Source organism: Zoogloea sp. (assembly GCF_023150065.1).
GTDB lineage: Bacteria > Pseudomonadota > Gammaproteobacteria > Burkholderiales > Rhodocyclaceae > Zoogloea.
In genome coordinates this window covers 221399-279069 of sequence record NZ_JAKLLN010000003.1, presented here as the reverse complement: position 1 = coordinate 279069, position 57671 = coordinate 221399, and the positions used below count along the sequence as shown (strand labels likewise).

The following is a 57671-nucleotide window of genomic DNA, read 5'->3' as shown; positions in this document are numbered from 1 at the left end:
GGACGGCGATACCGTCCGCGTGGGCGAAGAGACCCTGTCGGTCATCCATTGCCCCGGGCACACCCCGGGTCATGTGGTGTTCTTCAGCGAGACTGCACGCCTGGCCGTGGTGGGGGATGTGCTGTTTGCGGGTTCCATCGGCCGCACGGATTTTCCGCGGGGCAACCACAAGGATCTGATCAATTCGATCCGGCAGAAGCTGTGGCCGCTGGGCAAGGATGTGAGTTTCATTCCCGGTCATGGGCCGATGTCGACCTTTGGCGATGAGCGGGAAAGTAATCCGTATGTGGGTGATTACGCATAGAAAGGCCCCGGGGGCGTTTCTGCCGGTGCGGCCGGCGCGTAGTCTTGAGTGGTGTGCTTCAATTTCTCGATAAAGGTAAACCAGCGTGCGATTCGCTATTCTCGAAGACGATCCGGCCCAGATGGAAGTCCTGACGGGCTGGCTGCGGGAAGCCGGGCACGATGTGCATGGCTTTGGACTGGCCCGCGAATTGATGCGGGTCGCCAGCCGCGAAAGTTTCGACCTGTTCCTGGTGGACTGGGTGTTGCCCGATCTGACCGGCGAGCAGGTCCTGCGGTGGCTGCGGGTGGAGCGGGGCAACGACACCCCGGCGATCTTCATCACCTCCCGCGATGCGGAAGAGGACATCGCCAATGCCTTCAGTGCCGGCGCTGACGACTACCTGATCAAGCCGCCCCGCCGCATCGAGCTGCTGTCGCGCATCGAGGCCGTGCTGCGTCGGGCCCAGCCCCGCAACACCAATCAGACCCTGACTGTCGCGCCCTACCACTTCGACCTGGTCAAGAAGGCCCTGACCATCGACGGCGTGGCGGTGGAGATGACCGACAAGGAGTTCGAGCTGGCCGCCTTCCTGTTCCGCAACCTGGGGCGCCTGCTGTCGCGGGGGCATCTGCTGGAGGCGGTGTGGGGGCGCAATCCCGATCTGGCCACGCGTACTGTCGATACCCACATCAGCCGCGTGCGCAGCAAGCTCAACCTGAGGCCTGAAAACGGTTTCCGGCTGACCCCGACCTACAACTTCGGCTACCGGCTGGAGAAGATCGACCCGTCTGAATCGCCGACTCTTGGCGAGGCCGCCATGTCGCCGGCCTGATGACACCAGGGGTCCCGGGCCGGGACCCCTGTCCTGCGCGCTTACTTTTTCAGCGCGTCGCGGATTTCCCGCAGCAGCTTTACATCTTCCGGTTCGGCCGGGGGCGCTTCGGGCGCCGGTGCCGGCTCGTCGCGCTTGAGCTTGTTCATGGCCTTGATGGCCACGAAGATGGCCAGCGCAACAATGGTGAAGTCAATGATCGAGTTGACGAAGACGCCATACTTGAACAGCGGGGCGCCAGCCTTCTCGGCCGCTTCCATGGTCTCGAAGGTCTTGTCTCCGAGATTGAGGTAGAGGTGCTTGAAATCGACACCGCCCAGGAGCTTGCCGATGACCGGCATCAGCATGTCCTTGACGAGGGAGTCGACGATTTTCTGGAAGGCACCGCCGATGATGACGCCGACCGCCAGGTCGACGACGTTGCCCTTCATGGCAAATTCCTTGAATTCCTGAATGAAGCTCATAGGGTTTCCTTTGAGAGAGATGTGAAAGAGAGGAAAGGATATGACAACACCCCGGACGGGGAAGGGCCGATGTGTCTGCCCCAATGATAGGGCTCCGGCGGGCCGCCTTTAGCGTGTAATTGGCATGTTGGGCACGACATCACCTCCATTTTGCGAAGTTTTGCACCCTGCATCAGGCCGGGAACTAATATAGTCCCCCAAATTCGACTGAAAGATCTCTTCCGTGGCCCGTCAATCCGTTTGTCTCCTGGGTGCTGCCTTAGGCTTGGCGGCCTGTTCCGGTGTCCTTGCCAGCGATCTGGAAGTCATCTACACCACCCGTGCCGGCGACACCCTGATCGGGCTGGAGCGCCAGTACCTCGCGGCGCCCTTTGGCTGGAAGGGGGTCAAGGCCCTCAACCGCATCGGCAACCCGATGCGCATCCCCGTGGGTACGCCTCTGCGCATCCCGGAAAACTGGCTGCGGACGGAGCCGCGCATTGCCCGGGTGGTGGCCCTCAGCGGTGACGTCACCATGGATGGGCAGCCCCTTACTTTGGATGCCAAAGTGCCGGCGGGCGCCATCCTGCGTACCGGTGCCGGCGGTTTCATCACCCTGTTGATGCCGGACGAGTCGCGCCTGACGGTGCAGCCGGGCAGCGCTGCGCGCATGGAGAAGATCCAGGGTTTCCAGGGCTTCAGCGGTCAGAACACCCGCATCTTCCTCGAACAGGGGCGTGTCGAGACCACCGTCGCGCCCCAGCGTGGCCCCGCCGCCCGCTACCAGATCCGCACCCCTACGGCGGCCCTCAGCGTGCGTGGCACCGCTTTCCGGGCCGGGTCGGACGCGGTTTCCGGCATGGCCCAGGCCGAAGTCACGGCGGGCGAGGTCGGAATGAGCAATGCGTCAAGCTCCGGGGCCACCGCCCTGCCGGCCGGTTTCGGCGTGGTTGCGCGGGCCGGCCAGCCGGTTCCGTCACCCCGGCCCCTGCTGGCGGCGCCGTCCCTCGACGGTGTCGCAGCGGTGTTCGAGCGGGTCGACATGCACATCTCCTTCCCACCGGTGGACAAGGCCGTCGCCTACCGGGCACAGATCGCCCGGGACGCACAGTTCAGTGATGTGGTGGCCACCGAGGTCTTCACCTCGCCCAGAGCCCGCTTCAATTCCCTCCCCGACGGCAGCTACCAGTTGCGCATCCGCGCCATCGACGCCGAGGGTCTGGAAGGTTATGACGCAACCCGCGCCATCGAACTGCGTGCCCGTCCGGAGCCGCCCGTGGCCGTCAAGGCTCCCCCTGGTGTCCTCGCCTGGACGCCGAGCCCCGAAGCCGCCGGTTTCAGGTTGCAGATCGGCCAGGACACCAGCTTCGCCAGGCCCCTCGTCGACCAGGATATCGACGGACTGCGTAGCGAGCCGACCCTCGGCCCGGGCCAGTACGCCTGGCGCATCGCCAGCCGGCATGCCAGTGGCAAGCGCGGCCCGTGGAGCGACGCGGGAACCCTCGACATCCGTCCGGCCCCCGGCCCGGCCAGTGTGGAGGGATACAACAATCGACTGCGTTTCGCGTGGGCCGGCCGGCCGGGGCAGATCTACGACGTTCAGCTGGCCCGTGATGAGGCCTTCCAGGATCTGCTGGTCGATCAGCGCATCGGCGAAGCCGCGCTGACCATCGTTGCTCCCAGCCCGGGACGCTATCGGCTGCGTATCCGCGCGACCGATCCGGATGGCGGCGGCTCCCCCTGGTCCGGCACCCAGAACCTGCAGTCCCTGTTCCTGCTGCCCGCGTGGACGCTCTCCGCTCCCGCAGCAAAGAGTCCGTGAGTCCCCACGCAGCAACCCTGCGCCGACCCACCCTCGAGTGGTTCGCGGTCACGCTCATCTGCGTCCTGCTGACCCTCGTGGCAGCGGTTGAGGGCTGGCTGTGGAGAATCGACCAGACGCTCTATGACGGGGTGTTGTCCACCTGGACGCGCCCGGCCAGCGACGATGTGGTGATCGTCTCCATCGACGACGCGAGCCTCGCCAGTATCGGACGCTGGCCTTGGTCACGGCGGGTGCATGCGGCCCTCATCGACGTGGCCCGGGAGGCCGGGGCGCGGGCCGTCGTGCTCGACCTGCTCCTCGAAACCGCCAGTACCGACGACCCCGGCGCCGATGCCGCCCTGGCCCGGGCCATCCGCGATCAAGGACGGGTCGTGCTGCCCCTCGCCCAGGCCACCACCGGCGCGATCCTCTCCGGGGAGGTCCATCCCCTCGGCGTCTTCGCCGACGCTGCCGCCGCCATCGGCCACAGCCAGGTCGAGTTCGACCCGGACGGCATCGCTCGCAGCGTCTACCTGTGGGAGGGCTTTGGTGCGGCCCGGCACCCCCAGCTGGCCCTCGCCCTGCTGCGCCTGATCGATCAGGACGCTGCGGGCCGCTTCCCGCCCCCACCCATCGGGGAGGGCCGGGACCACCAGCACTGGCAGCGCGCCGACTGGCTGCGCATGCCCTTCTCCGGCCCCCCCGGCACCTACACCCACTTCTCCTACAGGGCCGTGCTCAGCGGCGAGGTGCCGGCCGAGGCTCTGCGCGGCAAGATCCTGATGGTGGGCGCCACTGCGGCCGGCATGGGCGACGCCGTGCCCACGCCCACCTCGGGCCTGTCCCGGCCCATGGCTGGTGTCGAAGTGCAGGCCAATGTGTTTGACGCCCTGCGCCGGGGTTCGGCCGTCATGCCCCTGTCGCCGTGGGTCTCTGCGGCCGTGGCGACGGTGCTGGTGATCGTGCTCATGCTGATCCTGCTCTACGCCGAGGCCCGCGCCGGCCTGATGGCTTCGTTCATTCTGGGGGCCTCCGCCGTGCTGCTTGCCGGCCTGGGGCTGCACCTGGGTGGCTGGTGGTTCGGCCCGGCCCCGGCGGTCCTGGGCTGCATGCTGGCCTACCCCTTGTGGAGCTGGCGCCGCCTGGAATCTGCCCAGCGCTACCTGGATGCCGAGCTGATTGCCCTGGAGCGCGAAGGCACGCCCCTGGGCCTGCCCAGCGGTGATGCGGGTCGGGGAGCGGCCGACCCCCTCGAACAGCGCATCCGCATCGTGCGTCAGGCCGCCCAGCACCAGCGCGACGTGCGCCGCTTCATTGCCGACACCCTCGAGCATCTGCCCATCGGGGTGGTGGTGATCGACCAGATGGACCGGGTCATCCTCCACAACGAGCGGGCCCGTCACCTGCTGCGCGCCTTCCGTAGCGACGCCCTGCTGAGCGCCCTGCGTGCCCTGCCCTGGCCCGGCTACCTGCCCATGCGCGATGGCCTGCCCGATCTGAGCGGCTATTCCGGCACCCGCCAGTTCGAGCTCACCCCCGACAAGAAGCGCTACCTGCTGGTGTCCGTGGCCGACCTGTTCTCCGAATCCAGCAGCCGGCCCGGACGGGTCATCGGCCTGGCCGACGTCACTGCCATGCACGAGGCCCAGCGCAGCCGTGAGGACACCATGCACTTCCTGTCCCACGACCTGCGGGCACCCCTCGCCTCCATCCTGACCCTCATCGACGGCTACAGGGACGACCCCGGGCTGCAGGCCGAGCAGATCCCCCGTATCGGCCGCTATGCACGCTCGGCTCTCGATCTGGCCGATGGCCTGTTCCGCCTGGTGCGTGCCGAGGGCTCCGACCCCAAGGACTTCGTCGAGCTCGACCTGGCCGGCCTGGTGGATTCGGCCGCTGACGAAGTGTGGCCCCAGGCCAATGCCCGGGGCATCCGCATCGAGGTGGACACCCGGGACGCCGAAACGGAAGAGGCCATCGTGCGTGGTGATTTCTCGCTGCTGCGCCGGGCCGTGATCAACCTGCTCACCAACGCCATCAAGTACGGCAATGCCGGCAGTCGCGTGGCGGTGAGCCTGAAGGCCCAGGGCACCGACTGGATCATCCGGGTCAGCGACCAGGGGGCCGGCATCCCCGCGGAGGCCCTGCCGCGGCTGTTCAGGCGCTTCAGCCGCATCGTGGAAGAAGGGCGCGACAAGCCGTCGGGTGTCGGGCTCGGCCTGGTGATCGTCAAGACGGTGGCCGAGCGTCATGGCGGCAGCGTGAGCGTGGAAAGCCAGGCGGGCGAAGGCAGCACCTTCGAGCTCCGGCTGCCCCTGCGCAGCCACGCGGCGCAGCCGGTCGGTGCCTGAGCCCCGTGGGGTAAGATCGGGGCATCGGTCATGAATTTGCCTGAGATGCGCTTCAAATACCTCAAGTACCTGGCTTTCGTTCTGGGTGGTTTGAGTACGGTCGTCGCCGCCGGCGCCCTGTACCTCTACGCCACCTTCGATGGCGTGCGCCTGGCCGCCGAACTGACCCACTTTGCCAAGCAACGCTACCAGCGCAGCCTGCGCATCGATGGGCCGGTGGCGCTGTCCATGTTTCCCCGCCTGCGCCTCCATCTGCCGGCCACCACGCTGTCCGGGCGCAATGGTGGCAGTGAGTTCATCGGCATCGAGCAGGCCACCATCAGCGTCAGCCTGCTGCCCCTGCTGACCCGCCGGGTGGTGGTCGAACGGGTGGAGTTGGACGGATTGCGCATGGCCCTGCTGCGTGACAAGGCCGGCAAGCTCAACGCCGACGACCTTCTCGATCCGGACAACGAGGCTGTGCCGGCGGCCAGTGCCGGCACCCCCTTTGAGCTGGATGTGGGGGCCTTGATTGTGCGTCGCGGCGCCCTCACCTGGAGCGACGAGCAGAGTGGCCGCCAGCTCGCGCTCTCCGGGCTCGGCATCGAGACCGGGCGCATCGGCCGCAACGCGAATGGCCACCTGCAGGCCACCACCCGCCTGACCCGCGTCGAGCCCGCCACCGATGTGAGCATCGAGCTGGAGAGTGCCTACCGCATGGAAGCGAGTGACAGCCTGCCGCGTCTGCGCCAGCTGCACCTGGCTGCCCGTGGTGATGTCGCCGGATGGCAGGCCCTGGACAGCGACCTGTCCCTGACCGAAGTGGAGTGGGCCGATGGCAGCCCCTCGGTGCTCCAGGGGGGCAGCCTGCAGGTGCGCGGCAAGGCCGCTGGCGAGCCCTTCGAGCTCAAGGCGACCACGCCTCGTCTCAAGCTTGGCCCGAGGGGCCCGGAGGCCGACAGCGTCGATGCCAGCCTGCGTCTGGACGGCAAGCTGCGGGGTGGCAACCTGCGCCTGCGCCTGGCCGAGTTGCAGGCGGGCGACAAGGGCCTGCAGGCCAGCAAGCTGATGACCGAGCTGGACCTGCGCTTCGCCAGTGGCCGCCTCACCGGCAACCTGACCGGGCCGGGCCGCTGGCAAGGTAGCAGCGGCCAGCTCGACCTGGCGGCCCTCACCGGCGAGTTCAGCTTCGCCCCGGCCCGGGCAGGTCTGCCCCCCCTCAAGTTCGCTGCTGAAGCCGATGCCCGTATCGACCTGACCCGCAGCAACGCGGCCGGCCACCTGGCGTTGCGTTCGGAGCAAAGCCAGATCAAGAGCAGCTGGACGCTGCCCCGGTTCGACAGCGCAGCCCTCGGCTTCGACATGGACGTGAACCAGCTGGATGTCGATGCCTACCTGGCCGGCAAGTCCGGCCGTACGGCGGCGCCCGAGAAGGATAAGGACAAGGCGGCCGATGAGCGCTTCGATCTGTCGGCCCTGCGCGGGCTGGATCTGGATGGCGTGATCCGCGTCGGTCAGCTGCGGGTGGCAGGCCTCAAGCTGGAACAGGTCAAGCTGCCGCTCGGCGTGCACGGCGGGCGCCTGCAGTCCACCGGGCATACGCTGTCCCTCTACGGCGGGAGCCTGGAGGGCAGCCTCAGTCTGAGCGCAGACGATGCCCAGGCGAGCTACAGGGGCTATCTGCAGAACGCCGATCTGGGCCCCCTGCTGAAGGATGCTGGTGTGCAGCAGAAGCTCGGCGGGACGACCAACTTCTTCGTCGACCTCAGCAGCAAGGCTGACAGCCGCAGTGGCCTGCTGCACGGGCTGCAGGGCCTGGCCCGGCTGCGGATACGCAACGGCAGCGTACCCGGCATCGACATGGGGCAGGCCATGAAGGAATGGCGTGTGCTGCTCAGCACCCGCCAGGGCGCCAGGCGGCCCCACCGGGAGCGCGAGTCCACCTCCGTGGGCGAGCTCACGGCGAGCTTCCAGATTGCCGGCGGGGTGGCCCGCAGTACCGACCTGCAGGCAAAGGGCGGCATGCTGCAGGTGGGGGGCGCGGGTGAGATCGACCTGACCCGGAGCCATATCGACTACCTTTCCCGGGTGACCCTCGTGGTCGTGCCGCTGGGGCCCGACAGTGGCCCCCTGGCCAGCCTGCGTGGCGTGACCCTGCCGGTTCGCGTCAAGGGCCCCCTGAGCGGGCCCGACTGGCACCTGGAGCCGGGCGCCAGCCTGCCCTCCGTGGTGCTCGGCGCCGGTCAGGCGGCGGCCCGCAACCTGCCCAAGGTGATCCCCAAGCCGGTTGTCCGGGCGGTGAGCAAGGTGGTGAAGAAGGCGGCACCGGCGGCCGAGAAAGCGGCCGAAGAGGCTGGCGCGGAGTAAGCCTGCTACTGCTGTCTCCCCGGTGACGTGCTAGATTCGTCACCGCAGCACCCACAAAAAGATCAATCCAGGAGACAGCATGACCCTTCCACACGCATTCCGCGGCGCGATGCGCCTTCCCGCCATCGCCGCGCCCATGTTCCTGGTGTCCGGCCCCGAGCTGGTCACCGAAACCTGCAAGGCCGGTGTTGCCGGTACTTTTCCTGCCCTCAATGCCCGCACCCCGGAGCAGCTCGACGCCTGGCTGGGCAGTATCGACGCGGGGCTGGCTGCTGCAAAGACTGCCGATCCCGCGGCCCCCGTCGCTCCTTATGGCATCAACCTGATCCTCCATGCCTCCAACCCCCGGGTGGAGCCTGACCTGGAGTTGATCTGCCGCCACCGGGTGCCCTTCGTGATCACCAGCCTGGGGCATCCGGGTGAGGTGGTGAAGGCCGTCCATGCCTACGGCGGGCTGGTGTTTTCGGATGTGATCCACGCCTACCACGCCCGCAAGGCTGCGGCTGCCGGGGTGGACGGGATCATCGCCGTGGCCGGTGGGGCGGGGGGGCACGCGGGCACCCAGAGCGCCTTCAGCCTGATCCGCGAAATCCGCGAGTTCTGGGATGGGGCCCTGATCCTCGGTGGCGCCATCTCCGACGGCTATGCCGTGCGGGCCGCCGAGGTGCTGGGTGCCGATCTGGCCTACATGGGTACGCGTTTCATCGCCACCCGCGAATCCAGCGCCCAGGAGGCCTACAAGCAGATGCTGGTGGATTCCGGCGCGGCGGACATCGTGTATACCGACGCGGTTTCCGGCACCAATGCCAACTTTTTGTGGCACAGCCTGGAAAAGCTCGGCCATCAGCGCGAGGACCTGGTGCAGGGGGTTGGCAAGGGCAAGCTCAAGGCCCTGGCGGACGAAGCCAAGGCCTGGCGCGATGTGTGGAGTGCCGGCCACGGGGTCGCCAACATCCACGATGTACCGCCCGTGCGTGAACTGTGCGAGCGCCTCGCCGCCGAGTACAGGGCGGCCTGCGGCCTGCCGCCCAGCCCGGCACTGGGCTGAGCCCGGCCAGCCCCGGCCGTATCGAAAGACAGCTGCCCCGACCGGCGGGCGCGTCAGGCCGGGGTGGTACTGTGACCGGTTCGGGAGCGCTTGGCTGTGTACATGGCCTTGTCGGCGTGGGTCAGGAGGCTCAGGGGATCGCTGCCGTGGTCGGGATAGACGGAGACGCCGATGGAGCAGCCGATGCGCACGTGGCAGTGGCCCAGGTTGATGGGCAGGCCGACGGCCTGGTGGATCTTGAAGATGATGGCGTCGAGGGTGTCGCTGTCGCCGGTACCGGTAAGCAGCACGGCAAATTCATCACCCCCATAGCGGGCCACCATGTCTTCGCTGCGCAGCACCCGGCGCACCCGGCCGGCGATGGTCTTGAGCACCGTGTCACCGGCATGGTGACCATGGTTGTCGTTGATGCCCTTGAAGTCGTCCAGATCGATGAAGAGCAGGGCCAGCCGGTCGGCAACCTCGCGGGCGCCGGAGATCGCGGCGCGCAGGTGGCGTTCGAAGCGGTCCCGGTTGAGCAGTGAGGTGAGGCCGTCATGGTTGGCCCGGAACTCGTTGCGGATGGCCCGCTCGTGGAACTCGGTGACGTCCAGCATGGTGCCGATGAAGCCGCTGATGCGTCCGTGCTCGTCGCGCTGGGGGCCCGCCTCGGCGCGCATCCAGCGGCTCTCCCCGTCGGGGCGGGTATAGCGGAACTCCTCGGCGAAGCGGGTGGCCGATTCGGCGGCCAGACACCAGATGGCCCGCACCCGGGCCTGCTCGCCCACGGGCAGGAGGTTGATCCACGGCGTGCCGGCGACGTGCTCCAGATCGTGTCCGAGGATCTGTTCGCAGCGTTCGTTGAGGAAGGTGCAGCAGGCCTGGGCGTCGGCCTCGAAGAGCCCCGCCGGGGCCTGACGGGCCAGTTCGCGGAAGCGCATCTCGCTGCGCTGCAGCTCCACCTGGGCCCGGGACAGGCGCTGCAGGTCAAGGCGCAGCTGGCGGGACTGCTGCTTGAGCAGGGCCTCGCGGCGCACCGTCTCGGTCACGTCGCGCACCTGCAGCAGGCAGTGATAGCGGCCTTCGCTGGCTACCGGGGTGATGTCGATGGACTGCTTCATGCGTTCGCTGCGGCCCCCGCCGGGGGGATAGAGGGGCAGGGGCATGGGGTGCAGGGCGTGGGACAGGCGCGCCGACCAGCCGAAATCGAGGGCCTCGCGCACGACCAGTGCAACCCGCGGGTCCACGTGGGGGCCGAAGGCTTCCGCCAGGGTGATGCCGGTCACCTGGCTGGCAGCCAGCCCGGCCCGTTCTTCGATCCAGCGATTCCAGAGCAGGATGCGGCCTTCCCCACTGACGAGGATCAGCCCCATGTCGACGCTGTCGGGAAGGAGGTGGCAGCAATCCATCAGGAGGGCTGGCTTTCGCCGTGTTGGGGAAGACGAAAGAGGCGGCTCACCTGGTCCATGAAGTGCTCGATGGAGGGCACGTCCATGATGAACAGCACGAAGCCGGAGAGGTTGTGGGCGGCCATGGTCATGCCGATGCGCGCCACCAGGATCACGTCGGTGGCGGCCTTGTCATCGAGCAGCGTACGGGCGGTGCGCGACTGGACCCGGGGCAGGGAGCCGCTCATCTCGGTGCCGAACAGGTTGGCCAGGCTGCTCATGCAGCTGTTGATGATGATGTTGCCGATCTCGGCCAGGGCGTCCTGTTCGAGTTCGGTGATGTGCTCGATGGAGGTGTCGTCACCGAGCATGCGGCGCACGATCTCGAGGCTGCCATGCTCCGGAAAGAGCAGCAGGGCATCGGTCTGAAAGCCGCTGGCGGCGTCGAAGTGCTGGTTGATGCGGCACAGGCGCTCGGCCGCGCCACCGGGCTGAGTGCTCTCCAGGCGGAGGGTCAGCTCCTCCCGGGAGACGATCTCGATGGTGGGCACCGACAGCTCGATCTCTTCCCGGACAATGGCTGAAAAGGTATTCGCGGCTTCTCCCAGGGACAGGTTGAAGGCCTCGGTCAGGGCATCCATCTCGAGTTCCGAGAATGTCCGCATGCTCTACCCCAGCAACGCGAGGATATCGGCGATCACGGCCTCGCCGATGGGCTTGCGGAAGAAGTGCACGCCCAGATCGGCGGCCCGCCGCTGGATGGCGTCCTGGGCGTTGGCGGTGAGCAGCGCCAGCTTCATCTCCGGGTGGCTGGCGCGGAGCTTTTCGGCCAGCTCGAGGCCGGAGATGCCGGGCATGTTCATGTCGAGCACCGCCAGATCGGGGCTCACGTCCACCAACATGGCCAGGGCGGCCGCGCCGTCACCGGCTTCGAGCAGCTGCAGATCCGGGCGAATGCTGCGCATGACCGACGCACACAACATGCGCGAAGCACGGCTGTCATCAACGAGCAGAATCGTGGCGGGCGTGGGCATGGCTACATTCCGATGATGTCGTAAGCCGGTAACGACGGCCGTTGTGCAAACTTTAGTTAAATTATGCACACCAAATTAATGAATCGTGCCGTTGCACAAGACCCGCTTTCCGGGCCTGGAACAAAGCCTGTCAAGGCGCTCAGGGCAGTTTGAGCGGGCGCATGGAATCGCCTTGGGGCTTTCCCTGATGTTCTGACACGAAGGCCATCCGGCCCGGTAAGCTCCGGGCTCGCCCAATCCCTGCGCCCGTTCCATGCCCGCCCGCCCAGCCCCTTCGTCGCTCTTTCTGGTCAGCCGGATCTTCCTGCCCTTTGCCCTGGGCTATTACCTGTCTTACCTGCTGCGCACCGTCAATGCCGTGATCTCGCCGGACCTGACCCGCGAGCTGGGGCTGACCGCCGCGGATCTGGGCCTGCTCACCAGCACTTACTTCTTTGCTTTCGGTCTGGCCCAGATTCCGGTGGGCATCGCCCTGGACCGCTATGGCCCGCGCCGGGTGGAGGCCGCGCTGCTGCTGATCACGGCCCTTGGCGGGGTACTCTTTGCCACCGGCGACAGCCTGCCCACCCTGGCCAGCGCCCGGGGTCTGATCGGGTTGGGGGTGGCAGCCTGCCTGATGGCCGGGCTGAAGGGTTTCACCCTGTGGTTTCCGCGGGAGAAACTGGCTTCGATGACCGGCTACATCATGTCCTGCGGCGCCCTCGGTGCCGTTACCGCGTCGGCGCCGCTGGAGGCAGCGCTGCCCTTCCTGGGCTGGCGTGGGGCCTTCTGGGTGGTGGCTGTCCTCGCTGCCGCCATTGCTGTCCTGATCTTTTTCGCCATGCCGGAGAAGGATGAGGGCACCCATGCCGTGGATCTGCAGAACGCCCTGCGGGGTGTCGCCGAGGTACTGTCGGCCGGGCGTTTCTGGAGCTTTTCGGGGCAGTCGGCCTTCTTCACCGGGGGTTTCATGGCCCTGCAGGGCCTGTGGGCCGTACCCTGGCTGATGGAGGTGAATGGCTACAGCCGCAGCGTGGCAGCCGACCACCTGTTCTGGCTCAACGTCGGCATGCTGGCTGGCCAGCTGTCCATCGGTGCGTGGGCCACCCGGCTTGCCGCCCGGGGCATCACGCCCCTGCGCCTGATGCAGGTGGGGCTGTTCCTGACGATGGTGGTTGAGGGCCTGATCATTGCCGAGGCGGGGACGACGCTGTTGCTGTGGTGCGTGCTCGGCATCGTTTCAGCCACCGGCGCCCAGATGTACGGGGTGGTGGCCGGCCTGTTTCCGCTGCATCTCACCGGCCGCGTGACCACCAGCATCAACCTGATGGCCTTCATCGGCGCCTTCGTGGTGCAGTGGGGCCTGGGCGGGCTGCTGGACGGCCTGCGGGCCGGGGGCATGGGTGGTGTGGATGCCCTGCGGGTGGCTTTCCTGATCCTGCTCGGGGCGCAGATCCTGAGCTTCGTCCCGCTGGCCCGGGCGGGTCGTTTCAAGCCCCACTGAGGGGGCATTCAGCCTGCCGGGGCCTCGGCTCCGGCCACGCTGAACTCGCCCCGGCTGACCCGCGCCATGGCCACCGCAAAGCCCGATACCCCGCCGCCCCGGTAGAACAGGCAGGGCTTGCCGACCCGTTTGCAGTGGGCCTTCACGTGATAGTAGGCGTTGTGGCTGATGCGGTCGGTGGGGCACACCACCGCGTCTGCACCGCGGATGAGTTCGGGCAGGCGCGACAGGGATTCCTCCTGCCCGCCATCGTGGTGGATCAGGGTGATGCCCAGGCGTTCGGCGAGCTGGCGGTACTGGGCCAGCAGGGATGAACGCCCGCCTACGTAGAGTACGCAACGTGCGCTCAGGGCTTCGCTGCAGCCGGCACAGTCGTCGCTGCCGGCTTTGTCGCAGACAGGGGTGTCCAGGGCCTGCAGCATATGCTCCAGGGCTTCCCGCTCGGCCACGGCCGTATCGCGCTCCGCTAGCAAGCGGCGTGATTCTTCCCGGCTTTCCTTGAGTTGACGCTCAAGTTCCTGCACCTGACGGGATGCGCCGAGGAGGGCCTCGTGGGAGGTTTGCAGGGCCAGCAGGCGCTGGCCCATCTCGACGTAGGCCTGACCCGACTCGAAGCGCTGCAGGCGTTTCTGGAACAGGGCTGCCTGTTCGAGGGCGGCATCCCGCCCATTGAGCCCGGCCGTGGCCTCGGCAAGCTGCCGGCGCAGGGCCGCCATTTCGTGCGTGTGCTTGCGCTTGAGTTCGGTGTTTTCGGCCGCCAGATGGGCCAGGCGCCGGGCGTCGGCGGCCTGTCCGGCCCCTACCTGGTGGGACAGCATGTGGATGTCGGTATAGGCGCGCTGGCGGGTTTCTGCCGATACGGCCCGGTGGGTGCACACTGCCCACAGGGGGCCGGCCACGTCTCCCTGATTGCAGCATTCGATCCATTGCCGGCGGACCTCGGCATCGCTCTTGAGCTTGCTAAAGCGTTCCACAGCCAGATGGAATTTCCTTTCCAGGTGGCGCTGCAGGGCTTCGGACACCGGGTTGCGATGGCGCGCCAGGCCCACGGCCTCCACGTGTACGGTGAAATCGTCATCGGTCGGGGCGGCAAACTGGAAGCGCCGGGCAAAGCGCTGCAGCTCTTCGATCGAAATGCAGGTGCCGATGATGGGGCAGTGCAGCTTGTCATCCAGGTCCCACAGCCGGGCGCGGCGTGGTGTGGGGACGACGCCGGGCTTGGGCAGATCGATGGCCACCAGGGCGCTGGCGTATTCGGCGCGCAGGAGGGACTGCAGATCGCCGCCTTTCGGGTCAGAGGCCAGGCACATGGCGACGCTCCTGTTCGGGGTGAGCGAGCCGCTCGCAGGCCCGTTCGCACAGGTCGCGCACGTCGCGATCCACGGCGGGGCTGTCGGCCAGGCGGGTCAGGAGGTCGACGGCGCGGCGCGCCGACTGGCGGCAACCGGTTTCGCCGTGATTGAGGAGTTCGCTGAGCGCTCCGGCCCACAGGCTGGCCGGAACAGGGACAAGGGCGGCAGGCAGTCCGCTGACAGGATCCATGGAATCACCCGATCGGGATTGATGAGAACGGTTCTCAATTTAATCCCGCGGATCCATTTTGTAAACGAGAATAATTCTCAAATTGTAAGCAGGCGCATCGCCATGCCCGCCCGGGGCAGGGCGGGCAGCTTACGGGCGACTCCGTACGCGGATGATCACATCCACCTCCTCGAGCTCCATCCCGGGCGGGAGGGCAGGCATGCCGACCACCTTCAGCTCGTCGGCAGAAACATCGACCAGCTGGCCGCTGGCTGCGTCGTAGAGGTGGTAATGGGGCGCGGTGTTGGAGTCATACACAACCCGCTCCGGGTCCACGATGAGCTCTCGTACCAAGTTCTTCTCTCTGAACAGTTTAAGGGTGTTGTACACCGTGGCCCGGGAGGTGGCCGGCACGCTCTCGCGGACACGGCTGAAGACCTGGTCGGCCGACAGGTGGACGGGTGTGGACAACATGCTGCGGGCAATTTCGACACGCTGCAGGGTGACCGGTATGCCGGCCTCGCGCAGCAGCTCGGTGGCCTGCCTGATGCTCATGCTTTCCATGGTGGGGTCTCCGTCGGGCGTCCGTACTGTTCGAATTCTGTCTCCCTCGCGGGAGGGGGGATCCGGATCTTAGCGAGTCGGGGCGCCACACGTCCACGCGGGCGGAGCGGTCCGGGCCGGACCACCCCGCCCCGGGGGGCTTACTCGAAGGGCTTCGGACGCGGCGTGGCGTTGGTTGAAGGCGGCAGGATCGGCATCCTGAAGCTGGGCTGATCACCCGTGAGTGTCTTCAGGAAGGCCACGATCTTGGCGTTCTCGTCGGCGGTGAACTGCTTGCCGAGTTGCAGGCGGCCCATGGTGTCGACGGCCTGTTCCAGGGTAGCCGCTTCGCCGTCATGGAAGTACGGATAGGTGAGTTCCACGTTGCGCAGGGTCGGCACTTTGAAGTTGAAGCGGTCGGCGTCCTTGCCGGTCACCGCCGAGCGGCCCTCGGCCGGGCTGGTGGCCTTGTACGGCTCGACCACGCCCATCTTCTGGAAGGAGGTGCCGCCCACCGCCGGGCCGTTATGGCAGGCCACGCAGCCGCTGTTCTTGAACAGGGCGTAGCCGGCCAGCTCCTTCTCGTTGAGGGCCTTCCTGTCACCCTTCAGCCACTTGTCGAAGCGGGAGTTGGGGGTGACCAGGGTTTCCTCGAAGGCGGCGATGGCGTCGGTGACCTTGCCGATATCCACCGTTTCGGAGCCGAACACGGTCTTGAACTCGGCGACGTACTGGGGAATCGACTTGAGCACATCCACGGCCAGCTCGTGGGTGAAGGCCATTTCACCCGGGTTGGCGATGGGGCCGCCGGCCTGGGCCTTCAGATCCTTGGCCCGACCGTCCCAGAACTGGGCCACGGCGAGGCTGGAATTGAGCACCGTGGGGGCGTTGATGGGGCCCTTCTGCCAGTTGTGGCCGATGGAGGTCTTGAGATTGTCGGTGCCGCCCATGGACAGGTTATGGCACGAGTTGCAGGAGATGAAGCCCGACTTGGACAGACGCGGATCGAAGTAGAGCTTCTTGCCCAGTTCGACCAGCTTCGGGTTGGTGACCTTGGCCGGCTGGATCGGGCCGACCGGTTCGCTGGCGGGCTTGGCTGCCCAGGCAAGAGGGGTGAGGCTGCCGCCGATGAGGGCAGTGGCAAGGGCAAGGTGGCTGATCTTCATGTTTTCATCCTCCAGAAAGTGCTGATGTCAGAACGCTGAAACCGGATCTCTGGGGGTATTTTTTAGAATAAGTCTAAAGTGCGGATTGATTTGACGCCTTTCACGCCGGGCAGATCTTGATCTGAATCATGGAAGCGCGTGGTAAACGGCCGAGGGGGCGTGCCCCGGTTGTCCGGAACACGCCCCCTCGGGAAGCCGGGAAAAGGCTTACTTGGCTGCGGGTGCCGCAGCCGGTGCAGCGGCAGGCGCTTCGGCGGGCTTGGCATGCGCCTTGGCGTGAGCCTTGGCCTTGTCGGCCTTGGCGGCAGCGCCCTTCTCGACCTTGGCCACTTCAGCCTTGACCGGCTCGGCCTTCTTTTCTGCCGCAGCGGCAACCGGGGCGGCGGCGGGGGCGGCAGCCGGCGCCTGGGCAAAGGAGGCGGAAGCGAAACCGGTGGCGATGGCGAGGGCGATGATCTTCTTCAGCATGGTGTTCTCCTGGGCAGTGTTTGCTTTTCAGCCAGGCCGGCGTGATTGCCAGCCCGTGCGGAGATCAACGCGCCCTGCCTGCGCCGGGTTGGCAAGGCAGTTGTAAGGGTATGTGGGGATGTAACAGGAGCAAGCCCCGGCGCCCGGGCCTGCCTGCCCCTCACACCTCGGCCGGATCCACGTCCAGATGCCAGCGCAGCTCGCGGGGTGGACGCAGGCTCCACAGGTGGTGGCTCCATTCGGTGAGGAAGGCCTGCAGTGCAGGGCGGGTCGTGGCCTCGACGAGCAGCTGGGCGCGCTCGCGGCGGGCCAGGCGGAGCATGCGCATGGGCACCGGGTCGAACACCTGCACGCCAAAGGCCTGGGCCAGGGGGGCGGCGAGGGCGCGGGCCTCCTTGAGCCAGTCGATGGCGATGGCGACCTCCGGTGCCGTCGCGAACAGCAGGGCGTTGGCGGCGTAGGGCGGGAAGCGGGCCTGCTTGCGCTCTTCCAGCTGCAGGGCGGCGTAGCGGGCGAAGTCGTGGGCCTCCAGGCACTTGTAGAGGGGGTGGTCCGGGTACTGGGTCTGGATCATCACCTCACCGGGCAGTTCGCCCCGGCCGGCCCGGCCGCCCACCTGCATGAGCTGCTGGAACATGCGCTCGGGGGCGCGGAAGTCGGCGGCGAAGAGGGATGAGTCGGCATTGAGCACGCCGACGAAGGTGAGGCGGGGAAAGTCGTGCCCCTTGGCCATCATCTGGGTACCCACCAGGATGTCGGCCTCGCCGCGGCCGATCTGGTCGAGGAGGGCGTCCCACTGGGCGCGGGTGCGGGCGGCGTCCCGATCCACGCGCAGCACGCGGGCGTCGGGGAAGCGCTGGCCGAGGGTCTCCTCGAGGCGCTGGGTGCCACGGCCGAAGGGCTGGATGTCCTGGTCGCCGCAGTCGGGGCAGGCCAGGGGGATGCCGGCCTCGTAGCTGCAGTGGTGGCAGCGCAGGCGCTTGTCGGCCAGGTGCAGCACCATGTTGGCGGTGCAGTGGGGGCAGCGGCTGACCCAGCCGCAGGAGGGGCACGAGAGCACCGGCGCATAGCCCCGGCGGTTGAGGAAGACGAGGCTCTGTTCGCCCCGTTCCAGACGGGCCGCAATGGCCCGCAGCAGATGTTCCGACACGCCGTTCTGCAGCTTCTCGCGGCGGATATCCACCGGGCGTACCTTGGGCAGGGTGGCGGCAACGGCGCGGCTGCTCAGTTCGACCCGCCGGTAGCGGCCGGTGTTGGCCGCATGCCAGCTTTCCAGGGACGGGGTGGCCGAGCCCAGCACGATGGGCACGCTGCGCTGGCGGGCGCGCCAGATGGCCAGGTCCCGGGCGTTGTAGCGGACGCCTTCGTGCTGCTTGTAGCTGGCGTCGTGCTCTTCATCCACAACGATCAGGCCGAGGCGGGGCAGGGGGGTGAACACCGACAGGCGGGTGCCGAGGACGATGTCGGCGCGGCCTTCCATGGCCTGCACGAAGCCCTGGGAGCGGGCGCCTTCGGCCAGCGCCGAGTGCAGGCTGATCACCCGGGCGGCGGGGAAGCGGCCGGCCACGCGCCCTTCGAGCTGGGGTGTGAGGGCGATCTCTGGCACCAGGATCAGGGCCTGTTCACCCCGCGCAATGGTCTGCTGGACGAGGCGCAGATATACCTCGGTCTTGCCGCTGCCGGTGACGCCGGCCAGCAGGTAGGGCTGGAAGTGGCCAGCCCCCCCGGAGAGGATGGCCAGGGCCGCTTCCTGTTCGGCGGTGAGGGTGGGGGCGCCGGCCATGGCGGCCGGGTCGGAGGCGACGCTGGGGGCGATCCAGCCGCGCTTGAGGGCATCGGCCACAGCGGGCGTGGCACCCTCGCCGGCTCGCAGCAGGCTGCGCCGCCGTGGGCCGTGGGCGGCGATATCGCGCAGCAGGCCCAGGGCACGGCTCTCCCGTTTGCTGGCGTCCAGGGCGGCACGGCCGTCATCGGTGAGATCGAGCAGGGGGTCCGCTTCGGCGCCGGCCACGGCGTCGGCCTTGCGCAGGCGGGGCGGCAGGGCCATGGCGACGACTTCGCCAAGGGGGTGCTGGTAGTAGCGGGCCGCAAATTCGACCATGGCCAGCCAGTCGGCAGGGAGGGCCGGGGCATCCCGCTGGATGGCGATGACCGGCTTGAGGCGATCGACGGGCAGATCGGCAGCATCGGGCAGGGCGACGATGAGGCCGGTCTTCTCACCCCGCCCGAAGGGCACCCGCACGCAGCGCCCCAGATCTCCGGCGGAGATATTTTCTGCCGTGTAATCAAAGGCCTGGGGCAGAGGCAGGGGCAGGGCGACACGGACGATGGCGGGGCTCATGACCAGAGAATCGGGCTGTTTAACAAAAATCCATTTAAATCAGTCAATTGCGGAGCTTTGATGAGGCTCTGCTTGGGAAACAGGTCTGAAGCCATTGGGGCGGCGCGGGTATTTTCCCTTGTCCACAAAATCTGTGGATAACTTTGTGGGAAACATGGGCGTAGTGCCGCTAAACCCGCCTCCCATCAGCGTTTTTCCTACATTGCCTCATTCATGAACAAATAATATTTCCTTTTAAAACAATGGCCTGAAGATATGCAAAATTCTGCGTCCGGGCTCTGTCACAAAACTGACAACACCCGTGGTGCTGTGCACAAGTCAAGCCCCTTCGATCAAATTTAGTGCTTGACGGGGGGCGTTTCGGGACGGTCGATGGAGACCCCCGGCCACAGGGGGCGGGCGCTACCTGACAAAAAACAGGGGCCGGCATCAGCCGGCCCCGGATCGATCTGGCAGATGCCTCAACGGGCCTGGCTGCGCAGGGCCCGGCTGTATTCGTGCACGGTATCGACCAGCACGGTCACGTTGTCCGGCGGGGTGAACTGGGAGATGCCATGGCCCAGATTGAAGACGTGGCCGGCGTGGGGGCCGTAGGCGTCGAGCACCTTTCTGGCTTCGGCGGCAACGGCTTCCGGGGTGCCGAACAGCACGGAGGGGTCGAGGTTGCCCTGGAGGGCAACCTTGTCGCCCACCTGGCGCCGTGCAGCACCGATGTCCACAGTCCAGTCGAGGCCCACGGCATCGGCACCGCTGTCGGCAATGTCGGCCAGCCACAGGCCACCGCCCTTGGTGAAGACGATGCAGGGGATCTTCTCGCCGTCCTTCTCGCGGGTCAGGCCGGCAACGATCTGACGGATGTAGGCCAGGGAGAATTCCTTGTAGGCCTCGTGGGCCAGCACACCGCCCCACGAGTCGAAAATCATCACGGCCTGGGCACCGGCTTCGATCTGGGCGTTGAGGTAGGCGATGACGGAGCGGGCGGTCACCTCCAGGATGTGGTGCATCAGATCCGGGCGGCTGTAGAGCAGGGACTTGACCTTGCGGTAGTCGTCGGAGCCACCGCCTTCGACCATGTAGCAGGCGAGGGTCCAGGGGCTGCCGGAGAAGCCGATCAGGGGCACGGAGTTGTCCAGGGCGCGGCGGATCTCGGCGACGGCATCCATCACGTAGCCGAGCTCGATGTTGGGGTCGGGCACGGCCAGGTTGCGGATTTCCCACTCTTCCTTGAGGGGGCGCTCGAACTTGGGGCCTTCACCCTCGGCGAAATACAGGCCGAGGCCCATGGCATCGGGCACGGTGAGGATGTCGGAGAACAGGATGGCGGCGTCGAGCTTGTAGCGGGCGAGGGGCTGCAGGGTGACTTCGCAGGCCAGGCCGGGGTTCTTGCACAGGTCGAGGAAGCTGCCGGCGCGCTTGCGTGTCTCGCGGTACTCAGGCAGGTAGCGCCCGGCCTGGCGCATCAGCCACAGCGGGGTGTAGTCGGTGGGCTGGCGCAGCAGGGCGCGCAGGAAGGTATCGTTCTTCGGACGGCTCACGGATGTTCCTCGACAGGCAGGGCCGCGCGGGGCGGCAAAGGCGGGATTATCCGCCATTTGCCACCCCGGCGTGGATGGAGCAGATCAAGAAGCGCTTACTTGCGCCAGAACTGGGGGGTGAACACCACCGCCAGGGACAGCACCTCCAGGCGCCCGAGGAGCATGGTGAAGCTGCACACCCAGGTCTGGAAATCGGTGAGCCCGGCATAGTTGCCGGCGGGCCCCACCTTGCCGAGGCCGGGGCCGGCGTTGGTGATGTTGCCGAGCACCGCACCGAGAGCGGTCAGGAAATCGAGCCCGGACAGGATGAGTACAAAGGTGAGCATGACCACGCTCATGAAGTACAGGAAGATGAACCCCAGCACCGCGATGACCACGTTGTTGGGAATCGTCGCGCCGCCCACCTTGACCGGATTGACCACCGCCGGATGTACCAGGCGGGTGAGCTCCCGGTTGGCCTGCTTGGCGAGGATCAGGGTCCGGATCATCTTGATGCCACCACCAGTCGACCCGGAGCTGCAGGTGATGTTGGCCAGGAACAGCATCCAGAGTGGCGCGAAGACCGGCCACTGCTCGTAGTCCTGACTCACGAAACCGCAGGACAGGGCAACGGATACGAGATTGAAGCTGACGTGGCGCAGGGCGGTGGGGTAATCCTCGTAGGTCCCTTCCAGCCACAGGTAGAGGGCGATCCCGAAGCAGGAAACCCCGACCAGACCGATCACGCCCCGGGCTTCCACATCGCGCCAGTACAGACGCAAGTCACGACTGCGGACAGCCATGAAGTGGGTGGAGAAGTTCATCGCCGAGAGCAGCATGAAGCCGATCAGGATCAGCTCGACCGTCGGATTGTCGAAGGCTCCGATGCCCGCATCGCGGGTGGACAGCCCTCCCAGGGACATGGCGGAGAAGGCATGGCATACGGAATCCAGCCACGACAGGCCTGCTGCATGACGCAGGAGCAGCATGCACGCCAGGGTCATCCCCAGGTAGATGAGCCACAGGGCCTTGGCCGTGTCGGCAATGCGCGCGGTGAGCTTGGAATCCTTCATCGGGCCGGGCGTTTCGGCCTTGTAGAGCTGCATGCCGCCGACGCCGAGCATGGGCAGCACGGCGACTGCCAGCACGATGATGCCCATCCCGCCCAGCCAGTTGAGCTCGTGGCGCCACAGGTTGATGGCCGGCGGAGCCTGGTCGAGGTTAGTCATGACCGTCGCGCCGGTGGTGGTCAGGGCCGACATGGCTTCGAAGAAGGCGTCGGTGAAACTCATGGTGTCGTAAACCAGGAGCAGGGGAATGGTGGCGATGACCGCCATCAGCACCCAGACCGTCGATACGAGCAGGAAACCATCCCGCGGCTTGAGCTCCCGATAGTGGGCGCGCGTCACCCCATAGAGCGTCAGCCCGCTGCCCAGGGAAATGACCATCGCAGCAATGAAGTCCGGGGTGGTGCCGTCATCGTAGATGATGGCCGCTGCAATCGGCATCAGGTAGGCCAGACTGAAGATGGACAGGAGCCGGCCGAGGACGTTGGCGACCGGAAGCAGGGCGTCCATCAGAAGAAGCCCCAGCCTACCTGGAACAGTTTCTCCACCTGGCCGACGAGCTTCTTGCTGGTGCAGAAGACGATGACGTGGTCTTCGGCGCGGATCACCGTGTCGTGGTGGGCCATGATGACTTCGTGGATGGGCACCTCATAGGGCACCAGTTCCTTGTACTCGGTGCGGCTCTGCCCGGTGTTGCGCACGATGGCGGCAATGGTGGCGCCATCGGGCAGGTCGATCTCCTCGATGCGGCGGCCGATGACCTTGCAGTGCTTGGCGTCGCCGTGGGCGATCACTTCCAGGGCTTCGGCGGCGCCGCGGCGCAGGCTGTGCACGGCGGCCACATCGCCCCGGCGCACCCGGGCCAGCAGCTGGCCGATGGAGGTCTGGGCCGGCGAGATGGCGATGTCGATGCGCCCGCCCTGGACCAGGTCTACGTACGACTTGCGGTTGATCAGGGCCAGGGTGCGGTGGGCGCCCATCTGCTTGGCCAGGGAGGCCGACATGATGTTGTCCTCCTCGTCGTTGGTGAGGGCGAGGAACATGTCGGTCTCCTCGATGCTCTCCGAGTCGAGCAGGGCTTCGTCGGTGCCGTCGCCACGCAGCACCAGGGCCCGGGAGAGCTGCCCGGCGAGCGCCTCGGCCCGGCGCCGGTCGCGTTCGATGAGCTTGACGTTGAAGGTGTTCTCGATGGCGCGGGCGAGGCGGAAGCCGATGTTGCCCCCACCGGCGATGATCACCCGCTTGATGGGCTTGTCCATGCGCCGCAGCTCGGTCATGACCTTGCGGATGTGGGAGGTGGCCGCAATGATGAAGACCTCGTCACCACTTTCGATGATGGTGTCGCCGGAGGGGATGATGGACTGGTCGCGCCGGAAGATGGCCGCCACCCGGGCGTCGATGTTGGGCAGGCGCTGGGGGATGGTCTTGAGGGGCTTGCCCACCAGCAGGCCGCCCTCGAAGGCCTTCACGGCGATCATGGTGACCATGCCCTCGGCGAACTCCAGTACCTGCAGGGCCTCGGGAAACTCGATCAGCTTGCGGATGTAGTCGGTGACGATCTGCTCCGGGCAGATGGAGTGGTCGACGGCGAAGTTGCTGTCGTCCAGCAGCTCGGGGTGCTCGGCGTAGTCGGCCGAGCGCAGGCGGGCGATGCGGGTGGGAATGTTGAACAGGCTCTTGGCCACCTTGCAGGCGCACAGGTTGGTCTGGTCCGACTGGGTGACGGCGATGAGCAGGTCGGCGTCCTGGGCGCCGGCGGCCTCCAGCACCGATGGAGCGGCCCCGTTGCCGGTCACCACGCGCAGGTCGAGGCGCTCCTGGAGGGCATTCAGATGCTCGACATCGTTATCCACCACGGTGATGTCGTTGGCTTCGGAAACCAGGCTCTCGGCGACGGAAGTGCCGACCTGGCCAGCCCCCAGGATGATGATCTTCATGCTGTTCTTTATATCCTTATGGCATGTGGCGGACGCCATCCGGCGCGCCCGGGGGCAGTCTTCAGGTGCCGCTCTCTTCGTGCCGGCGGCCGACGCTGATGCCCAGCTGCTTGAGCTTGCGGTAGAGGTGGGTGCGCTCCAGGCCGGTCTTCTCGGCCAGGCGGGTCATGTTGCCGCCATCGATCTGCAGGTGGTGCTCGAAGTACAGGCGCTCGAAGATCTCGCGGGCTTCCCGCAGGGGCAGGTCGAGGGGCAGGCCGAGGGCGGCCGGCGGTGTCTTGACCAGCAGGTGGGCCACCTCGTCCATGCCGATCTCTTCTTCGAGGGTGCCCAGGGCCAGGGACTTGATGGCTGCCTTGAGCTCACCGTAGCCACCCGGCCAGCCCTGGTTGCGCAGGGCGTTGAGGGCGGCGGAGGAGAGGCGGCGGGGGGGCACTTCGCCAGCCTCGACGAAGTGCAGCAGGATCTGGCTGGCGATCTCGGGGATCTCGTCGCGGATCTCGCCCAGGGCCGGCGGCGCCAGGGATACCTCGAACAGGCGGGCCAGGGCGCGTTCTTCCCAGCCGTGCTCCACCAGTTCTTCGGGGCGGTGCTCGGTGGCGACCACCAGGGTCTGGCCGTGGCGCTCCAGGCGGTCCATGGCAAACACCAGGTTCTTCTGCTGGGGGCGGGACAGGTAGATCAGCTCGGGTACGTAGAGCACGCCGTTGCGGGCGCTCTCGAGCACGTTGAGCTCGATGGGCAGGGACGACAGGGACAGGTCGAGCCAGGGCGTGCCGACCCGCTGCAGGCTGCGCGCGCAGAGCTCGGCCAGGCTGCCCGGGCCGACCCGCAGCAGGATGATGCGCGACTTGTCGGCCATCTGCTCCAGGCGCTTGCGCAGGTCGCGCAGGGGGGCCGAGCGGCTGAAGGCGGCCAGGCCCAGGGGGCTGGGGGCGTGGGCCGGCTTGATGCGTGCCAGCCCGCGCTTCACCGCGGCCAGCAGCTTCTGCAGGGCGATGGGCTTCTCGAGGAACTCCATGGCGCCGATGCGGGTGGCTTCGACGGCGGTGTCGATGGTGCCGTGACCGGACATCATCACCACCGGCATGGTGAGCTGGCCGTTGGCCGACCATTCCTTGAGCAGGCTCACACCATCGGTGTCGGGCATCCAGATGTCGAGCAGCACGAGATCGGGCCGGGCCGCGTTGCGGGCCGCCCGGGCGGCGCCGGCGTTCTCGGCGAGGATGATGTCGTGGCCCTCGTCGCGCAGGATCTCGGAGAGGAGTTCGCGGATGCCGACTTCGTCGTCAACGATGAGGATCTTGGCCATGGGTGCTGGACTCGGATTGAGGGGCGGTGCGCAGGCGGATGCGGATCTCGGCTCCGCCTGCTTCGCGATTGGCGAGACGGATCTCGCCTTCATGTTCGTCAATGATCTTCTTGACGATGGCCAGACCAAGACCGGTTCCCCGGGCCTTGGTGGTGACGTAGGGTTCAAAGGCCCGGGACAGGATCTCGGGCGGGAAACCCGAGCCGTTGTCGCGCAGGATCAAGTCTACCCGGCGGCCGTCGGATCGGGTCAACAGGGCGATCTCCGGTTCATCCTGGTCAGCCGCGTCTTCGGCGTTCTGGAGCAGGTTGTGGATCACCTGGCGGATCTGGGTGGCGTCGGCCATCACCGGCGGGAGCTCGGCGGCGAGTTCGGCGTGGATCATCACCCGGGAGCCCTCGTAGAGCACCAGTACCTCCCGCACCAGGGCGTTGAGGTCGACGGGCGTCATCACCGGCGTGGGCAGGCGGGCGTAGTCACGGAAGGCGTTGACCAGGTTCTTCATGGCCTCCACCTGGTTGACGATGGTGGTGGTGGAGCGCTCCAGCATCTCGCGGCCCTCGGTATCGAGGCGGTCGGCGAGCTTGAACTGCAGGCGCTCGGCGGAGAGCTGGATGGGGGTGAGAGGGTTCTTGATCTCATGGGCCAGGCGCCGGGCCACCTCGGCCCAGGCGGCCGTGCGCTGGGCGGCGATGAGGTGGGTGATGTCGTCGAACACCACCACCCAGCCGCCGCCGGTGTCGTCGGGCAGGCGGGTGCCGTGGAGGAGCAGGGTCTGGGTGCTGCCGTCCGGGTTGGAGAACTCGATCTGCCGGTTCCAGTTGGGCTCGGGGTCGCGCAGACCCTCCAGCAGCGCTTCACGAAAATCCCCGTGGGCGGTCCAGTCTTCCAGGCGCACCCGCTCGTAGCCGTCCAGGGGGTCGTTGAGGATGGTCATGGCGCCGTGGTTGGCGGCGCGCAGGTGGCCGTCCGGCGAAAAGGCCAGCACCCCGGCGGAGAGGTTGGCCAGCACCCCTTCCAGATAGGCACGGTTGCGTTCGACGGCAGCCCGGTTGTTCTCGGCCTGGGCCCGGGCGTCCTCGAGCTGGCGGGTCATCTGGTTGAAGGACTGGGTCAGCACGCCCAGCTCGTCCCGGGCGGGCAGGGCCTGGCGGGGGCTGAAGTCGCCGGCCGCCACGGCCTGGGTGCCCTCGGCGAGGATGAACAGGGGCGCCGCCAGGCGCCGGGTGAGCACGAAGGCCACGGCCACGGCGGCAAACAGGGCCAGCAGCAGTGTCAGGGTGAGGGTGAGGGTGTAGATGCGCTTGAGGCCGTTACGGGCCAGGGACAGTTCCTGGTAGTCCCGATGCACGGTCTCGACGCTGTCCGCATGGGCGGCGAAGGTGCTCGGCACCGACTGGGTGAGCTGCAGCAGCTGGGGGTCGGCCAGGCGGCGGGAGGGGATGGGCACGATGACCCGCAGGATCAGGCCGTCCGGCGCCTGACCTTCCACCGCCCGGTAGCCCTGGGTCTGGCGGGCCTGGCGCAGCTGGGCCACGCTGGGCCGCTCGGGCACCAGACTGTCGATCTCGGCGTCGGCGGTGGCGACGATCCTGCCGCTGGAGGAGAACACCGTGGCTGATTCGACATTGGCCCGTTCGCGCAGGTTGTTGAGCAGGGTGGAGCGCACCTGGGGGGCCAGCTCCAGCTCCTCGACCATGCGTTCGGCCTTGTCGGTGAGCTGGCCGAGGAGCATGTCGAGGGAGCTGCGGCCGAGCTGCAGGCCGCTCTCGAGGGCGGCGTCGACCCGCACATTGAACCAGGAGTCGATGCTCTTGACAGCAAACTGGAGCGACACCGCATACACCAGCACCCCGGGCACCACCGCCATGGCCGCAAAGATGGCCATCAGGCGCAGCTTGAGGCGGGAGCCGAAGCGGCGCGCCCGGTATTCCCGCCACAACCCCCGCAGTTGTACGAACACCAGGCTGGCGAGGCCCACGGCGATGACGCCGTTGAGGACCAGCAGCAGGGTGTAGTTGCGGGCAAAGAGGGGCGTGTTGGCGCTGGCGGTGGCCAGCAGGAAGAGCAGGATGCCGGCGATGGCTGCGACGACGACGAGGGCGGTCGGTCTCATTTGGCTTCGCGGGCAACGAAGGTCCAGCGATACCAGTCGGTGCCGAGATTCCAGTCCTTGCGGCCGAAGGCGCTCACCTGCAGGGGCTTGGGCAGCTCGGTGACATCCAGGCGGAAGCGCAGGGCGGCGTTGTAGCTACGCCCGACACGCAGGGCGCTGCGCTCGGCCACACTCCAGTTACGGATGCGCAGCATGGTGCGCATGGCCTCTTCGACCGTGCTGAAGTTCTGGTGCAGGGTGCCGGTGGTGAGGCGGTACTGGCGGGTCAGGGACTGGTAGGACAGGCGGTAGGTCACCGTCTTGCTGACGATCTCCTCGTCCAGCCAGTACCAGCGCGGCGAGCGCAATTCAAACTCGGTGACGAAGAACAGCGCCACCCCCCGGCTCACCACGTCGGCCAGCAGCGGGGTGAGTTCGGCGGCGATGTCGGCATTGAGCACGAACTGTTCTTCACCGGCGTCGATGGAGGCGCTCCGGATCTCAGCCTCCGCCGCCCGGGCGGGGGCAGCCCCCGCCGCCAGGCTGCCCGCCACGATGAAGGCCGTCGCCCCCCGCAGGAAGCGACGTCGTTCAGGCAGCTTTCTCGAGCAGGGCGTAGAAGAATCCGTCATGTTCGGTGCTAGGCAGATACTGGCAATCGGGCTGGCCTGCGATGGGCAGACGGCAGCAGTCGGGATGGCGGTTCGCAAATGCAGCGATCTGCTCCCGGTTCTCTTCGGCAAACACCGAGCAAGTGACATAAAGCATTTTGCCACCCGGGGCCAGGACCTGCCACAGGGCATCCAGGATCTCGGCCTGCTGGGCGGCGAAGCGGGCGATGTCGTCGGAGCGGCGCAACCACTTGATGTCCGGATTGCGCCGGACCACCCCGGAGGCGGAGCAGGGGACGTCGGCAAGGATGCGGTCGAAGGGGCGGCCGTCCCACCAGCGGGACAGGTCGCGGCAGTCGGCGGTCTTCACCTCTGCCGAGAGGCCGAGGCGGGCCAGATTCTCGCTGACGCGGCGGGCACGGAAGGCGTCGCTGTCGAGGGCGGTGAGTGCCACATCGGCGCTCTCGAGGATATGGGAGGTCTTGCCACCGGGGGCGGCGCAGGCGTCGAGCACCCGCTGGCCATCGGCCAGATCAAGGTAGCGGGCGGCATGCTGGGCGCCGGCATCCTGAACGCTGAGCAGGCCTTCGGCGAAGCCCGGCACCCGCGTCACCGGTACCGGGCGGTCGAGCAGCAGGGCGCCGTTGTTGAGCTCGCGAACCGGTAGTTCGGCGGCGGCGAACGCGGACAGCACTTCACGCAGTGTTGTCCGGCGGCGATTGATGCGCAGGGCCATCGGTGGATGGGTGTTGCCACCCGCCAGGATGGCGCGCCAGTCATCCGGATACTGGCTGCGCAGGCGGCGGATCCACCAGGGGGGGTGACGGAATTCGGCCACCATGTCGGCGTCGGCGGCCCGGTTGAGATCGGCGGTCTGGCGCAGGGCATTGCGCAGCACGCCATTCACCACTCCCTTGAACTTGCCGCCCAGCAGCGTGGCGGCGCCGGTGACGGCCTGGTCAACGATGGTGTGGGCGGGATCGGCGCGGCTGTCGAGGCGGTGCAGGGCAACCCGCAGCAGGGACTGGACGGGTTCGGGGAGGGGCTTCTGGAGCAGCTTGCCGAGGATGAAATCCTGCCGGCCGTAGTCACGCAGGCTGCCGTAGGCGAGATCGAGGATGGCCCCGCGAACGCCGGGAGGGGTTGCCGGCCGTGCGCTCCACAGGGCTGCCAGGGCTTCGGTCAGGGTGCCTCCGGCGACCACCTCGGCGATGAGCTGGGCGGTGGTGACCAGGGCGTAGGCAAGGCCGTCTTCGGCCAGTTGGGGGGCAGGTGATGCGGCGGGGCGAGGGGGGCGGCTGGGCATGGATCTCAGGCGAGCAGGTCGCGGATGTAATTGGGCAGGGCCCGGCTGGCAAGGTGAAGCGCCGGATTGTAGTAGCGCAGACCGTCAATGCGCCTTGCGCTCATACGTTCGGCAAGCGTGGCTTCGTCCGGCTCGGGCAGGGCGCTTGTGCTGCAGCAGGCCAGAAGCCAGGGGCCGCCATACAGCGGAACATGGATGAGGCTGACCCGCAGCACGGGAAAAACGCTACCCAGCCGGCGGTACAGGCTGGCCACTTTTTCCGCTTGGTAGAAGGGGGAGCCGAGCTGGACGTGGATTATCCCACGGGGAGCCAGGCTGGCCGCGCAGAGTTGGAGGAAATCCGGCTGGTGCAGGTGGGCGCAGGCCGGGTCGTCAGCCTCGGTCAGGTCAAAGAGGATCACGTCGAAACGTTCCCCCGCCTGCTGGGCAGCCTCCAGGGTAAGGGCCGCATCGCCGATGCGCAGCCTGACCTGTGGGGCGTCGAAGGCGCCTTTGGGCAGGGCGGGTAGATGGGTGCGGACGGTGCTCACCACGTCCGGGTCCAGCTCGGCCACGACGATGTGGCCCAGGCCTGGATGCTTGAGCAGCTCCCGGGCGGAAGCGCCGTCACCACCCCCCAGCACCAGGGCCCGGGAGGGGGCGGGGTGGCTGAGGGCAGGGATGTGCACCAGGCTTTCGTGGATCATGAACTCGTCCGCCACTGCGGCCATGGCGTCGCCGTCCAGGCTGTACAAGGTGCTGAAAGCGTAGGTGTCTTCGATGGCGATGGCCTGGAAGTGGCTTTGGATACGTCGGGCTGAATGGCGCCGCTTCAGTGCAAGCGCCGCGGTCTTGCCCAGAGGCAGATGGATCGGGGAGGTATGTTTCACGTGAAACACTCCGTTCTGATCAGGGAAATTGCTCGGCGCCGGGACGGGAGGTCAAAGTGACTGCTGTGTGAGGCAGGTCAGACTGGCCGGTATTGTTTCACGTGAAACACGCTTGGGGCAGGGGCCGCTCATGCAGAAAGCCCCCGCTGTTCGAGGGCTGAACGAATGCCTTCCAAAGCGGCCAGGCCGCCCATCGGCAGGCTGACCCCTCGCCCTGGAATATCGGGTTCGGTTGGGTTGATGCGCACCAGCGGTTCGCCCAGGGTCTCACTGAACCAGCGGACGGTGGGCACATGACTGCCGGCGCCAATCTCGATGACCACCGGGCGTTCCACCCTGCTGAGCCATGCGTCCAGCCGTTTGCGCTGGGCGGCGGTACGCTGACTGAGCCACTCGCCGTCGCCGAACATCAGCACGTTGGGGCGGAGGAGGGCGCTGCATCGGGTGCAGCGGGGCAGGGGGCTGGTGAGCAGGCATGCCTGCTCATCCACCTCCGGGAAGTAGGTGTCTGCCGGGTGGATGGGTTGCCCGCAGGCCTCCATGCACTGGAGGTGATGCAGGGAGCCATGCACCTCGCAGATGGCCTCCTCCGGAAAACCCGCCCGCTGGAACTGCCCGTCCACATTCGAGGTGAACACGAATGCTCCCCGAGGCAGACCCGCCCCGATGCGTTGCAGAATGGCAAAGCCCGCATGGGGAACGGTGCGTCGGTACAGGTTGAGGCGATGGCCGTAGAAGCCCCAGGCCAGCCGGGGATGATGTCGGAAGGCGTCCGGGTTGGCGATCTCCTCGAAGGCGATGCGGGCCTCCGCCAGGGCCGGGTAGGCTCGCCAGAAACCCGTGTTGCCGCGAAAGTCCGGCAGGCCCGAATCGACCCCCATGCCCGCCCCGGCGGCAATGACCAGGCCGTCAGCCTCGGCCACCAGAGCCGCCGCCTTGGCAAACAGGGCCGTGGTGCTCATCGCTGCGCGACGATGAAGATGCGCCGGAAGGGGAAGAGGGTCGTCCCGTGGGTGTCCGGTGGATAGGCTGCCGCCAGCCGCTCACCGAGCTGGGCCAGAAAGTCCGCCTGTGCCGGCTCATCCAGAGAGGCGAGATAGGGGACCAGGGTGGTGCCACGCAGCCAGTCGAGCACCGGTGACGGCCCGCTCATGCTCTGCCAGTAAGTGGTCTCCCACAGGCTCAGGCGTGTGCACAGGGGGGACAAAAGACGATGGTAGTCAGCCATGCCAAGTACCGCGCCCATTCGGGCCGCACCGATCCGCCCCGCCCATTCCGGCGCTGCGGCCAGCTCCCGGATCAGCCGATGGGACGGTGCCTCGAAATTGCCGGGCATCTGCACCGCCAGCACCCCGCCCGGAAACAGCGCATCCACCAGGCGCGGGAAGAGGCTTTCATGATCGCCCACCCAGTGCAGGGCCGCATTGGAGAAGAGTAGATCGAGGGCCTCTTCGGGTTCCCAGTGCTCGACGCCGGCCTGGTCGAAGCGGACGTCGGGCAACACACTGCGTGCCCGTTCCAGCATGGCTGCGGAACTGTCCAGCCCGGTGATGTCCGCTTCCGGCCAGCGCTCGGCCAGCAGGCGTGTCACATTGCCTGCGCCGCAGCCCAGGTCAACAATGCGCCCCGGTGTGCGCAGGGGAATCCGCCCGAGCAGATCCACTGCCGGGCGCAGACGTTCATCGGAAAACTGCAGGTATCGATCCGGCTCCCAACCCATGGCATGACCCTCCTCTAGAAGGATTCAATTGTCGCCGATGGGGCGGTGGGGGAACAGCGGGGAAGTGAGCAGGGATGATGAACGCTGCAGTTGCTCCTGCCTGCGGGGGCTTGGGTGGGCGTGGCTAAATCCCCCCGGGAAGAGGGGCTCCGTATTTGCAACCGAAGTTCGCTTCGGGGCTGGAAGCACTATTGGGAGGGCGTGCCTTCACCGCCCCAGCTTCGCATAGCACCCCTCGCGAAACGCCTGCGCGGTGGACTGCCGATCACACTCCGCCCGGCTTGCCGCGCCGGACTCCAGCGCCCCATAGGCCGTCGACTCGCCGTGGGGCCCGGCCATTTCCTGGAAAAGCTGGTAACAGACGACATCCGCAGCCACCGCCAGGGGCACGAAGATCAGCATGTCCGACAGCCCGAAGCGGTGCCCGCGAAAGCGGAAATACGCCGCCACCGCGCCAATCACGCTGGCCAGCAGGAGGATGATTTCGATGGCTTCGTGGAGGGCTTCCATGGGCTGCCAGAAACGATCAGGAACGCTGCTTCTTTAGCCTCGCCGTGAACCAGAAGGTGCTGCCTTGGCCAGGTGTGCTCTGGCCGCCCGCGTCACCACCCATGCGTTGTGCGATCCTGCGGGTGGTGAATAGTCCGAGCCCGGCGCCACCGTATTTTCGGGTCGAGGAGTTGTCGGCCTGCTCGAAGAGTGTGAATAGCCTGGGCAGCACCTCCGGGGCGATGCCGATGCCTGTGTCTTCGACCTCGAAATGCAGCTGTGCGCCCGTCGTGTCCTGGCTCACCACCTTCACCCGGATCGTCACGCTGCCGGCCTCCGTGAAACGGATGGCATTCTCCGCGTAATGCAGCAGGGCAGTCCGGAGATGCCGGGGGTCGCCAAGGAGTCCGGTCGGCAGACCATCGGCTTCGGCCGTCAGCTGCAAACCCTTGGCTTCGGCCTTCCCCTTCAGCAAGGCCACTACATCCCTGACCTCCTCGTTGATGGAAATCGGCCTTTCCGCGGATTCCAGGGTATCCGCCTCCATCCTGGTCAGATCCAGGATCGACTCGACAAGGCCGCTCATGCGCTTCACGGCAAAATCCAGCTTGTCCAGATGGCTGCCCTGTTTGGGGGTCAGGGGATCGCGCCTGAGGAGCTGTGCCAGGCCTCCGATCTGATGCAGCGGGGTGCGTATTTCATGGGACATGTTGGCGAGAAAGGCGCTCTTGGCAACGTTCGCTGCCTCGGCCGCTTCCTTGGCAGAGGCCAGTTCGGCAGTACGGGCCTCGACAAGGGCCTCCAGATGATCGCGGTAGGCCGCCAGTTCCTGTTCGGCCTGCCTGCGTTCGATCAGCGTTCTTGCCAGGATGGCATTGATGTTGTTGTGGTAATCCGTCTCGTGCCGATTACGGATCTTCAGCCCTTTGTAACGCCAGATCAGACTGGCTGTCTCCTCGGGCGTCAAGGTCAGGTTGGCGCCAGGGCTCAGGGCATCGAGGCGGGCCTCCAGGCCCTCGCAGCACCCTTTCGGCTTGAGGCGAAACCGGATTGTCAGCATGGTTCTGGACAAGGCCGGATTCAGGGCATAGGGCTCGCTGCTAGCCTCCACGTCCACGAACTCCACATCGTCGAAGAGCATGCAGCCCCCGTAGAACACCCCTTTGATGTAGTCCGGGTGCAGCGGCATCACGTTCTCATAAACGGCGATGCCTGCCTCTTCGTCCATTGTCTGGAGACGGCACCAGCCGATCTCCTCCGGCGGGCCGCCGCGCACGACCGAGTTATAGCCGCCACTCTCCTTGTTGGCATACAGCCAGTCGAGCGTGGAGTGGATCATGGTCTTGCCCGGCCCCTGCTCATACCAGATGCGTAGGAAATGCATCCCGGCGCGGAAGAAGATATGCCTGGACGTAGGGTCGACCCGTTCGAGCCGATGCAGGATGTCGATCAGCAGGGCGTGGGGATACCACCGCTCCGGGCGGATCTCCTCGCTGGAAAGCCCGGTTTCCTCTGCAGGAAAGACATCCAGGTGACAAAAGGACTCGACCAGCCCCAGCAGGAATGATCCGGCGACCTCGCCCTTGGCCGAATGAGGACCGGGCGTGGTGGGGGCGGGGGCGGGTTTCACCCCAGGAACATCCGGTACGCCGGGTTGCCCGTCTCCTCCACGTACTCGTACCCCAGCCGCGCCAGGAAACCCTGGAAGGCTTCCCGGTCATGGGGCGGCACCTGCATGCCCACCAGCACCCGGCCGAAGTCGGCGCCGTGGTTGCGGTAGTGGAACAGGCTGATGTTCCAGTCGGAGCGCAGGGTGTCGAGGAAGTTGAGCAGGGCGCCCGGGCGCTCGGGGAAGACGAAGCGGTAGAGCACCTCGTTCTCGGCCTGGGGGGCGTGGCCGCCGACCATGTAGCGGATGTGGCTCTTGGCCATCTCGTCGTCGGTGAGGTCCAGGCAGGGCAGGTCGTGGCGCTGCAGCAGCTCGGTGATGCGCACGCCTTCGGCCCGGTTGTGCACGCCCACGCCCACGAAGATGTGGGCCTTGGCTGCATCGGCGTAGCGATAGTTGAATTCGGTGATGTTGCGGTTGCCGAGCAGATCGCAGAACTTCTTGAAGGAGCCCGGCTTTTCGGGGATGGTCACGGCCAGCACGGCCTCGCGCTGTTCGCCCACCTCGGCCCGTTCGGCCACGAAGCGCAGGCGGTCGAAGTTCATGTTGGCGCCGGAGGCAACGGCCACCAGGGTCTTGTCCTTGAGGGCGTGGCGCTTGGCGTATTCCTTGGCACCGGCCACGGCCAGGGCGCCGGCGGGCTCGAGGATGGAGCGGGTGTCCTCGAACACGTCCTTGATGGCGGCGCAGATGGCGTCGTTGTCCACCAGGATCATCTCATCCACGTATTCCTGGCACAGGCGGAAGGTCTCCTCGCCTACCAGCTTCACGGCGGCGCCGTCGGCAAACAGGCCTACCGTGGGCAGCTCGATGCGCTTGCCGGCCGCCAGGGACTGGGTCATGGCGTCGGCGTCGATGGTTTCCACGCCGATCACCTTGATCTCGGGGCGGACACGCTTGATGTAGGCCGCCACGCCGGCCAGCAGGCCGCCGCCGCCCACGCAGCAGAACACCGCGTGGATGGCCTTGGGGTGCTGGCGCAGGATCTCCATGCCGATGGTGCCCTGGCCGGCGATCACTTCGACGTCGTCGTAGGGGTGGACGAAGGTGAGCTTTTCGGTCTTCTCCAGCTCCTTGGCGTGGCCGTAGGCGTCGGAATAGCTCTCGCCGGCCAGCACCACTTCGCCACCGTGGCGCTTGACGGCGTCGATCTTGATGGCCGGGGTGGTGGTGGGCATGACGATCACGGCGCGGGCGCCGAGCTTTTTCGCCGACAGGGCCACGCCCTGGGCATGGTTGCCGGCGGACGCGCAGATCACGCCGCGCTTGAGGGCCGCCGGGCTGAGGCTGGCCATCTTGTTGTAGGCGCCGCGCAGCTTGAAGCTGAATACCGGCTGCATGTCCTCGCGCTTGAACCAGATCTTGTTGTGGATGCGCGCCGACAGGTTCGGAGCCGGGTCGAGGGGCGTTTCAATGGCCGCGTCATAGACCTGGGCAGTGAGGATCTTCTGGAGGTAGTCGGGGTGCTGCGCGCTCATGGCTGGACCTGCGTTTCGGCTGGGGGAAGCACAGGAGGGTAGCAGCCGGAGCGCCCGCGCTGCAACATACGCACCTTTACCTTTCCGGAGTCTTCCATGAGCCCCATCCAGCGCGCTGGCACCACGCCGCGGTATTCCGATTCCACGACCCACAACGGGGTGGTGTATTGCGTCGAAGTGCCCCCCGATGAAACGGCCGCCATTGCCGAGCAGACCCGCGCCATGCTGGCCAGCCTCGAGACTCTGCTGGAGCAGGCCGGCAGCGGCAAGGAGCGCCTGCTGATGGCCACCCTCTACCTCACCGACATGGCCGACTACGACGTGGTCAACGCCGTGTGGGACGCCTGGGTGCCCGCCGGCACGGCGCCGAGCCGCGCCTGTGTGCAGGTGGTACGCCTGGCCAAGCCCGGCTGGCGGGTGGAGATTGCGGTGCAGGCGGCCCTGCGGGGGTAGCCAAGGGCAAGCGTCATCTTTCCTGCGGGGCCGACTTGTGAGGGCGACTTCAGTCGCCCATCCCCGCGTTGATCACCGACACGCCCTTGATCGAAGTCCGTGGGCGACTGAAGTCGCCCCCACGCCGGAACCGACCCTGCCGCGATGGGTCCACACACCTGTTCCAGCAGAGCGCCGGCAATCCCCCATCAGCCGTAAGGCTTTGTTTTTCGACAGAAGGCGGGGTGGTCCGCTAAAATACTCCGTTCTCCGCTGCACAGACCCAGGTATCCCGATGACCCAACGCCTGCGTGAAATTCCCTACAACTACACCTCGTTCTCCGACCGGGAGATCGTCATCCGCCTGCTTGGCCAGGATGCGTGGAAGACCCTGGACGCTCTGCGGTCCGAGCGCGTCACCGGCCGATCCGCGCGGATGCTCTACGAGGTGCTGGGGGACGTATGGGTGGTCCAGCGCAACCCCTACCTGCAGGACGACCTGCTCGGCAACCGGGATCGCCAGGGTGCCCTGATCGGGGCCCTGCGCCACCGCCTGCATGAGGTCGAGAAGCGCCGTGAGGAAGCCAGCGCCGAAGATCCCGAGCGCAGCGCCAAGGTGGCCAGCCTGGTGGTGGCGGCCCACGGTGCCGTCGACCGCTTCGCCAAGCTCTTCGACGATACCGCCGAGCTGCGCAAGCGCGTGCAGCGCGAGCTCGCCCGTCACACCCGCAAGGACAACATCTGTTTTGACGGGCACGCCCGGGTGTCCCACGTCACCGACGCCACCGACTGGCGCGTCGAGTACCCCTTCGTGGTCCTCTACCCCGATACCGAGGAAGAGATGGCCCCGCTGGTGAAGAGCTGCATCGAGCTCGGCCTGACCATCATCCCGCGCGGGGGCGGCACCGGCTACACCGGCGGCGCCGTGCCGCTGGATGCCAAGTCGGTGGTCATCAACACCGAAAAGCTGATTTCCATCGGCCCGGTCGAAGATGTGGTGCTGCCCGGCCTGAACGGCCCCATGGGCGCGCCCTACGCCACCATCCGCACCGGCGCCGGGGTGGTCACCGAGCGCGTCTCCGAAGCCGCCTCGGCCGCCGGCCGCGTGTTTGCCGTGGACCCCACCTCCGCCAGCGCCTCGTGCATCGGCGGCAACATCGCCATGAACGCCGGCGGCAAGAAGGCCGTGCTGTGGGGCACCGCGCTCGACAACCTGGCCTGGTGGAAGATGGTCACGCCGGACGGCAACTGGCTCGAGGTGGAACGCCTCGACCACAACTTCGGCAAGATCCACGAACAGGAAACCGTGCACTTCCGCCTCAAGCGTTTCGACGCCAAAGGCTACAAGTTCCTCTCCGAAGAAGTCCTCTCCCTGCCGGGCGCCTCCTGCCGCAAGGACGGCCTGGGCAAGGACGTGACCGACAAGTTCCTGGGCGGCGTGCCCGGGGTGCAGAAGGAAGGCACCGACGGCCTCATCGTGGCCTCGCGCTGGGTGCTGCACAAGATGCCGCCGGTCACCCGCACCGTGTGCCTGGAGTTCTTCGGCCAGGTGCGTGAGGCCGTGCCGGCCATCGTCGAGATCACCGACTACTTCAAGCCGGGCGGTGCCGGCAACGCCGCCGGCGTGCTGCTGGCCGGCCTCGAGCACCTGGACGAGCGCTACGTGAAGGCGGTGGGCTACACCACCAAGGCTAAGCGCCACGGCCGGCCCAAGATGGTGCTGATCGGCGACATCGTCGGCCACGACGAGGCCGCGGTGATGACCGCCGCCTCCGAGGTTATCCGCATGACCAACACCCGGGGTGCCGAGGGCTTCATCGCCGTCAGCCCCGAGCAGCGCAAGAAGTTCTGGCTCGACCGCTCGCGCACCGCCGCCATCTCGCGCCACACCAACGCCTTCAAGGTGAACGAGGACGTGGTGATCCCCCTGCCGCGCATGGGCGACTACTGCGACGGCATCGAGCGCATCAACATCGAGCTGTCCACCCAGAACAAGCTGGCCCTGTGCGATGCCCTCACCGACTACCTGCAGGGCGAGCTGCCCCTGGATACCGGTGACGCCACCATCTCCCGGGACGAGCTCATGGGTGAGCGCCGCAAGGACGCCCTGGACTACGTGGCCCTGGTGCGTCGCCGCTGGCAGTGGCTGCTGGACAACCTGGACCTGCCCCTGGCCCAGGCCGAGCCGCAGTTTGCCGATTACGGCATCCAGGCCGCCGAGCTGTCCAACCGGGCCGCCAACCCGCGCCTGTTCCACCGTCTGCAGGACTACTCCGTCCGTACCGGCTGGAAGACCGAGCTCAAGCCCCGCCTCGACAAGATCTTCGACGGCCAGCTGTTCGGGCCGGTGCGCGAGGGCATCAAGAAGCTGCACAAACAGGTGCTGCGCGGCCGCGTCTTCGTGGCCCTGCACATGCACGCCGGTGACGGCAACGTGCACACCAACATCCCGGTCAACTCCGACAACTACGAGATGCTGCAGACGGCCAACAAGGCCGTGGACCGCATCATGGAGCTGGCCCGCAGCCTGGACGGCGTGATCTCCGGCGAGCACGGCATCGGCATCACCAAGCTCGACTACCTCACCGACGCCGAGATGGCCAACTTCTGGGCCTACAAGCAGAAGGTTGACCCGGAAGGCCGCTTCAACCGCGGCAAGCTGATGCGCAACGGGCCGATCAAGGGCAACCTCGACAACGCCTACACCCCCAGCTTCAACCTGATGGGCCACGAGTCCCTGATCATGGAGCAGACCGCCATCGGCGAGATCTCCCACGACATCAAGGACTGCCTGCGCTGCGGCAAGTGCAAGCCGGTGTGCTCCACCCACGTGCCCCGCGCCAACCTGCTCTACAGCCCGCGCAACAAGATCCTCAGCACCTCGCTGCTGATCGAGGCCTTCCTTTACGAAGAGCAGACCCGCCGCGGCGTCTCCCTGGCCCACTGGGCCGAGTTCGAGGACGTGGCCGACCACTGCACCGTGTGCCACAAGTGCGAGAAGCCCTGTCCGGTGGACATCGACTTCGGCGACGTGTCGATCAAGATGCGCAACCTGCTGCGCGAGCAGGGCAAGAAGTCCTTCAACCCCGGCAAGGCCGCGGCCATGGCCTTCCTCACCGCCAAGGATCCGGCCACCATCAAGCTGATCCGCAGCGGCATGATCGGCTGGGGCTACAAGGCCCAGCGTCTCGGCCACCGCATCGGCAAGAGCCTCGGGTTGATCCAGGAGCAGGTCCAGCACCCGCCCGCCACCCTCGGCAAACCGGCCATCAAGGCCCAGGTGATCCACTTCATCAACAAGCCCATGCCGGGGGGCCTGCCCAAGCGCACCTCCCGGGCCCTGCTCGACATCGAGGACGACGCCATCGTCCCGGTGATCCGCAACCCGAAGGTCGGGCGTGACGAATCCGAGGCGGTGTTCTACTTCCCCGGCTGCGGCTCCGAGCGCCTGTTCAGCCAGGTCGGCCTCGCCACCCAGGCCATGCTCTACCAGGTTGGCGCCACCACCGTGCTGCCTCCGGGCTACCTGTGCTGCGGCTACCCGCAGACCGCTGCGGGCGAGGAGGACGCCGGCCAGAAGATCACCACCGACAACCGGGTGCTCTTCCACCGGGTCGCCAACACGCTCAATTACCTCGACATCAAGACGGTGATCGTGTCCTGCGGCACCTGCATGGATCAGCTGCAGAAGTACCAGTTCGAGAAGATCTTCCCCGGCTGCCGGCTGCTCGACATCCATGAATACCTGATGGAGAAGGGCCTCAAGCTCGACGGCATCAGCGGCACCCGCTACATGTACCACGAGCCCTGCCACACCCCGATGAAGGTCCATTCCGGCATCAAGGTGGCCAACGAGCTGATGGGCACGCGGGTCGACCTGTCTGATCGCTGCTGCGGCGAATCCGGCACCCTGGCGGTGGCCCGTCCCGACATCTCCACCCAGGTGCGCTTCCGCAAGCAGGAGGAGATCGAGAAGGGCGCCGAAAAGCTGCGCGGCGCCGATGCCACCGCCCAGGTCAAGATCCTCACCTCCTGCCCCAGCTGCCTGCAGGGCCTGTCCCGCTACAGCAGTGACGCCGGTGGGGTGGATGCGGACTACATCGTGGTCGAGATGGCCAAGCACATCCTCGGCGACAACTGGATGTCCGACTACGTGGCCAAGGCCAACCAGGGCGGCATCGAACGCGTGCTGCTGTAAGCCGGCGCCCTCGTGGGGTCGAATTCAATCGACCCCACCGGGCGCGGGCCGGGCTTGGCCTGAAAACGCTTCATGCTATCCTGCGACCCCCGTTTTTCCGGCTGCGCACAGAGTGGCCGACAGAGCATGAGCGACGAACAGAATTCCGCCCCGGTGGCCGGCTTGGCCGAGGTGGCGAACCCGGCGCCGAAGAAGGCGCCGGCCCGCAGCCCCCGCAAGAAGAAGGCCCCGGCCACCCCGGCCGAGGTGATTGTTGACGCTACCGTGGCCGAGCCCGTCGTCGATGCGGCCGAGGCCAAGCCCAAGGTCCGGCGTGCACCGCGCAAGCCCAAGGCCAAGCCGGTAGAGGCCTTGCCCGACGAAGTCACGGCCGACCTGTTCGCGGAGCCGGAGGCGGCCACCGTGCATGCGCCGGAGGTGGCGCCTGATGCGGCGTCTGCCCCGCTTGCCGAACCGGAGCTGCCCGCTGCCGAAGCTGCTCCCGAGCTCGCCCCCGAGCCTGTTGTTGCTCTCGCCATTGACGACCAGCCCTCGCCTGCGCCCGACAGCGTCGACGACGCTGAAGATGCCGCAGCCCAGCCTGATGCCGCTGAAGGCGAAGGTCCGACCGGCCCCCGGCGCAAGCGCAAGCGTCGCCGTGGCAAAGGGGGTGCCGACCGGGAGACCGCCCGTGGTGAGCAGATCGAGATGCCCGGCCTTGCCGACGCGGCAACCGCTCTGCCCGCGCCGGTTCCCACAACCGAACTGCCCGCCGGTCCCGACGGGCAGCCCGAGCCCGCTTTGGCTGCCGAGGCCGCAGCCGACTCCGTGATCGAAGCTGACACTGACGTCCAGCCCGAAGTTGCCGCCACGCCGCCCGAACCCCTGCCGCCCCTCACCGTGGTGAGCCTGGGCCTCGAGCTGCCGCCGGTGCTGTCCGCTGCCGCCCTGGAGGCCCTGCGCGGTGCCCGGGTCATCCTCGGCACCGCCGATGCCCTCGACCGCCTCGCCGGCCTGGGTCTGGAGGCGCCCCAGCAGCTGTGCGCCGCCGATTCCGCCCACATGGATGTACGCGTCGCCGGTCATGCCGGCAGCGTGCTGGTGGTGGTGGGCGATGGCGCAGGTGACGGCCCGGCCCCGGAGCTGCTGGCCGACCTGGGCCCGGCCTATGTGCGCGTGCTGCCTGGCGTGGGTCGCGTGCAGGCTGCCTGCGCGGCCCTCGGCCTGTCGGCCGAAGTGGTCTCGGTGGTGGACCTGCGCCGGGCGCCCCTGGCTGCGCTGCGTGGCCGTCTGCGCGCCCATGCGCTCTTCGCGCTGCCCCTGGCCGACGCCGCGGCCCCCGTCGCGGTGGCCCGCCTGGTGCTGGACAGCGGCTTCGCCGGCGCCCGCCTGTGGGTCTGCGAATGGACCGGCACCGGCCTGCAGGCCCGGGCCTGGCTCGCCAGCGAACTGGTGGAACTGCGCGAGGCCTTTGACACCCACGCCGTGCTGATCCTCGCCACCGGCCCCTCGTCCGGCGTCTTTGCCGAGCTGCCCGGCCTGCCCGACGCCGCCTTCGGGGATGAAGCCGCAACCGCGCTGCCCCTGGCGGCCCGGGCCCTCGCCATGGCCTGGCTGCAGCCCGCTGCCTGGGAGAGTGGCTGGGCAATCAGCGACGGCGAGGCCAGCCTGGCCCTCGAATGGGCCCGCGCCGTGCCTACCGCCCGGGTGCGTGCCGTCGGGGTCGAGCCGACCCTGCTTGGCGTCAGCATGGCCCGCGCCGGCGTGGGTGACAATCTCTCGGCCATTCCCGCCGCCTCGCCCCTGCGCTGCCGCGAATGGCCGATGCCCGAAGCGGTGTTCATTCGTGGTGCGGCCGGCCTGCCCGAGTGGCTGAGCGCCGCCTGGGAACGCCTGGCGCCCGGTGGCCGCCTGGTGGCCACCGCCGAGGACGACCAGGCCCGCGCCGATCTCCTCGCCTTCGCCGGCCGGGTGCCCGCCGAGGCCTGGCATGAACTCAGCCTGTCCCGGGGCGAGACCGTGGCCGGGCGCCTGCGTTTTGCGCCGAGCGCGCCGGTTCGTCTGGCCCTGTGGCGCAAGCCGGCGCTATCCTGAGACATTCCTTGCTGGAGCGCTGACGTGCCCGATTCCTCCTTCCCCCGCGAACGTTCCCCGGCCCGGCCGGGTTGGGTGTATCTCGTCGGTGCCGGCCCTGGCGACCCGGAGCTGCTGACCTTGCGCGCCGCCCGTCTGCTGCTCGAGGCCGACGTGCTGGTCTACGACAACCTGGTCAGCAAGGAAGTCCTGGCCTGTGTGCCGGCGGCCACCGAGCGCGTCTACGTGGGCAAGAAGGCTTCCAACCATTCCGTCCCCCAGGAAGGCATCAACGCCCTGCTGGTGAAGCTGGCTGGCGAGGGCCGCAAGGTGGTGCGCCTGAAGGGCGGCGACCCCTTCATCTTCGGGCGGGGCGGTGAAGAGGTGGAGGAGCTGGTGAAGGCCGGCGTGCCCTTCGAGGTCATCCCCGGCATCACCGCGGCGGCGGGCATCGGCGCCTACGCCGGCATTCCCCTCACCCACCGGGACTTCGCCCAGTCGTGCATCTTCGTCACCGGCCACCTGAAGGATGGCTCCGTGGACCTGGATTGGGAGATGCTGGCCCGGCGCAAGCAGACCCTGGTGTTCTACATGGGCATCACCCAGCTGGCGGAGATCTGCGCCCAGCTCACCGCCCACGGCCTGGCGGCTTCCACGCCAGCGGCGGTGGTGCGGCGCGGCACCACCCGCGAGCAGCGGGTCGTCACGTCCGACCTCGCCGGTCTGCCCGCCGCCGTCAAGGCCGCCGGCATCACCCCGCCGGCCCTGACCATCGTCGGTGACGTGGTCAGCCTGCAGCCCCGCCTTGCCTGGTTCCACCCGAATGAATAGCCCCCTGCGCGAACCGGCCCTGTGCCCCGCCCTGTTTGTTGCCGCACCGGCCTCCGGCCAGGGCAAGACCACCGTCACCGCCGCCCTGGCCCGTCTGCATGTGCGCCAGGGGCGCCGGGTCACGGTGTTCAAGTGCGGCCCGGATTTCCTGGACCCGCAGATCCACGCCGTGGCCAGCCAGGCGCCGGTCTACAACCTGGACCTGGGCATGTGCGGCTCCGCCGACGCGGCCTGGCGCCTGCACGCGGCGGCCCGCAGCTCCGACCTGATCCTCATCGAAGGGGTGATGGGACTGTTTGACGGCAACCCCTCCGGCGCCGACATCGCCCGCCTGTTTGGCGTGCCGGTGATGGCGGTGATCGACGCCAAGGCCATGGCCCAGACCTTCGGCGCCCTGGTCCACGGCCTCGCCACCTGGCAGCCCGATCTGCCCTTCTCGGGGGTACTCGCCAACCACGTGGGCAGCGAAGGCCACGCCCGCCTGCTGCAGGACAGCCTGCGGCCCGGCATCGCCTGGTACGGCGCCCTGCCGCGGGACGCCGACGCTGCGCTGCCCGAGCGCCACCTGGGCCTGCTCCAGGCCGCCGAGATCGCCGATCTGGACGCCCGCCTGGACCGCCTCGCCGACCATCTCGCACGCACCGGCGCCGCCGACCGTCCGGCGGCGGTGGCCTTCCCCGACGCGCCGGCGCCCCATGTGCTGCCGCTGCTGCAGGGGCGGCGCATCGCCATCGCCCGGGATGCCGCCTTCGGCTTCATCTACCCGGCCAACCTGGACACCCTGCAGGCCCTTGGCGCCGAGCTGCGCTTCTTCTCGCCGCTGGCGGGCGAGGTCCTGCCCGACTGCGACGCCCTGTGGCTGCCCGGCGGCTACCCGGAGCTCCACGCCCAGGCCCTGGCCGCCAATGCCGGCTGGCAGGCCGGCCTCAAGGCCCACCAGGCCGCGGGCAAGCCCCTGCTGGCCGAGTGCGGCGGCATGATGAGCCTGTTCGAGACCCTCACCGACCGGGATGGCGTGACCCACTCCGGCGCGGCCGTGCTGCCGGGCCACACCCGCATGCAGCCGCGCCTGGCGGCCCTGGGCACCCAGGTGGCCGAGCTGCCGGAGGGGCGCCTCACCGGCCACACCTTCCACTATTCGAAGAGCGAGACGCCCCTGGCGCCCCTGGCCCGGGCCACCACCCCGGCCGGCCGCGAGGGCGAGGCCATCTACCGCCTCGGCCGCCTTACCGCCTCCTACGTGCACTTCTACTTCCCGTCCAACCCCGCCGCCGTGGCTGCCTTGTTCGGCGCCTGAGGCGGGGCCGGGCTCAGCCCTTCACGCACACCACCTGGCGCAGGGTGTGCACGATCTCCACCAGATCGCGCTGGGCCGCCATCACCGCGTCGATGTCCTTGTAGGCCAGCGGGATCTCGTCGATCACGTCGGCGTCCTTGCGGCATTCCACGCCAGCAGTGGCGCGCACCTGGTCGGCCACGCTGAACTGCTTCTTCGCCTGGGTGCGGCTCATGCGCCGGCCGGCGCCGTGGCTGCATGAGCAAAAGGCCTCGGCGTGGCCCAGCCCGCGCACGATGAAGCTCTTCGCCCCCATCGAGCCGGGGATGATGCCCAGCTGACCGGTGTGGGCCGCCACAGCCCCCTTGCGCGTCACCAGCACCTCGCGGCCGAAGTGGGTCTCCCGCTGCACGTAGTTGTGGTGGCAGTTCACCGCCTCCAGGCTGGCCTGGAAAGGCTTGGGGATCGCCTGCTGCAGGGCCGCCAGCACGGCGTCCATCATCAGGCGCCGATTCTGCCGGGCGTATTCCTGGGCCCAGCCCACGGCGTCCACGTAGTCGTCGAAGTGCTGGCTGCCCTCGGTGAAATAGGCCAGATCCCGGTCGGGCAGCGTGGCGATGTGCTGGCGCATGTCGGCCTGGGCCAGCGTGATGAAGTGGGTGCCGATGGCGTTGCCCACCCCGCGCGAGCCGGAGTGGAGCATGCACCATACCTGTCCGGCCTCGTCGAATATCCACCCCCACGGCGGCCGGAATGATGGCGCCGAGGGTGGGGATGACGCTGCCGATGGTCGAGCCCTTGCCCAGGTGCACATCCGGCATCACCGCCAGGTGCCTGTAGATGAAGGGCAGACGGGCGATGTTCATGAGCTGCTGGCGGGCGGCGTCCTCCACCGGCACGCCGTGGGTCCACAGCTTGATCGGGGCGCCGCCGGGAACGGAGAGGGTGTCGTGATGGGGCATGCGCTGTCTCGTCGGGCTGACTCGCGAGTGTCGCCCGAAATCGCCCCGATGGGGCGACCCCTTGGGGCGTGGGGGGCATTGACGCTACCATCCGGGCTGGCCCGCCACCCGGCGCAGGTCCGTGCAGCTTCGACAGGCCCATGAACCTGAAACGCTTCGGCAACAGCCTCTTCGCCCGCATCATCCTGTTCGGCCTGCTGCTGGTCGTCCTGGGTGGCATCACCCGCTACTACTTCCAGGCGCGCTTCCTGCGCGAAGACCTGACCCAGCTGGTGTCGTCCCAGCAGACCGCCCTGGCCCAGGCTGTGGCCCAGGACATCGACACCAAGATCCAGGACCGGCTGCGTCTCCTCGAGCGCCTCGCCCTGACCCTGCCTCCGGCCCTGCTCGACCAGCCCGAGGCCTTGCAGGCCTGGCTGGCGGAGCGCTACCAGCTGAACCCGGTGTTTTCCCTTGGTGTGCTGGTGGTGGATACCCGTGGGCACGTCCTCGCGGACTATCCCAAGGTGGCGGGCCGTGCCGGCTCGTCCATCGCCGACAACCCCGACTTCGTGCGCGTGGCCCGGGGCGAGAGCGGGGTGGGCAGGCCGCGCCTGGGGCCGTTCACGCGCCAGTCCATCCTGCCCATGGGCGTGCCGCTGAAGAGCCCGGATGGCCGCGTGCATGCGGTGCTGCTGGGCATCACCGCCCTGGGGGCGCCGGGCTTCCTCGACCGCATCTCCCACGGCCGCATCGGAGAGAGCGGCGGCTTCCTGCTGATCTCGCCCGTCGACAAGCTCTTCGTCGCGGCTGGCGATCCGGAGCTGGTGCTCAAGCCCACCCCCGCCCCGGGCATCAACCTGCTCCACGACCAGGCCATGGCGGGCTTCCGGGGCAGCGGCATCACCCGCAACGCCAAGGGTATCGAGGAGCTGTCGAGCATCGTCGGCGTGCCGAGCACCGGGTGGTTCGTGGTGGCCCGCTTGCCGACGGCCGAGGCCTTTGCCCCGGTCCGTCGTGCCCAGGACGTGGTGATCCGCCACAGCGTCACCGCCCTGCTGCTGGTGCTGCTGGTGGTCGGCTTCATGGTGCGCGTCATGCTCGGCCCCCTGAAAAATGCGGCGGCGCTGGCCGATGGCATGACCCACGGCGAGATTCCCATGCGGCCTCTGCCGGTGGTGCGTGACGACGAGGTGGGGCGCCTGACCACCGCCTTCAACCAGCTGCTCGACAAGCTCGCCCGCAGCCAGGTGAAGCTCGAACGCATGGCCCATCACGACGAACTCACCGGCCTGCCCAACCGCGTGCTGCTGGCCGACCGGATGCACCAGGGCCTGGCCCGGGCGCGTCGCAACGGCCTGCGTATCGCCGTGCTGTATCTCGACCTGGATGGCTTCAAGCCCATCAACGACAGCCTCGGGCACGGGGTCGGCGATGAGGCCCTGATCGAAGTGGCCCGCCGCCTCTCCAGCGTGCTGCGCCAGAGCGACACCCTGGCCCGGGTGGGGGGCGACGAGTTCGTGCTGCTGGTCACCGACCTGACCCGGGACGACGAGGGCCATCTGGCCGCCCTGGCCGACCGCTGCATCGACACCCTGACCCCGCCCCTGACCTTGCGGGACACCTCATGCACCCTGGGGGCGTCCATCGGCATCGCCCTGAGCGAGGCCGACGACGAACCCGAGGCAGTGCTCCAGGCCGCCGACCGGGCCATGTACGAGGCTAAGCAGGCCGGGCGTGGTCGCTACGCCACCGCCCCCGGCGCCCGAACCCCCCAGGCTCCCGCCCGGCCGTTCATACGGGCTTGAACACCATCAGGAAGTACACCACCACCATTGCCGCAAAGGCCGGGTAGCCGAGCCGCTCCCAGCGGCGCGCAAAGAGCCAGTACTGGGCGGGTAGAGCGCGGCCCTCGGCATGGGCAGCCACCGCCATCTTCCCCATGCGGATCTGGTACCAGACCACCGGCAGCCAGCATAGCCCGGCCAGTGCATACAGCCCGACGGAGGCCAGGATCCACAGGGAGTCCAGGGGGTAGCCGGCCTGGTGGATCAGCCAGGCGCCGGAGAGGGGCTGGATGATGACCGCCGGGGTGGTGAACCACCAGTCGGCCCGCACCACCAGGCGCGAGACCACGGCAATCGCCTCCACCGAGCCCGAGCGGTTGGCGAAGAACAGGTAGAAGGCCGTGCCGAAGCCGGTGCCCACCATCAGCACCGATGACAGGATGTGCAGGGTCTTGATGCTCAGGTAGTCCATGGCTGCGGCTCCGACATGAGGATGAGGAGGATGGCGAGGATCGGCAGGTTCTTGAGTACCGGGCCGAAGGGGTGGGACAGGAAGGCCGGCAGGGCGACGGCGATGATGGCCGTGTAGCCCAGCACCAGTGCGGCCTGCAGGCACCACAGGCGGCGGCTTGGACGGAACAGGCAGGCCAGGCCCATGACCAGGTCGAGGGCGGCAGCGGCATACAGGGCGAGCGCCGCCAGGCTGCCGTTCAGGCCCACCCCGGCGAGCAGGGCCAGGCTGGCGTCGCGGGGATGGACTGCGATGCTTACCCAGGCGGTAGCCAGCCACACGAAGGCCAGGGTGTAGCGCAGCAGTGGTGTGCGCCAGGCCGCGAGGGCGCGCCCGCGCAGGGTCTCGGCCTGGGCAGGGGGGATGAAGCAGGCGATGCCCCGAGGCGGCCGCCCGAGCAGGCGGGTCAGGGCCGCTGGGTCGCCGGTGCTGCCGGCCTGCAGCATGCGCCAGGTGTCCGGATTGAGCGGGACGCCGTCGATGCATCCGCCCAGGCGGGCGGCCAGGGCCATCACCGGGGCCGGCACGGGCAGCTGGCGGGTGGGAGCCAGGCCCATGCCGTGCCGGTAGTGCTCAAGCATGCGGCCGAAGCTGACCCGGGTCGCGCCGACCACTTCGATCTGCTGGCCGGCCGGCTGGCCTGGATCCATGGCCCGCAGCACGGCCTCTGCCACATCCTCCACCTGCACGGGCTGGAAGTGGGCGTCCCCGAGGGTCGGTACGGGCAACAGGGGCAGGCTGGCGAGCTGGCGAAGCAGGGTGGAGGAGGCGCCGTCGACGCCATGGACCAGGGACGGACGCAGGATCTGCCAGGCGACGGGCAGGCGCATCAGGGCCTGATCGGCGGCGTGTTTGCTGCGGAAGTAGGCGGTGGTCCCGGTGTCGGCGCCCAGGGCCGAGATCTGGACGACCCGCGCCACCCCGGCCTCCACGCAGGCTGCAAACAGGGCGGCCGGGGCGTGGTGGTGGAGGGCGTCGAAGCGGCTGTCGCGGGTTTCGGCGATGATGCCGACGGCGTTCACCACCACCTGGATGCCGTCCAGGCGCCCGCGCCAGTGCGCCACGGTGGTGTCGATGCGGAAGTCGATGGCCATGTCGTCGGGGCGGCGGGCCTGGCGCACGCCCCGGATCACCTGGTATCCGGCCCGACTCAGACGGGTAGAAATGGCCCGGCCAAGAAATCCTGAGGCGCCGCAGACCAGGACCTTCAGCGGCGTCACCGGGCGGGAGGGCGGAGGGTGTTGTGCTCCGTGCATTTTCAATCCTTTATGACAGACTTTTCTGTAAAAACAGAAAAAAAGGGCTTAAAAAAACGGGCGGCGAAGCCCGTCCTGCCCGCGGGGGGCGGGGCTTATTCCTTCCGGCGGATGGCCTGACTGATGCGGGCGCTGACGCCCAGGGTCTTCATCAGGGTCTCGGGTTTGTAGCGAAGCATCTCGTCGGCCAGGCTGCTCATGATCTCGATGAACTTGAGGGTGTCCTCGATGCGCTGGCGGGTGCCTTCCTCTTCATCGGCGATGGCCGGGTTGGCCAGGCATTCCCGCAGGGCGGTGGCGGTCGGATCGATCTCCCGCTGGCGCCGGCCGGCGACGATCAGCTTGAACAGCTCCCACACGTCGGCCGAGGTCTCGAAGTGGTCGCGGCGTTCGCCCTTCAGGTGCACCACCCGCACCAGGTTCCAGGACTGCAGCTCCTTGAGGCTGGTGCTGACGTTGGAGCGCGCCACGCCGAGGGTCTCGGTGATCTCCTCGGCGTCCATGGGGCGGCCCGCCAGGTAGAGCAGGGCATGGACCTGGGCCACGGTGCGGTTGACGCCCCAGCGTGAGCCCATCTCGCCCCAGTGGAGCACAAAGCGTTCGGCTATCGGTTTCAGTTCCATGGGCGCATGGTACGCCGTCAGTTATTTCTGTCAATACAGAAATAACTGACTAATCCGGGCGTGGGGCTGCTGGTGGAGCTTGACACGTCTCAGTGCCCGAAGCTGTCCGCGTCGAGCATGTCGGGGTCGGGGCGGTCGAGGGTGTCGAGGGCGCTCATCTCGGCGGGGCTGAGGCTGAAGCCGAAAATGTCCAGGTTCTGGGCGAGGCGTAGCGGGTTGGCTGACTTGGGGGTGGCGACGATGCCCTGCTGCACGATCCAGCGCAGCACGACCTGGGCCGGGGTGCGCCCGTGGGTTTCGGCGATGGCGGTGATGACGGGGTCGGCCAGCATGGCGTTGCCGCAGCCCAGGGGGCGCCAGGCGCCGGTGGCGATGCCCTTCTGGTGATGGATGGCCAGGAGGTCGTCGCGGTGGTGCCAGGGGTCGAGCTGGAGCTGGTTGAGGTGGGGCACCAGGCCGGCATCGAAAAGGCGCTGCAGGTGGGCGGGCTTGAAGTTGGAGGTGCCGATGGCGCGCAGCTTGCCGGCTTCCAGGAGCTTCACCAGGCCCTGGAAGGCTTCGACAAAGCGGTTCTGGTCGGGGTTGGGCCAGTGCACCAGCAGCAGGTCGATGTAGTCCACGCCGAGCCGGGTGAGGCTGGCCTCGCAGGCCTGGCGGGCGCCGTCCACGCTGTGCCACTGGCGGTTGAACTTGGTGGTGATGAAGACTTCTTCACGGGGCAGGCCGGCGCGGCGCAGGCCTTCGCCCACGCCGCGTTCGTTGCCGTAGTTCTCGGCGGTATCCAGGTGACGGTAGCCCAGGTGCAGGGCTTCGGCGACGGTGATGGCCGCCTCGTCGTCGTTCATGGGCCAGGTGCCGAGGCCGAGCAGGGGGATGCGGACGCCGTTGGCGAGGGTCAGGCGGGGGGCGAGGGGGACGGTCATGGGGCGCTTCTCGTAAGGCGATGAGCCAGTGAGACCGACCCCGGCCGGCGCGGTTCCGGGCTAGAAGTAGTAGCGCAGGCTGAGCTGCCAGCCATGCTTGTCGGGCAGGGCGCCGAAGACGCTGGTGGGGCGGCCGCTGTGGGCCTGCCACTGGACGGCGTAGTCCACGCTGCCCTGGTGGTAGCGGGCTTCCAGCCAGCTGCGCTGGCTGCGGTCGGTGAGGTCGAGGGTGTGCATGGCGCTCAGGTCGAGGCGGGGGATCAGCGCGTCCTGCCACACGCCGTGCAGGAACACGGCGCGCCGGGTGGGCATCTCCTGGGCCGTGGCGGCCCACTGGCGATAGGCCGCGTAGACCGCGGGCGGGCCCTGGCGCAGCTGCCGCCAGTCGTCCGCATCGAGGCCGCCGCCGTTGTGGTGGTATTCGGCGCTCAGGGACAGCTTGTGGGCGGTGGTGTGGGTGAGGCCGGCGGACAGGCGGTTGTGCCAGGCGCTGCAGCGGCAGGGGGCGAAGGCAGGCAGGGACTGGCTCAGTTGCGAGGGGCTGCGTCCGGCCGAGCTCTCCAGGTAGGCGACCGTGGCATCGGTGACGAGGCCGGTGAGGTTGAAGCCGAACTGGGTGGGCAGGCTTTCCTCCTGGTACACCAGCAGCTGGGGCGTAAAGCCGCCCACCTTCTGGCTCAGGGCCAGCAGGCCCCGGTGCTGCCGGTTGGTGGCGCCCAGGTCGGGGTTGAGGCCCTCCGGCTCGGCTTGGCGGGCCAGGCCTGGAGAGAACAGCGCGCTCAGGGCGCCGCCCGCCCACAGCTGCTGGCCCCGCAGCATCACGCTGCCCTGGCGGTTCTCCTTGAGGCTGGCGGGGCTGATGGATACCGCGGCGCGCACCGCGCCGGCGCGGAAGTAGTCGGTGGGGTTGTAGCCCAGGGCCACGCCATTGCGCACGTTGATGCGCCCCAGGTCGACGAGGGTGTCGGGCTGCAGGCGCCCGCTCAGGTAGGCTTCCTTGAGGGTGTTGATGGCGTGCTCGCGGCCCCGCAGGGCGGGCTGGCCGAGGTCCAGCCGGTCTGCCACCAGGACGCGCCAGTCGTGATTCAGGGCGTGGTCGTACTGGATGTCCAGGGACAGGCGACGGGTGCTGCGGGTGTCGCCGCTGCTGCGCAGGTGGCTGGCGCCCAGTCCCGCCTCGACGAAACGTCGCCAGTCGCTGGGGGCCTGTACCTCGGTGGGGGCGGTGTCGGCCAGCTGCAGGGCGTCGAGTTCGGCGTCCTGGGCGGCCACGGGGCCGGCGCCCGGCAGCAGGGCGATGATCAGGCCGAGCGCGGGCAAAGAGGTCTGTGGGGGCGGGCTGCCGGAACCCGTGTTCTTCATTCGGGCCGGAAGCGGGGCAGGTAGTCGCGCTGCAGCCAGGTCTCGGGCACTTCGCGCTTCACCCAGTCGGTGTAGCGCATCACCGTGACCCAGTCGGGCTCCAGGCCGTCGATGATCACCGTCTCGGTGGGGCGCTGGATGCCGAACACGCTCTGGTAGCGCCGGTAGTAGGCGGTTTTCAGGAGCTTGCCGCTGTCGGCGTAGAAGCGTGCCTTGAGGGGGCGGGCGGTGGCCACGTCCACCCACATGTCGATGCGCGCGTAGGTGGCGTCCGGGGTGCTGGCGGCCAGGTTGAGGCGGTGGCTGCGCCGGGTCTGGCGGTCGCCGTCCTGGGTGTCTTCCTCGACGGCGCTGGTGGCCTGGTAGTCCCGGGCCAGGTTCACCGTCACCACGTCGCCGTTGGAGGCCTGGCCGAGCAGGCGCTGCTGCGGCGACAGGCGGATGCTGGCCTTGCTGGCCGGGTCGTAGAACCACAGGTCCTTGCCGTTGAAGAGGATCAGCTTGCTGGCGTCCCGGGCCGGGGCGACGTAGCGCACCAGGCTGCGGAACTGGCCGCCGTTGGGGTCGGCGCGGGAGTAGATGGCCAGGGTGCTGCTGTCGGTCTGTTTGCCCTGGCGGTATTCGGTGAGGGTGTTGGTGAGGCCGAAGGGGAAGTCGGGGTTGCGCACGGCGTCGCTGGCCACCAGGATCTCCTGGGGGCTGGGCGCCGCCCGGGTGTCGTGGGTGGCCAGCGTCAGGCTGGCGCAGGCCAGCACGGGGGCGAGGAGGCGGCGGAGTGTCTTCATGCGTGTCGGGTTGGTTCAGGCGTGGCGCAGGGCGTCGACGATCACCAGCCTGGCGGCGCGCCGGGCCGGCCACCAGGCGGACAGCAGGGTGACGGAGAGCATGCCGGCCACGCTGCCGATGAGCAGGCCCGGGTCCTCCCCGACGCGTACCAGGATCAGGTAGGCGTAGGAGTAGCCCGGCGGTGTCCACGACCAGCCGCTGTGGTTGATGGCGTAGGCGATGAGCACGGCGCACAGCACTCCCAGCGCCGATCCGGCAGCCCCCAGCAGCAGGGCCTCGCACACGAACAGGCGGCGAATGCCGGCGCGGCGCAGGCCCATGGCCCGCAGGGTGCCGATCTCGGTGGTGCGCTCCACCACCGCCGTGCTCATGGTGTTGCCGATGGTGAACAGCACGATCACGCCGATCAGCAGGGCGATGAAGCTGAACATGGAGTCCATGAACTCGTTGGTCTGCCGGTAGATGGGGTTGAGGGTGTCGAAGTCGAGGATCTCCAGGTCGGCCTCCTTGAAGTCCTCGGCCAGCAGCCGGCCAAGGTGTTCCCGGGCAGCGGGGATCTGCCCGGTGTGGTGGAGCTGGATCAGGATGGCGGTGACCTGGGGCGTGCCGGCACCGAAGATCAGGCGCTGGGCCTGGGTCAGGTGCATGGCCATGTACACATCGTCGAGGGCCTTGATGCCCATGTTGCTGGCCTGGATCACGTTGAGGCTGGCCACGTTGGGGGCGCCCCGGGCGGTGGCGGCGAGCATCTCGATGCGGTGCCCGGCGCCGGGGGCCGGGCCGGCCTTTTCGAGGGACGACAGGGCGGCGATGTCGTCGGGCAGCGCGGTGCCGTCCGGCGTGGCGGGGGGGCTGGCCGGCTGGCAGTCCGGGGCGTCGAGCAGCGCGCACAGCCGCAGCTTGCGCGCCACCCCCGTGCCGATCACCACCGTGTCGCCGGGGGCACCGGCCAGGGGCAGCGGCCGGGCGTAGCTGACCACACCCAGGTCGTTCCACTCCATCATGCGGTTGCGGTCCTCGGGGATCAGGCCGGTGGCCATCACCGAGCGGGACACCCCGGCGGCAAAGTTGCCGGCAATGCCGCCCAGCTGCAGCGTGGGCGTGGCAATCGCCAGCATGGGGGCCAGTACCGGGTCCTGGCGGATTCGTTCGAGCAGGCGCGGGTAGTCGGCGATGCCGTAGGCCGTGGGGTTGTCGCCGCCGTCGAGAAAGTAACCTCTGCGCTGGATCTGCAGGTGGCCCGTCTGCTGCACGAAGCCGGTCTGCGTACCGTAGATGATGTTGGAGCGATAGCCCCCGAACAGCAGGATGGCCACCAGGCCCACCACCATGGCCAGCAGGGTGGTGAGGGAGCGGCGGCGGTTGCGCAGCAGGTTGCGCAGGGCCAGGGACCAGGTGCTCATGGCCGGCCTCCTGCCGTGTTGCGGCCCGCCTCGATACCGGTGATGCGCCCGTCGCGGATGAAGATGATCTCGTCGGCCTCGGCGTGTACCTGGGGGTCGTGGGAAGAGAACACGAAAGACACGTCTTCCTCGCGCTGCAGGCGGCGCATCAGGGCGATGATGGCGGCGCCGGTGTGGCTGTCCAGGTTGGCGGTGGGCTCGTCGGCCAGCACCAGTCGCGGCGCGGTGGCCAGGGCCCGGGCAATCGCCACCCGCTGGCGCTGGCCGCCGGAGAGCTGGGCCGGCAGGTTGCGCTGGCGGTCCGACAGCTCCACGGCGTCGAGCAGGGCGTCCACCCGCCGGCGCCGTTCGCCGGCGGCCACCCCGGCCAGGGCCAGGGGATACTCCACGTTCTCCCGGGCGCTGAGCACCGGGATCAGGTTGAAGTTCTGGAAGATGAAGCCGATGTGGCGGGCGCGGAAGTCCGACAGGGCGTCGTCGGGCATGGACTGCACCTGCTGGCCGGCCACCGTGATCTCGCCCTGGTCGGGGGTGTCGATGCAGCCGATGAGGTTGAGCAGGGTGGTCTTGCCGCTGCCCGACGGGCCGGCCAGCACAGTGAAGGCCCCCTGGTGGATGTCGAGGGTGATATCGCTGAGGGCCGGTACGTCCACCGACCCGAGACGGTAGGTCTTGCCCACCTGACGCAAACTGACCGGATGCATGGTTTTCCCCAAAAACACTGAGCAGGGCCGGCTCCGGGCCGACCGGAGCGCATCCTACCCAGCGGGCAGACGGGGGGTATTGTACGTTTCCGACATCGCGGGGGGCTGTCGTGGCGGGCGGCGCTCCGTATACTTCAGGCATGTTCAGGATCGACCCGATCCCCTCCGGCGAGCTGGCCACCTCGCTTTCGGCTGCCCGCTCCGAGCTGTGGCTGCCCCGTGCCGCCCTGTCGTCCTGCCTGCGGGGGGTGATGAGCCGCGACACCCGCGGCGTGGCGCTGGCCGAGGGCGACCGCTACAACCACTTTCCGGCCACCCCGGTGTGCTCCCTGGTCTGGTATTTCAGCGGCGACGCGGAGGTGCTCGACCCCCACCGGCCCGCCACCCCCGACACGCCTGGCCGGCCCCTACCCGATCGCATCACCTTCTGCGGCCCCTTCAACCGGCCGGTGATCAGCCGCAACCCGGGGCCCATGCACGCCATGATGCTGATGCTCATGCCCGACGCCCTGGGCCAGCTCACCGGCCTGGACCCGGGCGCCTTCCTCAACCGGGTCGTGCCCGCCGGCGATGTGCTCGACCCGGCGTGGATGGCCATGTGCCGGGCCGTGGACGTGGCCCCCGACGACGCGGCCCGGGTGGCCCTCATCGATGAATTCCTGGCGCCCCTGTGGCGGCAGGCCCGCCCCGACGCGGCCTCGCCAACCCGCGTGTATGCCGACTGGTCCCGCGAGCTGGCCCTGCGCGCCTCGGTGTCGGGCTGGGGGCGCAGCATGAGGCAGGTGGAGCGGCGCATCAAACAGTGGACCGGCCAGCCCCTGCGCGAGCTGCGCGGCATGGGGCGCTCCGAGCAGGCCTTCTTCGATGCGGTGGTGGCCGGGCGCTCCGGCGAGGTGAACTGGAGCGACGTGGCCACCAGCAGCGGCTACGCCGATCAATCCCACCTGAGCCGCCAGAGCCGCCGCGTCACCGGCTTTCCCCCCGCCGAACTGCGCCGCCGCATCTTTGCCGACGAGAGCTTCTGGGCTTACCGCCTGTGGGGTTTCAGCGAGAGCCAGCTGCCTGACTGAGCACGGGGCACGGGCTCTCCGTGGGGTCGAATTCATCCGGCTGCGGGCGACCCTGCAGGGATATGTGTTAAAACCCGTGGCTTCCGAGCGCCACCCTTGCCCCGATGTCCCTGCGCCTCCGCCTGAGGCAGGCCCTTGCCGGCCTGCTGCGTGTTCTTGCTCCTTGGCTGTCCCGCCTGCGTCGCCCGACCCGTCGCGAGCTGGTGCTGGGCGTCGCCGCGCTGCCGGCGCTGCTGCTGGTTTACAGCCTGATCCTCATCCCCTTCACCCCAGGCATCCGCGACATCCGCAAGGCCAAGGTGGAGCAGCCGGCACGGGTGCTGTCGGCGGACGGCAAGGAGCTGGCGGTGTTCAAATGGGCCAACCGGGAGTGGGTGGGGCTGGATCGGGTGTCGCCGCAGGTGAAGGCAGCGCTGATCGCCACCGAGGACCACCGCTTCTACAGCCACCACGGCATCGACTTCTATCGTCTGGGCGGCGCGGCCCTGCGCACCTTCACCGGCGACAAGCAGGGCGGCTCGACCCTGACCCAGCAGCTGGCCCGCAACCTCTTCCCCGACGAGATCGGCCGCGCGCCCACCCTGACCCGCAAGCTCAAGGAGGCCATCACCGCCTTCAAGATCGAGGCGGTGTACTCCAAGGACGAAATCCTCGAGACCTACCTCAACACCGTGCCCTTCCTCTACAACGCCTGGGGCATCGAGATGGCGGCGCGCACCTATTTCGACAAGCCGGCCCGCAGCCTGGACGTGCTCGAGGCCGCCACCCTGGTGGGCATGCTCAAGGGCAACAGCTACTACAACCCGGTGCTCAACCCCGAGCGGGCACTGGCCCGGCGCAACACCGTGCTGGCCCAGATGGTCAAGCGCGGCCAGCTCGACGAGGCCCGCCTGGCGGCCCTGCAGAAGAAGCCCCTGCGCATCGACTTCGAGCGCCAGCTGGAGTCCCCCGGCCCGGCTCCCCACTTTGCCCAGCAGGTGCGCAAGCAGCTCATCGCCTGGGCCGACAGCCACGACTACAACATCTACACCGACGGGCTGGTGGTGCGCACCACCCTGGACAGCCGCCTGCAGGCCCAGGCCACCCAGGCGGTGCAGCGCCGGGGCCGCCAGCTCCAGGCCCTGGCCGACCAGGCCTGGAGCGGCCGCAAGGGCTGGGCCGGCAGCCCCGAGCTGGTGGAGGCGCTGGTCCGGGAGTCGAAGGACTACCGTGCCGCCGTGGCCCGCGGCGAGGCCGCCGACGCGGCCCTGGCCCGCCTGCTGGCCGACCGGGCCTTTACCGAGGCCCTGCGCCAGGACAAGACCCGCCTGCAGGTGGGTTTTCTGGCCATCGACCCGCGGGACGGCCAGGTGCGCGCCTGGGTGGGCAGCCGGGATTTCCAGACCGACCCCTTCGACCACGTGGCCCAGGCCCGGCGCCAGCCCGGCTCCACCTTCAAGCCCTTCGTGTACGGCGCGGCCTTCGACAAGGGCCTGCGCCCCGCCGACACCCTGATCGACCGGGAGGTGGAGATCCCGCTGCCCAACGACGAGGTATGGCGCCCCACCGACGAATCCCCGCCCAGCGGCAAGCCGGTGAGCCTCAAGGACGGGCTGGCCTACTCCCGCAACCGCATCACCGCCCAGCTGATGGAAGAGGTCGGCCCGGCCCGGGTGGCGCGGCTGGCGAAGCGGATGGGGGTGCGCCAGAGCCCCCTGGAGGAGGTGCCGTCCCTGGCCCTGGGCACCAGCCCCGTGACCCTGCGCGAGATGGTGGCGGCCTACGCCACCCTGGCCAACGCCGGCGGCTACATCGAGCCGGTGCTGATCACCCGCATCGAGGACCGCAGCGGGCAGGTGCTGGCCGAATTCGCCCCGGTGGCGCCGGAGGCGGCTCTGGACCCGGGCGTGGCCTACACCCTGCTCGACGTGATGCGCGGCGTGGTGGACCGGGGCACCGGCGTGGCCATCCGCAACCAGTTCGGCCTGCGCGCCGACCTGGCCGGCAAGACCGGCACCACCCAGGACAATACCGACGGCTGGTTCATCCTGATGCACCCACAGCTGGTGGCCGGCGCGTGGGTCGGCTTCAACGACAACCGCATCACCCTGCGCAGCGACTACTGGGGGCAGGGGGCCCGCAGCGCCCTGCCCATTGTCGGGGACGCCTTCCATTACGCCCTCGCCAACCGCCTCATCGACCCGCGCCAGCCCTTCGTCTCGAAGGAAGAGCCCGGCCTGCTGCAGCGGGGCTGGCGCTGGCTGAGCGGCCTGTGGGCCGATCCCGAGCCCGCGCCGGAACCCCGGCCCGCTCCGCGGCGTCCCAGACCTCAGGCGCCCCCGCCACCGGAGGCGCCTCCGGTGGTGCCCGTGGCGCCCACGCCGGCACCCTCAAGCCCACCGCCAGCCCCTGGCGGCGAGACGGCGCCCGAACCCGC

At 68.1% G+C, this 57671-nt stretch carries 46 protein-coding genes and 1 pseudogene (2 of these 47 running past the window's edge); 15 read left to right on the top strand and 32 right to left on the bottom strand.

The features are described 5' to 3' along the window. Nucleotides 1–304, top strand: partial view of an MBL fold metallo-hydrolase gene (locus L6Q67_RS06265; RefSeq protein WP_296566891.1) — the final stretch only. It extends 338 nt beyond the left edge of the window; the window shows 304 of its 642 coding nt (coding positions 339–642); its start codon lies beyond the left edge, outside the window; it ends in the stop codon at nt 302–304. Between the two features lie 85 nt (nt 305–389). After that, entirely contained in the window at nt 390–1118 is a 729-nt protein-coding gene (locus L6Q67_RS06260; protein WP_296566888.1) for a response regulator transcription factor, read from the top strand. 41 nt (nt 1119–1159) lie between these two features. Here L6Q67_RS06260 and mscL read toward each other — a convergent pair whose 3' ends face one another. Next, nucleotides 1160–1582 carry a large conductance mechanosensitive channel protein MscL gene (gene mscL / locus L6Q67_RS06255; RefSeq protein WP_296566887.1) on the bottom strand — a complete coding sequence of 141 codons (423 nt, stop codon included), beginning with the start codon at nt 1580–1582 and terminating at the stop codon, nt 1160–1162. A gap of 265 nt (nt 1583–1847) precedes the next feature. Between mscL and L6Q67_RS06250 the strand changes: the two genes are divergently transcribed. From L6Q67_RS06250 to L6Q67_RS06235, 4 genes are all read left to right on the top strand, one after another. Further along, nucleotides 1848–3383 carry a FecR domain-containing protein gene (locus L6Q67_RS06250; RefSeq protein ID WP_296566884.1) on the top strand — a complete coding sequence of 512 codons (1536 nt, stop codon included), beginning with the start codon at nt 1848–1850 and terminating at the stop codon, nt 3381–3383. Further along, nucleotides 3380–5716, top strand: coding sequence for a CHASE2 and HATPase_c domain-containing protein (locus tag L6Q67_RS06245; protein ID WP_296566882.1), 2337 nt, complete (start codon nt 3380–3382; stop codon nt 5714–5716). The genes L6Q67_RS06250 and L6Q67_RS06245 overlap by 4 nt, the downstream gene beginning before the upstream one ends. A 30-nt stretch (nt 5717–5746) precedes the next feature. Beyond that, nucleotides 5747–8062: an AsmA family protein gene (locus tag L6Q67_RS06240; RefSeq protein WP_296566879.1), complete on the top strand. Its 2316-nt coding sequence runs from the start codon at nt 5747–5749 to the stop codon at nt 8060–8062. Between the two features lie 79 nt (nt 8063–8141). Further along, nucleotides 8142–9110 (top strand): nitronate monooxygenase, encoded by a 969-nt coding sequence (locus tag L6Q67_RS06235; protein ID WP_296566877.1) that lies wholly within the window; start codon nt 8142–8144, stop codon nt 9108–9110. A gap of 53 nt (nt 9111–9163) precedes the next feature. Here the strand turns inward: L6Q67_RS06235 and L6Q67_RS06230 are convergent, their stop codons facing one another. The 3 genes from L6Q67_RS06230 to L6Q67_RS06220 are packed head-to-tail and all read right to left on the bottom strand — an operon-like array spanning nt 9164 to nt 11511. Beyond that, complete coding sequence (locus L6Q67_RS06230; protein WP_296566873.1) at nt 9164–10462, bottom strand: diguanylate cyclase; 1299 nt, start codon at nt 10460–10462, stop codon at nt 9164–9166. Nucleotides 10463–10497: 35 nt separating this feature from the next. Then, nucleotides 10498–11142 (bottom strand): chemotaxis protein CheC, encoded by a 645-nt coding sequence (locus tag L6Q67_RS06225; protein WP_296566871.1) that lies wholly within the window; start codon nt 11140–11142, stop codon nt 10498–10500. A 3-nt stretch (nt 11143–11145) separates the two neighbouring features. Continuing rightward, the gene (locus tag L6Q67_RS06220) at nt 11146–11511 is read right to left on the bottom strand and encodes a response regulator transcription factor (RefSeq protein WP_296566869.1); all 366 of its coding nucleotides are present in this window, start codon (nt 11509–11511) and stop codon (nt 11146–11148) included. A 253-nt stretch (nt 11512–11764) separates the two neighbouring features. Between L6Q67_RS06220 and L6Q67_RS06215 the strand changes: the two genes are divergently transcribed. Further along, a complete protein-coding gene (locus L6Q67_RS06215) occupies nt 11765–12994 on the top strand; it encodes an MFS transporter (RefSeq protein ID WP_296566867.1) in 1230 nt (409 codons plus the stop codon). An 8-nt stretch (nt 12995–13002) separates the two neighbouring features. Here L6Q67_RS06215 and L6Q67_RS06210 read toward each other — a convergent pair whose 3' ends face one another. The 19 genes from L6Q67_RS06210 to ilvA form a co-directional block, all read right to left on the bottom strand. Further along, on the bottom strand, nt 13003–14304 hold the full coding sequence (locus L6Q67_RS06210) for a DUF2325 domain-containing protein (RefSeq protein ID WP_296566864.1): 1302 nt from the start codon (nt 14302–14304) through the stop codon (nt 13003–13005). After that, entirely contained in the window at nt 14288–14536 is a 249-nt protein-coding gene (locus L6Q67_RS06205; RefSeq protein WP_296566862.1) for a hypothetical protein, read from the bottom strand. The genes L6Q67_RS06210 and L6Q67_RS06205 overlap by 17 nt, the downstream gene beginning before the upstream one ends. A gap of 129 nt (nt 14537–14665) precedes the next feature. Beyond that, nucleotides 14666–15079, bottom strand: coding sequence for a Fur family transcriptional regulator (locus L6Q67_RS06200; protein WP_296566861.1), 414 nt, complete (start codon nt 15077–15079; stop codon nt 14666–14668). A 140-nt stretch (nt 15080–15219) separates the two neighbouring features. Then, a complete protein-coding gene (locus L6Q67_RS06195; protein WP_296566857.1) occupies nt 15220–16224 on the bottom strand; it encodes a cytochrome-c peroxidase in 1005 nt (334 codons plus the stop codon). A gap of 207 nt (nt 16225–16431) precedes the next feature. Beyond that, nucleotides 16432–16692 carry an amine oxidase gene (locus tag L6Q67_RS06190; protein WP_296566854.1) on the bottom strand — a complete coding sequence of 87 codons (261 nt, stop codon included), beginning with the start codon at nt 16690–16692 and terminating at the stop codon, nt 16432–16434. A 160-nt stretch (nt 16693–16852) separates the two neighbouring features. Continuing rightward, nucleotides 16853–19033 carry a primosomal protein N' gene (locus L6Q67_RS06185; RefSeq protein WP_296566850.1) on the bottom strand — a complete coding sequence of 727 codons (2181 nt, stop codon included), beginning with the start codon at nt 19031–19033 and terminating at the stop codon, nt 16853–16855. 461 nt (nt 19034–19494) lie between these two features. Next, on the bottom strand, nt 19495–20568 hold the full coding sequence (gene hemE, locus L6Q67_RS06180; protein ID WP_296566848.1) for a uroporphyrinogen decarboxylase: 1074 nt from the start codon (nt 20566–20568) through the stop codon (nt 19495–19497). A gap of 95 nt (nt 20569–20663) precedes the next feature. Further along, nucleotides 20664–22124 (bottom strand): TrkH family potassium uptake protein, encoded by a 1461-nt coding sequence (locus L6Q67_RS06175; protein WP_296566844.1) that lies wholly within the window; start codon nt 22122–22124, stop codon nt 20664–20666. Next, nucleotides 22124–23551 (bottom strand): Trk system potassium transporter TrkA, encoded by a 1428-nt coding sequence (gene trkA, locus L6Q67_RS06170; protein WP_296566841.1) that lies wholly within the window; start codon nt 23549–23551, stop codon nt 22124–22126. Before trkA ends, L6Q67_RS06175 begins: the two co-directional genes overlap by 1 nt. A 61-nt stretch (nt 23552–23612) precedes the next feature. Further along, on the bottom strand, nt 23613–24863 hold the full coding sequence (locus tag L6Q67_RS06165) for a response regulator (RefSeq protein ID WP_296566839.1): 1251 nt from the start codon (nt 24861–24863) through the stop codon (nt 23613–23615). Then, on the bottom strand, nt 24841–26979 hold the full coding sequence (locus L6Q67_RS06160; RefSeq protein ID WP_296566838.1) for an ATP-binding protein: 2139 nt from the start codon (nt 26977–26979) through the stop codon (nt 24841–24843). Before L6Q67_RS06160 ends, L6Q67_RS06165 begins: the two co-directional genes overlap by 23 nt. Further along, nucleotides 26976–27590 carry a DUF4390 domain-containing protein gene (locus L6Q67_RS06155; RefSeq protein ID WP_296566836.1) on the bottom strand — a complete coding sequence of 205 codons (615 nt, stop codon included), beginning with the start codon at nt 27588–27590 and terminating at the stop codon, nt 26976–26978. Before L6Q67_RS06155 ends, L6Q67_RS06160 begins: the two co-directional genes overlap by 4 nt. Further along, nucleotides 27550–28875 carry a 16S rRNA (cytosine(967)-C(5))-methyltransferase RsmB gene (gene rsmB / locus L6Q67_RS06150; RefSeq protein ID WP_296566835.1) on the bottom strand — a complete coding sequence of 442 codons (1326 nt, stop codon included), beginning with the start codon at nt 28873–28875 and terminating at the stop codon, nt 27550–27552. The genes L6Q67_RS06155 and rsmB overlap by 41 nt, the downstream gene beginning before the upstream one ends. A 5-nt stretch (nt 28876–28880) precedes the next feature. After that, a complete protein-coding gene (locus tag L6Q67_RS06145; protein WP_296566832.1) occupies nt 28881–29744 on the bottom strand; it encodes a fused MFS/spermidine synthase in 864 nt (287 codons plus the stop codon). 128 nt (nt 29745–29872) lie between these two features. Beyond that, the gene (locus L6Q67_RS06140) at nt 29873–30706 is read right to left on the bottom strand and encodes a Sir2 family NAD-dependent protein deacetylase (protein WP_296566831.1); all 834 of its coding nucleotides are present in this window, start codon (nt 30704–30706) and stop codon (nt 29873–29875) included. After that, on the bottom strand, nt 30703–31464 hold the full coding sequence (gene tam / locus L6Q67_RS06135) for a trans-aconitate 2-methyltransferase (protein ID WP_296566829.1): 762 nt from the start codon (nt 31462–31464) through the stop codon (nt 30703–30705). The genes L6Q67_RS06140 and tam overlap by 4 nt, the downstream gene beginning before the upstream one ends. 207 nt (nt 31465–31671) lie before the next feature. After that, nucleotides 31672–31974, bottom strand: coding sequence for a hypothetical protein (locus tag L6Q67_RS06130; RefSeq protein WP_296566828.1), 303 nt, complete (start codon nt 31972–31974; stop codon nt 31672–31674). Nucleotides 31975–31990: 16 nt separating this feature from the next. Next, nucleotides 31991–33583, bottom strand: a complete 1593-nt coding sequence (locus L6Q67_RS06125; protein ID WP_296566826.1) for an ATP-binding protein — start codon at nt 33581–33583, stop codon at nt 31991–31993. After that, nucleotides 33580–35100, bottom strand: a complete 1521-nt coding sequence (gene ilvA, locus L6Q67_RS06120; RefSeq protein ID WP_296566824.1) for a threonine ammonia-lyase, biosynthetic — start codon at nt 35098–35100, stop codon at nt 33580–33582. The genes L6Q67_RS06125 and ilvA overlap by 4 nt, the downstream gene beginning before the upstream one ends. A gap of 96 nt (nt 35101–35196) precedes the next feature. On the opposite strand from ilvA, the gene L6Q67_RS06115 reads away from it, so the two are divergent. The 5 genes from L6Q67_RS06115 (at nt 35197) to L6Q67_RS06095 (ending at nt 43910) form a co-directional block, all read left to right on the top strand. Beyond that, nucleotides 35197–35553 carry a RidA family protein gene (locus L6Q67_RS06115; RefSeq protein WP_296566823.1) on the top strand — a complete coding sequence of 119 codons (357 nt, stop codon included), beginning with the start codon at nt 35197–35199 and terminating at the stop codon, nt 35551–35553. A gap of 274 nt (nt 35554–35827) precedes the next feature. Further along, complete coding sequence (locus tag L6Q67_RS06110; protein WP_296566822.1) at nt 35828–39730, top strand: FAD/FMN-binding oxidoreductase; 3903 nt, start codon at nt 35828–35830, stop codon at nt 39728–39730. A 126-nt stretch (nt 39731–39856) separates the two neighbouring features. Further along, nucleotides 39857–41803, top strand: coding sequence for an SAM-dependent methyltransferase (locus tag L6Q67_RS06105; RefSeq protein WP_296566815.1), 1947 nt, complete (start codon nt 39857–39859; stop codon nt 41801–41803). Nucleotides 41804–41827: 24 nt separating this feature from the next. Then, a complete protein-coding gene (gene cobA, locus L6Q67_RS06100) occupies nt 41828–42613 on the top strand; it encodes a uroporphyrinogen-III C-methyltransferase (protein WP_296566813.1) in 786 nt (261 codons plus the stop codon). Next, a complete protein-coding gene (locus L6Q67_RS06095; RefSeq protein WP_296566810.1) occupies nt 42606–43910 on the top strand; it encodes a cobyrinate a,c-diamide synthase in 1305 nt (434 codons plus the stop codon). Before cobA ends, L6Q67_RS06095 begins: the two co-directional genes overlap by 8 nt. 13 nt (nt 43911–43923) lie before the next feature. Here L6Q67_RS06095 and L6Q67_RS06090 read toward each other — a convergent pair. Further along, a pseudogene (locus L6Q67_RS06090) lies at nt 43924–44851 on the bottom strand (RtcB family protein). A gap of 140 nt (nt 44852–44991) precedes the next feature. On the opposite strand from L6Q67_RS06090, the gene L6Q67_RS06085 reads away from it, so the two are divergent. Beyond that, on the top strand, nt 44992–46638 hold the full coding sequence (locus L6Q67_RS06085) for a GGDEF domain-containing protein (RefSeq protein ID WP_296566808.1): 1647 nt from the start codon (nt 44992–44994) through the stop codon (nt 46636–46638). On the opposite strand, the gene L6Q67_RS06080 is transcribed toward L6Q67_RS06085, so the two are convergent. From L6Q67_RS06080 to L6Q67_RS06045, 8 genes are all read right to left on the bottom strand, one after another. Beyond that, complete coding sequence (locus tag L6Q67_RS06080) at nt 46625–47089, bottom strand: DUF2269 domain-containing protein (protein ID WP_296566805.1); 465 nt, start codon at nt 47087–47089, stop codon at nt 46625–46627. The two genes, L6Q67_RS06085 and L6Q67_RS06080, sit on opposite strands and share 14 nt — an antisense overlap. Next, entirely contained in the window at nt 47077–48384 is a 1308-nt protein-coding gene (locus L6Q67_RS06075) for an SDR family oxidoreductase (protein WP_296566803.1), read from the bottom strand. The genes L6Q67_RS06080 and L6Q67_RS06075 overlap by 13 nt, the downstream gene beginning before the upstream one ends. 95 nt (nt 48385–48479) lie before the next feature. Continuing rightward, on the bottom strand, nt 48480–49007 hold the full coding sequence (locus tag L6Q67_RS06070; protein WP_296566800.1) for a MarR family transcriptional regulator: 528 nt from the start codon (nt 49005–49007) through the stop codon (nt 48480–48482). An 89-nt stretch (nt 49008–49096) separates the two neighbouring features. Continuing rightward, on the bottom strand, nt 49097–49930 hold the full coding sequence (locus L6Q67_RS06065) for an aldo/keto reductase (RefSeq protein WP_296566797.1): 834 nt from the start codon (nt 49928–49930) through the stop codon (nt 49097–49099). 60 nt (nt 49931–49990) lie between these two features. Next, nucleotides 49991–51250 carry a hypothetical protein gene (locus tag L6Q67_RS06060; protein WP_296566794.1) on the bottom strand — a complete coding sequence of 420 codons (1260 nt, stop codon included), beginning with the start codon at nt 51248–51250 and terminating at the stop codon, nt 49991–49993. 38 nt (nt 51251–51288) lie between these two features. Then, nucleotides 51289–52077: an outer membrane lipoprotein-sorting protein gene (locus L6Q67_RS06055; protein WP_296566790.1), complete on the bottom strand. Its 789-nt coding sequence runs from the start codon at nt 52075–52077 to the stop codon at nt 51289–51291. Between the two features lie 15 nt (nt 52078–52092). Continuing rightward, nucleotides 52093–53481 (bottom strand): FtsX-like permease family protein, encoded by a 1389-nt coding sequence (locus tag L6Q67_RS06050; protein WP_296566785.1) that lies wholly within the window; start codon nt 53479–53481, stop codon nt 52093–52095. Further along, entirely contained in the window at nt 53478–54185 is a 708-nt protein-coding gene (locus tag L6Q67_RS06045) for an ABC transporter ATP-binding protein (protein ID WP_296566782.1), read from the bottom strand. Before L6Q67_RS06045 ends, L6Q67_RS06050 begins: the two co-directional genes overlap by 4 nt. Nucleotides 54186–54325: 140 nt before the next feature. Here L6Q67_RS06045 and L6Q67_RS06040 point away from each other — a divergent pair, with 140 nt between their 5' ends. Both L6Q67_RS06040 and L6Q67_RS06035 read left to right on the top strand, forming a co-directional pair. Continuing rightward, on the top strand, nt 54326–55255 hold the full coding sequence (locus L6Q67_RS06040) for an AraC family transcriptional regulator (protein ID WP_296566779.1): 930 nt from the start codon (nt 54326–54328) through the stop codon (nt 55253–55255). Nucleotides 55256–55359: 104 nt separating this feature from the next. Beyond that, nucleotides 55360–57671, top strand: partial view of a transglycosylase domain-containing protein gene (locus tag L6Q67_RS06035; protein ID WP_296566777.1) — the 5' portion only. Its footprint extends 22 nt past the window's final position; the window shows 2312 of its 2334 coding nt (coding positions 1–2312); the start codon lies at nt 55360–55362; the stop codon falls past the right edge of the window.

Coding starts and splice junctions, on each gene's coding strand:
- L6Q67_RS06210 (WP_296566864.1), bottom strand. CDS start 14,304: ATGTGCCTGGCCTCTGACCCGAAAGGCGGCGATCTGCAGTCCCTCCTG.
- L6Q67_RS06045 (WP_296566782.1), bottom strand. CDS start 54,185: ATGCATCCGGTCAGTTTGCGTCAGGTGGGCAAGACCTACCGTCTCGGG.
- L6Q67_RS06105 (WP_296566815.1), top strand. CDS start 39,857: ATGAGCGACGAACAGAATTCCGCCCCGGTGGCCGGCTTGGCCGAGGTG.
- L6Q67_RS06205 (WP_296566862.1), bottom strand. CDS start 14,536: ATGGATCCTGTCAGCGGACTGCCTGCCGCCCTTGTCCCTGTTCCGGCC.
- L6Q67_RS06215 (WP_296566867.1), top strand. CDS start 11,765: ATGCCCGCCCGCCCAGCCCCTTCGTCGCTCTTTCTGGTCAGCCGGATC.
- L6Q67_RS06040 (WP_296566779.1), top strand. CDS start 54,326: ATGTTCAGGATCGACCCGATCCCCTCCGGCGAGCTGGCCACCTCGCTT.
- L6Q67_RS06075 (WP_296566803.1), bottom strand. CDS start 48,384: ATGCACGGAGCACAACACCCTCCGCCCTCCCGCCCGGTGACGCCGCTG.
- L6Q67_RS06220 (WP_296566869.1), bottom strand. CDS start 11,511: ATGCCCACGCCCGCCACGATTCTGCTCGTTGATGACAGCCGTGCTTCG.
- L6Q67_RS06235 (WP_296566877.1), top strand. CDS start 8,142: ATGACCCTTCCACACGCATTCCGCGGCGCGATGCGCCTTCCCGCCATC.
- L6Q67_RS06185 (WP_296566850.1), bottom strand. CDS start 19,033: ATGAGCCCCGCCATCGTCCGTGTCGCCCTGCCCCTGCCTCTGCCCCAG.
- L6Q67_RS06115 (WP_296566823.1), top strand. CDS start 35,197: ATGAGCCCCATCCAGCGCGCTGGCACCACGCCGCGGTATTCCGATTCC.
- L6Q67_RS06230 (WP_296566873.1), bottom strand. CDS start 10,462: ATGGGGCTGATCCTCGTCAGTGGGGAAGGCCGCATCCTGCTCTGGAAT.
- L6Q67_RS06225 (WP_296566871.1), bottom strand. CDS start 11,142: ATGCGGACATTCTCGGAACTCGAGATGGATGCCCTGACCGAGGCCTTC.
- L6Q67_RS06190 (WP_296566854.1), bottom strand. CDS start 16,692: ATGCTGAAGAAGATCATCGCCCTCGCCATCGCCACCGGTTTCGCTTCC.
- L6Q67_RS06200 (WP_296566861.1), bottom strand. CDS start 15,079: ATGGAAAGCATGAGCATCAGGCAGGCCACCGAGCTGCTGCGCGAGGCC.
- L6Q67_RS06195 (WP_296566857.1), bottom strand. CDS start 16,224: ATGAAGATCAGCCACCTTGCCCTTGCCACTGCCCTCATCGGCGGCAGC.
- L6Q67_RS06240 (WP_296566879.1), top strand. CDS start 5,747: ATGAATTTGCCTGAGATGCGCTTCAAATACCTCAAGTACCTGGCTTTC.
- L6Q67_RS06130 (WP_296566828.1), bottom strand. CDS start 31,974: ATGGAAGCCCTCCACGAAGCCATCGAAATCATCCTCCTGCTGGCCAGC.
- ilvA (WP_296566824.1), bottom strand. CDS start 35,100: ATGAGCGCGCAGCACCCCGACTACCTCCAGAAGATCCTCACTGCCCAG.
- L6Q67_RS06155 (WP_296566836.1), bottom strand. CDS start 27,590: ATGACGGATTCTTCTACGCCCTGCTCGAGAAAGCTGCCTGAACGACGT.
- tam (WP_296566829.1), bottom strand. CDS start 31,464: ATGGGTTGGGAGCCGGATCGATACCTGCAGTTTTCCGATGAACGTCTG.
- L6Q67_RS06110 (WP_296566822.1), top strand. CDS start 35,828: ATGACCCAACGCCTGCGTGAAATTCCCTACAACTACACCTCGTTCTCC.
- L6Q67_RS06085 (WP_296566808.1), top strand. CDS start 44,992: ATGAACCTGAAACGCTTCGGCAACAGCCTCTTCGCCCGCATCATCCTG.
- L6Q67_RS06175 (WP_296566844.1), bottom strand. CDS start 22,124: ATGGACGCCCTGCTTCCGGTCGCCAACGTCCTCGGCCGGCTCCTGTCC.
- L6Q67_RS06070 (WP_296566800.1), bottom strand. CDS start 49,007: ATGGAACTGAAACCGATAGCCGAACGCTTTGTGCTCCACTGGGGCGAG.
- L6Q67_RS06160 (WP_296566838.1), bottom strand. CDS start 26,979: ATGAGACCGACCGCCCTCGTCGTCGTCGCAGCCATCGCCGGCATCCTG.
- L6Q67_RS06055 (WP_296566790.1), bottom strand. CDS start 52,077: ATGAAGACACTCCGCCGCCTCCTCGCCCCCGTGCTGGCCTGCGCCAGC.
- L6Q67_RS06080 (WP_296566805.1), bottom strand. CDS start 47,089: ATGGACTACCTGAGCATCAAGACCCTGCACATCCTGTCATCGGTGCTG.
- L6Q67_RS06095 (WP_296566810.1), top strand. CDS start 42,606: ATGAATAGCCCCCTGCGCGAACCGGCCCTGTGCCCCGCCCTGTTTGTT.
- L6Q67_RS06050 (WP_296566785.1), bottom strand. CDS start 53,481: ATGAGCACCTGGTCCCTGGCCCTGCGCAACCTGCTGCGCAACCGCCGC.
- trkA (WP_296566841.1), bottom strand. CDS start 23,551: ATGAAGATCATCATCCTGGGGGCTGGCCAGGTCGGCACTTCCGTCGCC.
- L6Q67_RS06140 (WP_296566831.1), bottom strand. CDS start 30,706: ATGAGCACCACGGCCCTGTTTGCCAAGGCGGCGGCTCTGGTGGCCGAG.
- L6Q67_RS06165 (WP_296566839.1), bottom strand. CDS start 24,863: ATGGCCAAGATCCTCATCGTTGACGACGAAGTCGGCATCCGCGAACTC.
- L6Q67_RS06065 (WP_296566797.1), bottom strand. CDS start 49,930: ATGACCGTCCCCCTCGCCCCCCGCCTGACCCTCGCCAACGGCGTCCGC.
- rsmB (WP_296566835.1), bottom strand. CDS start 28,875: ATGCCCAGCCGCCCCCCTCGCCCCGCCGCATCACCTGCCCCCCAACTG.
- mscL (WP_296566887.1), bottom strand. CDS start 1,582: ATGAGCTTCATTCAGGAATTCAAGGAATTTGCCATGAAGGGCAACGTC.